Below are 56,685 nucleotides of genomic sequence, written 5' to 3' on the forward strand. Positions count from 1 at the left end.
GTCACCGGATCGTTTTCACCGATCTGGCCACGACGGATTTCCAGGGTCGCGATGTACGCGGTCATCAGCTTGGTCAGGCTGGCAGGCGGCAGACGCTGGTCACCGTTGTTCTCGACCAGCACGTTGCCGCTGCTGGCGTCCATGAGTACATAGGCTTTGGCAGCCAGTTGCGGTGGCGACGGCATCATCTCGACCGCGAAAGCGGCAGGCGAGAGGAGCAGCGGGACTAGCAGGCACAGGCGTTTGGCAAAGGTGGTGATGTTCATCCGTCTCTCGAAATCGCTAATGGAAACTGCCCGAGGGCAAAACTAATCTAGATGGCCTTCTAACGGGCCATCGCGTGTTCAGTTGCTCACTCAGAACCCTTGCCGGGCTTTTGTTCTTCAAGAGCCAACAACCAGGTCCACCCCCCAAACCGCAAGCGAACCGTCAATCAGGTACTACGTATTATTCGGCGGTGACCACGCTCGGCGAACCGAGATTGGCCAGGCGCACGCTGTTCTGCACTTGCTGGATTTCACCCGGCGAACCGATCGGCCCCAGGCGCACCCGGTGCAGCGTCTGTTGATTGCGCACGATCGAGCTGATGAACACCGGAGCGCTCACCATCCCGCTGAGCTTCGATCTCAGGAGTTCTGCAGCGTCCGGGTTGGCGAACGCGCCCACCTGCAGATACTGGCCAGAGGCTGGTACAGAAGCGTTTTTTTTTGCATCAATTTGCACGGGCACTACGGCCGCGGCGTGTTGCTGCGGCGGTGGCGTCCATTGCTCGACGGTGCCGGCCGAAGCGGTAATCGTCGGCGCGGCATTTTGCGCTACTTGCGGCTCGTTGAGCATCAAAGGCGCCGGACGGCCCTTTTGTGCCCACCACTGTTGCGGATCGATGCCCTCGACCTTGACCCGCGCAGTGCCGGTTTCGGCGTAACCGAGTTTTTTCGCGGCGGCGTAGGACAAGTCGATGATGCGGTCCGAATAGAACGGCCCGCGATCGTTGACCCGCAGGATCACGCTCTTGTTGTTGTCCAGGTTGGTCACCCGAACGTAACTTGGCAGTGGCAAAGTCTTGTGGGCGGCACTCATGCCGTACAGGTCATACACCTCGCCATTGGCGGTGTTCTGACCGTGGAATTTGGTGCCGTACCAGGACGCCGTGCCCGAGGCGACGTAGGTCTTGGATTCTTGCAGCGGGAAGTAAGTCTTGCCCAGCACGGTGTACGGGTTGGCTTTATAAGGACCGGAGTGCAGGGTCGGCGTGGCATCCGGGATGCGCGATACGTCGACGTCCCACCATGGCGCGCCGTCTTTGTGCGCACGGTTGATGTCCAGGCCAGGCGTTGCGCGAACGGCCGTTGAAGACTTTTGCGTCGGCGCACGGCTGGTCGAGCAACTGGCGACCAGCACCGCTAACGCGGCGAATACCATCAGCTTCAGGGGTTTATTCATAGGCAATGCCCGCATTACTTGACGCCCCGTGCTTGGACCAGCTGTTCAGACAGTTGATGTACCGCCATGGCGTACATCACGCTGCGGTTATAACGCGTGATTGCGTAAAAATTCTTCAGGCCCATCCAGTATTCGGGGCCATTGTCACCTTCCAGGCGGAAAGCCGTGACCGGCATATCATCGCGCAGCGCATCATGACTCGACCAGCCCAAGGCTCGCAACTCCCCGACCGTTTTAGTCGGCTCGATGCCCGTCGTCAAACCTTCATCCACTTGCTCGCCATGCACATCGGCGCGGCTGACCACCGGCTCGCCGGCGACCCAGCCGTGACGCTTGAAATAACTGGCGACGCTGCCGATGGCATCGTCCGGATTGGTCCAGATATTAATGTGGCCGTCACCGTCGAAGTCCACCGCATACGCGCGAAAGCTGCTCGGCATGAACTGCGGCAAACCCATGGCGCCGGCGTAAGAGCCTTTGAGGGTCAGCGGATCGACCTGCTCCTCACGGGCCAGCAACAGGAACTCACGCAACTCCTTGCGGAAGAATTCGGCACGGGGAGGATAGTCGAAACCCAGGGTCGACAAGGCGTCGATCACCCGGAAATTGCCGGTATTGCGGCCAAAAAAGGTTTCAACGCCGATGATCGAGACGATGACCTGAGCCGGCACACCGTATTCCTGCTCGGCACGGGCCAGTACCGCTTCGTGCTGACGCCAGAAATCCACACCACGGGCGATGCGCGCGTCGGTGATGAACATCGGGCGATATTCGTTCCACTGCTTGACCCGTTCGGCAGGCTTCGAGATCGCGTCCAGAATCGACTGCTTGCGCTCGGCTTCGCGGAACACGCCCATCAGCTGTTCACCGGCAAAACCGTAGTCGCGGGTCATTTCACCGACGAATTCGGCCACCTGGGGTGAGCCTTCGTAATCGCCGGCCAACGCGTTCTGCGCTGTGCCAAGGATGCTTACCAGGCCGACCCATGGCGCGTATCGAGTCGCCCAGCCACGCATTACTTGCATTGACATCTTCACCTTATTCAAACCTGTGCGATCCACTTACGATGGGTATGGATCGACATCAAAACCCCAAACGCTGACAGCAGCGTTACCAGCGAAGTTCCTCCGTAGCTAATGAACGGCAACGGCACCCCCACAACCGGCAACAGGCCACTGACCATACCGATGTTGACGAAAACGTAAACAAAAAACGTCATGGTCAGGCTGCCCGCGAGCAATTTGCCGAACAATGTCTGGGCCTGGGCGGTAATCACCAGCCCGCGACCGATCAACAACAGGTAAATCAGCAGCAGCGCGCAGATGCCCACCAGGCCGAATTCCTCGCCCATCACCGCAATAATGAAGTCGGTGTGGCTTTCCGGCAGGAAGTCCAGGTGCGACTGGGTGCCGAGCAACCAGCCCTTGCCGAACACACCGCCGGAACCGATGGCGGCTTTCGACTGAATGATGTTCCAGCCCGTGCCCAGCGGATCGCTCTCGGGGTCGAGGAAGGTCAGGACTCGCTGCTTCTGGTATTCGTGCATGACGAAGTACCACATGGCGACTGCCACCGGCACCGCCGCGGCAATCACGCTGAGGATCCAGCGCCAGCGCAGGCCGCCCATGAACAGAACGAATGCGCCACCGGCGAGGATCAACAGCGAAGTGCCGAGGTCGGGCTGACGCACAATCAGGATAAACGGCAAGCCGATCAGAAACAGACTGACGCCCACATGCTTGAGCTGAGGCGGCAAGGTGCGTTTGGACAAGTACCAGGCGATGGTCGCCGGCATCAGGATCTTCATGAACTCCGAAGGCTGGAAGCGAATCACCCCCGGGATGTTGATCCAGCGCGTGGCACCCATGGCGTTGTGGCCCATGACGTCCACCACCACCAGCAACAGCACGCCGATCACATAACCGACCGGCACCCAGCGAGCCATGAAACGCGGCTCGAACTGGGCGATGACGATCATCGACACCAGGCCGATGCCGAACGAAGTGGCTTGCTTGGCCAGCAGGTCCCAGCTCTTGCCACTGGCCGAATACAGCACGAAGAGGCTGCCGGCGGCGAGGGTCAGCAGCAGGATCAGCAACGGGCCGTCGATGTGCATGCGTTGCAACAGCGTCGCGCGGCGACGCATCACATCCTCACTGGAGAGGATGCGATCGAAATTACTCTTCACGGGCCGTAGCCTCCGCACTGATAGGGCTGGCGTATTCGGCCTTCAACCGACCGTCCTGGTCCAGAAGCCAGGCGTCCATGATTTGACGCACCACCGGCGCGGCGACACCAGAACCGGACTCGCCGTTCTCGACCATCACCGACACCACGATTTGCGGGTTGTCGGCCGGCGCGAAGCCGACGAACAAGGCGTGGTCGCGGTGGCGCTCTTGAACCTTGGAGCGGTCGTATTTCTCGCCCTGCTTGATCGCGACCACCTGTGCCGTACCACTTTTCCCGGCGATGCGGTATTGCGAACCGATCGCCGCTTTGCGCGCCGTACCCCGGGCACCGTGCATCACCTGCTGCATGCCGTGGTTGACCCTGGTCCAGTCGGACGGGTCGCGCAGGACGATGTCCGGCATCGGGTTATCATCCTTGGGCCGCTCGCCTTCGACGGTCTTGGCCAGGTGCGGGCGGTTCCAGATGCCTTTGTTGGCCACCAGCGCGGTGGCCTGGGCCAGTTGCAGCGGCGTCGACTGCATGTAGCCCTGACCGATTCCCAGAATCAGTGTTTCGCCCGGATACCAGGCCTGACGCCGGGTTGCACGCTTCCATTCCCGTGTCGGCATCAGCCCCGGCGACTCTTCGAACATGTCCAGCGAGACCTTCTGGCCGATGCCGAATTTGCCCATGTACGCCGACAACCGATCGATCCCCAGCTTGTGGGCCAAGTCGTAGAAGTAGGTGTCATTGGAACGCATGATTGCCGTGTCCAGGTCGACATAGCCGTCGCCGGTACGGTTCCAGTTCCGGTATTTGTGGTCGTAATTGGGCAATTGGTAGTAGCCGGGGTCATACACTCGACTCGACGCAGTGACGACGCCGGCATCCAGACCGGCAATCGCTACCGCCGGCTTGATGGTCGAACCCGGTGGGTACAAACCGCGCAGCACGCGGTTGAACAGCGGCCGGTCGATGGAATCGCGCAACTCGGAATAGGCCTTGAAGCTGATGCCGGTGACGAACAGGTTAGGGTCGAAACTCGGCGCACTGACCATCGCCAGGACTTCGCCGGTTTTCGGATCCAGCGCCACCACGGCGCCACGGCGACCACCGAGCGCCGCTTCGGCCGCTTCCTGCAATTTGATGTCCAGACTCAGGACGATGTCCTTGCCGGGAATCGGATCGGTACGCTTGAGCACGCGCAAGACGCGGCCTCGAGCATTGGTCTCGACTTCTTCGTAACCCACCTGACCGTGCAGCTCCGGCTCGTAGAAACGCTCGATGCCGGTTTTGCCGATGTGGTGGGTACCGCTGTAATTGACCGGATCGAGAGACTTCAGCTCTTTCTCGTTGATCCGCCCCATGTAGCCCACCGAGTGCGCGAAGTGCGGGCCCTGCGGGTAGTGACGCACCAGCTGCGCGACCACTTCCACACCCGGCAGACGGAACTGATTCACCGCGATCCGGGCAATCTGCTCTTCAGTCAGCTCAAACAGGATCGGCACCGGCTCGAACGGTCGACGCCCCTGACGCATGCGCTTCTCGAAGATCACCCGGTCCTCGGGTGTCAATTCCAGCACTTCGACGATCACGTCGAGCACTTGCTGCCAGTCGCCGGACCGTTCGCGGGTCATGCTCAGGCTGAAGCTGGGCCGATTATCGGCCACCACCACGCCATTGCGGTCGAAGATCAGCCCGCGCGTCGGCGGAATCGGCTGCACATGGACGCGGTTGTTTTCCGACAGGGTCGAGTGGTACTCGTACTGAACCACCTGCAGGAAATACAGCCGCGCGATCAGCACGCAGATCAGCAACACCACCGCAATTGCCCCGAACACGACGCGGCCACGCACCAGACGGGCGTCTCTTTCGTGGTCCTTGATGCGGATCGGCTGGGGCATGAGGGCAGAACTACTTGTGGTAAGGGTGGCCGGACAAGACTGTCCAGGCACGGTACAGCTGTTCGCCGATCAGAATCCGCACCAGCGGGTGCGGCAACGTCAACGGCGACAACGACCAGCGCTGATCGGCCCGCGCACAGACTTCCGGCGCCAGCCCTTCGGGGCCACCGACCATGAAATTCACCGTGCGCGAGTCCAGCCGCCAGCGATCGAGTTCGACCGCCAACTGCTCGGTGCTCCAGGGCTTGCCGTGGACTTCGAGAGTGACAACACGCTCATTCGGCCCGACCTTGGCCAGCATGGCTTCGCCTTCCTGGCGGATGAAGCGTGCCACGTCGGCGTTCTTGCCACGGGTGTTGAGCGGTATTTCCACCAGTTCCAGCGCCAGCTCGGACGGAAGACGCTTGGCATATTCATGCCAGCCTTCTTCCACCCATTTGGGCATGCGGGAGCCGACGGCGATCAGTCGCAGTCGCACAGCGGTCCCTTATTGCTGGTCTTTGTTGAGCTTGACGAAGTGCTCATGGGTGTTTTCCGGGCTGTGGTGAGCCGCGTTCAGAGCACGGCTCTGTTCCGCACCGGACCACAGACGCTCGAGGTCGTAAAACTGACGAGCCGAAGCGGTCATCATGTGCACGATGACATCGTCCATATCCAGCAGCACCCAGTCGCTGTCGCCCTTGCCTTCTTCACCCAGCGGCTTGACGCCCAGGGCTTTGACGGCTTCACGGACTTTATCCAGCATCGCGCCGATCTGGCGGTTGGAGGTACCGGTTGCGATGATCATGTAGTCCGTGATGCTCTGCTTTTCACGAACGTCGATGACCTGGATGTCCTGGCCCTTGACGTCTTCCAGGGCGGCTACGGCAACCTTGACCAGCTCATCACCCTTCAGTGGCTCGGTGGTGAGAACCGGCTCAGGCAGCGGGGCGCTCTTGAACGTGCCTTTGCGCTTTACTTTAGTTACGTCTTTGTTCGTCATATAAAACTCGTTTTGCTCGTATGTTCGGGCGCTTCAATACACGTCATTACGTGCCTGGAAGCGTGCCCTCTTTTCAGTTCGACGCACGGTACAGACCGTGCGCATCGATGTAGGCCAGGACCGCGTCGGGCACCAGGAAACGTACCGACTTACCGCTGGCCAGCAGTTGACGGATCTGGGTGGCGGATACCGCGAGCGGCGTCTGCCAGACGAATGCAATCTGTCCGCTCGGCCCTTTGAGGGCCAGCGGGTCGCTCACCGAGCGCGCTGCCAGCAGGTTGCGCAAGGCATCCGGCGGTTCGCTGTCGGCATCCGGGCGTTGCAGCACCAGGATGTGGCAATGCTGGAGCAACTCTTCCCAGCGGTGCCAAGTGGGCAGGCCGCAAAATGCGTCCCAGCCCAAAAGTAGAAAAACCTGGTCTGGGGCGGCCAATTCGGCGCGCATCAGTTCCAGGGTGTCGATGGTGTAGGACGGTTTGTCCCGCTGCAATTCGCGGGCGTCCACCACCAACGGCGCCACACCGGCCACCGCGCACTCGACCATCGCCAGACGGTCTTTCGCCGACACCTGCGGCGTACCGCGATGTGGCGGCCTGGCACTGGGTGTCAGGCGTAACTCATCGAGCGCCAGCGATTCGGCGACTTCCAGCGCACCGCGCAAATGGCCGATGTGCACCGGGTCGAACGTCCCGCCCAGCACGCCAATGCGTCTTGGCGCAGGCTCGCTGGCGGTTTGCGGGGCTGACGGTTTGAGGTCGCCCAAGTCAGACCGACGCCTGGCCGCGCAACTGGCCATCACCGACCACGATGTACTTCTCGCAGGTCAGGCCTTCGAGGCCCACCGGGCCGCGGGCGTGCAGCTTATCAGTAGAAATGCCAATCTCGGCACCCAATCCGTATTCGAAGCCATCGGCGAAGCAGGTCGGGGTGTTGATCATTACCGACGACGAATCGACTTCCGCCACAAAACGCCGGGTGTCAGCGAGGTTTTCGCTGACGATCGAATCGGTGTGATGGGAGCCGTACTTATTAATATGTTCGATGGCCTGGTCCAGCCCTTCGACCACGCGGATCGAAAGAATCGGCGCCAGGTATTCCGTGTTCCAGTCTTCTTCTGTTGCCGCGACAGCCTCGATGATCGCCCGGGTGCGTTCGCAACCGCGCAGTTCGACGCCTTTTTCGCGGAACTGTGCAGCCATCGATGGCAGGAAATCCTTGGCAACGGTTTGATCCACCAACAGCGTTTCCATCGCGCCGCAGATGCCGTAGCGGTAAGTCTTGGCATTGAAGGCGATGCGCTGGGCTTTCGGCAGATCGGCGTGGGCGCTGACGTAGACGTGACAGATGCCGTCCAGGTGCTTGATAACCGGCACGCGGGCGTCACGGCTAACGCGTTCGATCAGGCCACGGCCGCCACGGGGCACGATAACGTCGACGTATTCTGGCATGGTGATCAGCGCGCCAACGGCGGCGCGATCAGTGGTTTCCACCACTTGCACCACGGCAGCGGGCAAATCGGCTTCGGCCAGGCCGCGCTGGATGCAGGCGGCAATGGCGCGATTGGAATTGATTGCCTCGGAACCGCCACGCAGGATGGTCGCGTTGCCGGACTTCAGGCACAGACTCGCGGCGTCGATGGTCACGTTCGGCCGGGATTCGTAGATGATCCCGATCACGCCCAACGGCACGCGCATCTTGCCGACCTGAATGCCTGACGGCCGAAAACTCATGTCGCGGATCGCGCCGACCGGGTCCGGCAGCGCCGCCACCTGACGCAAACCGACGATCATGCCGTCGATGCGTTCCGGGGTCAGCGCCAGACGCTCAAGCAATGCCGGTTCAAGACCATTGGCGCGGCCGGCAGCCAAATCCAGTTCATTGGCCGCCGTCAGCTCGGTGCGTGCAGCGTCCAGCGCATTGGCAGCCGCCTGCAACGCGCGATTCTTCTGCGCAGTGCTGGCACGGCCAATGACGCGAGAAGCCTCGCGGGCAGCGCGACCCAAGCGGGTCATGTAGTCAAGAACGGACTCAGTCATTGTCTGTGGTGGTCTTTGCTAAGGTCTTGGTAAAGAGTAAAGCGGCAGATTATAGCTGTCGCGTACCGGGACTAACAGCGGTGACGGGCGGATGGTCGAAATGGAGGGCAATTTGCCGACGTTCAGCCGGGATTAAGCTGCAAATTGTTATCATCACGACTCAATCAGCCTTGATAAACACCGTTCATCATGTCCAACCTGACTGTTCGAGCGTCCGCTGCACGCCTGCCCACAGGGCTCCCGGACGCATTTTTCGACCGCGACGCGCAAACCCTGGCCCGAGATTTACTCGGCAAGGTCATCCGTCATCGGGTCGGCGATCTGTGGCTGAGCGCCCGGATTATCGAAACCGAGGCCTACTACTTCGAAGAAAAAGGCAGCCACGCGTCCCTCGGCTACACAGAAAAGCGTAAGGCTTTGTTTCTGGATGGCGGGCACATCTATATGTATTACGCCCGTGGCGGTGATTCCCTGAACTTCAGCGCCCAGGGGCCGGGCAACGCGGTGCTGATCAAATCCGCCTATCCATGGATCGACGAGTTGAGCGGGCCGGCGAGCCTGGCGCAGATGCTGCTGAACAATCCCGACGCTCAGGGCCGCCCTCGCCCGTCGCAAAAGCTCTGCGCCGGGCAGACGTTGCTATGCAAGTCGCTGGGGTTGAAGGTGCCAGTCTGGGATGCCAAGCGTTTTGACCATCAAGTGTTGCTGGTCGAAGACGTCGGCCCGGCGCCTGTTCACATCATTCAAACCACGCGCCTGGGCATTCCCCATGGACGCGATGAGCATTTGATGTATCGCTTCGTCGATGCGGCTTACGCGCCGTATTGCACGCGGAACCCGCTGCGACGGGGGCAGGTCGAAGGTCGCGATTATTTTTTGCTGACCTGATACAGATAAACCCTGTGGGAGCGACTGTGGCGAGGGGGCTTGCCCCCGTTGGGCTGCGAAGCGGCCCCAAAATTGGTGATACCGCAAAGATTTTGTGAGTGCTACGCACTCAAACGGGGCGGTGCGGCGGTCCGACAAGCCCCCTCGCCACAGGTCGCTCCCGCGGGGATGTGTAGTGCTTTGAAGATTGCGCTCGTCCCAAGGGACCAATGAACATCAGAGGGAGTTGTTTTTATGGGCCCATGGCTCGATAGCGTGACCGGTTGGCTGGCGGCTAACCCGCAATGGCTGGCCGCAGCGGTGTTCATAGTGGCCTTCGTGGAATGCCTGGCGATCGCCGGGCTGATCGTGCCCGGCACGGTGTTGCTGTTCGCCGTGGCGGTACTGGCCGGCAGCGGCGCGCTGTCATTGAGCGAAACGCTATTGCTGGGGTTTGTCGCCGGTGTGCTGGGCGACATTGTTTCGTACTTCATCGGTCGACATTTCCACCAGAACATCCGGCGCCTGCCAGGGTTGCGCCATCATCCGGAATGGATCGCTGGCGCCGAGGCGTATTTCCAGCGCTACGGCATCGCCAGCCTGCTGGTCGGACGCTTTATCGGCCCGCTGCGCCCGATGCTGCCGATGGTCGCCGGAATGTTCGACATGCCGTTCCCGCGTTTCGCCGCTGTCAGCTTGCTGGCCGCAGCGGGCTGGAGCGTCGCGTACCTGCTGCCCGGCTGGGCCACGGGTGCAGCGATTCGCTTGCCATTGCCCGACGGGTTCTGGCCTGAGGCAGGGATCGTCGCCGGCAGCATTGCGGTAATGATCGGTTTGAGCGTGACCAGCAGCCTGCGCCGCCATCGCCACGCCACCGCGTATATAGCCAGCCTCGGCCTGTTGATTCTGGCGGGGCTGTTTATCGGCTACCCGCACCTGACCGCGCTCGATCACGGCGTGATGGCGCTGGTGCAGGAACACCGTAGCCCGATGCTCGATGAAGTGGCCGTCACCTTCACGCTGATCGGCGAGTTCCGCAACATGCTGCTGTTCAGCGCCCTGCTGACCGGTTTGTTGCTGCTCACCCGGCAGTGGCGCCAGGCGATTTTCGCCGGCGGCACCCTGCTCTTCACTGCCCTGGGCAACACGTTCACCAAACAATTTTTCGCTCGCGTGCGCCCGGAGATCCTGAGCGATCCGTTGACCAGCTACAGCATGCCCAGTGGCCACGCCTCGGGTTCCTTCGCGTTGTTCCTGACCCTCGCCGTGCTGGCCGGGCGCGGTCAGCCGCCGCGGATGCGCCTGACCTGGTTGCTGCTGGGTTGTCTGCCTGCCCTGGCGATTGCCTTGTCGCGGGTGTACCTGGGCGCGCACTGGCCGACGGATGTACTGGCCGGTGCGATGCTGGCGGCCTGCGTGTGTGCCGCCAGCTTGTGGCTGAGCCAGCGTCAGACATCGCTCAATGCCATGCCGCCCAAGATCTGGTGGCTGATATTGCCGGCGTTGGTGGCGTTGTTCGGGTTCTTTGCATTGCGACATCTGCCGCATGCGATGTTGCGGTATGCCTATTAGGCTAATACCTAATGAGGTACACGCCATCAGAGTGCAGGACTGATGGCGTTTTTTTACTTGCGCACCTCGCCCGGCTTATCAACAATCTTGATCACGAAGTTGACAGGGTCATTATTGAACGCATCATGCTTGGTGGCGTTTGGATCAACATCTTTAAAATGCACTTTCCCCTTGTCGTCAGCGAGATAGAGCGGCCGACTATTAAGCTCACTCACGAGCTGCACATACACAGGACCGGCAACAAGATCATCAAAACCAGTTCGTTCCACCCCATGCTTGCGTATGGAAAAACTGGAACCTTCCAAACCGCCATTCATGTAAAGATGATGGGTTCCGGCATCAACCGTTAAACGACCACCTTCATAGGCACCTCGAATAATGGCCAGAACTTCATATTTGCCAGCCTTGGGCACAAACTTCAACAACAAGGGTTTGTCATCCTCATGATCGGCCAGCGTCAGAATACTTGCACTGTCGTGACTCGCCAACGCCACCTCCACGTCCAGGCGCTCGCGCCGGGTGATTCGCGGGTCGCGCAGCCGAAGCTTCAGGCGCTGCTGGTTGAGTACCACCGGCATGCCGTTGACGTAAAGATTAGCGGTAAATGCGTTGCTTTGATTTTCCAGAGACATGGATCACCTCAAGGTGTTTTTCACACAATTCTTGTTATTCAGCAATACGTGCGGAATTCAGTCCGTTGCCGAATACTTTATAAGTCGTGTACTAAATGGCCGCCGGAGCGTCTGAAATATCGGCAGCAGTGCCGGAGACTGAAAGCTTTACGCGCTTGCGCTTACGTCGCGCGACAACCATTGAATCTGCATAGTAAGCAGCGGCGTCAATAATATTAGCCGTATTAGACTCGGTACCCGCGTGCTTTAAAATATAACGCCCGACAATATCATCCCAAAACGCCCATTCATCTTCATAAATTGTCATAACCACATCCATATAGTTAACAGTTAATTCGCCTCATGCGAATAGCTGCAAACTACTGATTGAGCTTTACGAAGACAATAGTGGCGAACCAGACAACTTAATACAAAGTACAACTAGGCAAACAACTCGCCCTGCAACTCATCCAGCAACGCCTGAATCGCATCCAGTCGCTGCTGGGGATCATCGAGCTGCAGCAGGTCGATCTTGTCCAGTTCGGCAAATGGCAGCAGATAGGCCAGCTGGTTCGCCAGCGACTGTTGCCCGGTCGCTTCGGTGCCCATGTTCAACGCTTCGACCATCGGGTGTTCGGCCAAGGCTTTGAGCAGGGCGACCAGGTCCGCATCCTCATCCTGCAGCGGCTGTTCAGGTTCGTCTTCCAGCCACTCGACGTCAGCGACGGTCAATTGATCGCGCTGCACCTCGGTGCGCAACACATGAAAACGCCGTCCGCCCTGTACCCGAATCCCCAGCAGACCGTTGTCCTGCTGCTTGAAATCAGTGATCAACGCTTCGCAGCCCACCAGCGCATAGCCCGCCGGGGCGATGCCCACTTCTTCGCCGTCGAGAATGCACACCACGCCGAAGCCGCCGCCCTGTTTCATGCAGCGGCTGATCATGTCCAGGTAGCGCGCCTCGAAGATCTGCAAGTCGAGGATGCAGCCAGGAAACAGCACTGTGTTCAGCGGAAAAAGCGGCAAGCTCATAGACATTTCCTTACACCACCATCGACACCGCCAACGGCAGGAACACTGCCGTGGCCACGCCCATCAGACTCATCGCCAGCGCCGCGAAGGCGCCGCATTCTTCACTTTCCTGCAAGGCCACCGAAGTGCCGACCGCATGGGCGGTCATGCCCAGTGCCATGCCCCGGGCTTCAGGACTGTGCACACCGAGCCGGGTCAACAGGCTCGGTCCGAAGATCGCACCGATCACGCCAGTGATCAACACGAACACCGCGGCCAACGCCGCGACACCCCCGATCTGCTCGGCCACCAACATGGCAATCGGCGACGTCACCGACTTCGGCGCCATGGTCATCAGGATCATGTGTTCGGCGCCAAACCACCAGCCCAGCAACACGCCCATGCCCGTGGCAACCACGCCGCCTATCACCAGCGTAGTAAATATCGGCCAGAACAACTGCCGAATGCGTCGCAGATTCAGGTACAGCGGCACCGCCAGTGCAACGGTCGCAGGCCCGAGCAAGATGCTGAGGATCTCGGTGCTCTTGCGGTACTCGGCAAAAGTGATCCCGCACGCCACCAGCACGCCGATCACCAACAGCATGGAGACCAGCACCGGTTGCAGAAAGATCCAACGGGTTTTCTCGAAGGCCGCCAGCACCAGCTGATAAGCGCCCAACGTAATGCCGATGCCGAACAACGGATGATGAATCACCGAATCCAGCGCGCCGTGCCAATCGAGGATCATGGGCGATCTCCGCGATGGGCATGACGCTTGACCATGCGCTGCATCAGCACCCCGGCAAACGCCATGGACAGCACCAGCGACAACACCAGCGCGCCAACGATGGCCCAGAAGTCCGCGGCGATGTCCTTGGCGTAAACCATCACACCCACGGCCGGCGGCACCAGCAGCAACGGCAAATAGCGCAGCAGGCTGCTGGCCGCCAGGTTCAGCGGCTCACCAACTTGCCCGCGTGAAATCAGGTACACCAGCAACAGCAGCAGGCCGACAATCGGCCCGGGCAGTACCGGCAAAAACAAATGGTTGATGGCTGTGCCCAGCAATTGGAACAGCACCAGCCAGGTCAGGCCACGTAACAACATCCAGCATCTCCCGCACGCTTTCCCCACCAAAAATGGGCCGAGCATTATAAGCACGTCAACGCTATGGATCGGCATTCGCCAAAAGCATGGTCAGTTGACCGGAGCAATTTGCCATGTTGATCTAAAGTGGTTCACAGGGAGGCCAAATCCCCCCACTCGAAAAACTATAAATCCGATGAAACACAAGGAGAGTCTCAATGCCCTATGTTCCCGTTGCAGAGCTCAAAGATTATGTCGGCAAGGAACTCGGACGTTCCGAATGGCTCACCATCGATCAGGAGCGCATCAACCTGTTCGCAGAAGCCACAGGCGATTATCAATTCATTCACGTCGACCCGGTCAAAGCCGCGCAAACGCCATTTGGCAGCACCATTGCACACGGATTCCTGTCGCTGTCGCTGATCCCGAAACTGATGGAAGACATCCTGATCCTCCCTCAAGGGGCGAAGATGGTGGTCAACTATGGCCTGGACAGCGTGCGGTTCATCCAGCCAGTGAAAGTCAACTCCAGGGTCCGGCTCAAGGTCGACATGAACGAAGTCACCGAGAAGAAACCCGGCCAATGGCTGCTCAAAGCCACCGCTACGCTTGAAATCGAAGGATCGGACAAACCGGCGTATATCGCCGAGCCGCTGTCCCTCTGTTTCGTCTGACACAGGCCTGATAGCGAAACAGCTCACGCTGTTTCGCGCCGTGTCTCTATATACACGACACATAGCTGCGGCATACTCGGTCGCCTAATTGCCCGGATCCCGCTATGCGCTCACTTGCCCTCCTCGCCTTGACCCTGTTGCTCACCGCTTGCGGCGATGGCGAATCGCTGCTGCCCCCGGATGCCCGCTTGCCGGACGGCGGGCGCTATCGCGGTGATCTGGTCAACGGTTTGCTGCAAGGCCAGGGCCGCATCGACTACCCGAATGGCAGCTGGTACGCCGGCGAGTTCGACAAGGGCCAATGGCATGGCCAGGGCGAATGGCATGGCAGCAACGGCGAGGTCTATCGTGGACAATTCAATCAAGGCCTGTTCGACGGCAAGGGCACACTGACCACCAGCGGCAGCAGCTACACCGGCGGATTCAAACTCGGCCGCCGTGACGGTGAAGGCACGCTCAAAGAAAACGCGATGACCTATCGCGGTGAGTTCAAGGCCGATCAATATTCAGGGCTCGGTCGTCTCGAACTCGACGACGGCAGCGCCTACCAGGGCCAGTTCGCCCACGGCAAACCCAACGGTGAAGGCCAGCGCGGCGACGCCAGCGGCAATCAGTTCACCGGGCACTTCAAGGACGGTCAGCTGGAAGGCAACGGGACATTCAACAGCGCCGACGGCGACATCTACGTCGGTGGCTTCAAGAACAATCAACTGCACGGCAAGGGCCGCTACGAGAACGCCGACGGCGATGTCTGGCTGGGCCAGTTCAAGGAAGGCTCGCTGAATGGCAAAGGCGAGTTGATCGGCGCTGACGGCAGCCATTACATCGGCCAGTTCAGCGACTGGCGCTTTACCGGCCAGGGTCGATTGAACCTGCCCGACGGCAGCTTCTACATCGGCCAGTTCGACAGTGACAGCTACTCGGGGCGCGGCACCCTGGTGCTCACCGACGGCACGGTGCAAAGCGGAACGTGGATCAATGGCCAACGTGTTCGCGATGCCGATGGCAAGTTGCTGCCCGACACCCTGGAACTCGGCTTGCTGGCCCAGGGCCGGCTGCTTGATGACGCTCTGTCGAACGTACCGGCCTCGACCCCGGTGGTCGAGCTGTACACCTTGACGTTGGGCGGTGACGGCAAGCAGAGCGTGTTCCTGCGTGAATCCGATTACGTCAGCAACATGCTCCGCAGCCGCTTCAGCGCCTTCGGCCAGATCCGCCTGGTGAACCATCGCGATCACCTCGTCGACCGGCCGATGGCCACCCGGGAAAACCTGCGCCGCGCCGCGATGACGCTCGCCGAACGCAGTGGCCCGGAAGACTTGATCTTCATCTACCTGACCAGCCACGGCAGCAGCGAACATGAGCTGGTGCTCGACCAGCCGCGCATGGAACTGGCCGACCTGCCGGCCGACGAACTCGCCGCCGTGCTCGCGCCGCTGAAAAATCGCGACAAGATCGTGGTGATTTCGTCCTGCTATTCCGGCGGCTTCATCCCCGCACTCAAGGATGAACGCACGCTGATCATGACCGCTTCGCGCGCTGACCGGGTGTCCTTCGGTTGCTCGGAAGAAGCCAACTTCACCTACTTCGGTGACGCGCTATTCGCCCAGGCACTGAACCAGACCGACGACCTGGAGCAAGCCTTCAAGCTGGCCAAGGCCACGGTGGCAGAGCGTGAACTGGCTGACGGCTTCGAAGCCTCTGAACCGCAGATCTGGGCGCCGAAAACCGTTCTCTCGCACTGGCAACTCTTACGCAAACAGCAGGCACGAAAAGCACTACAAAGTGTCTCTATCAGCAGCAAGGATGCAAAGAGCAACTAAGCTGAACAGTATCAAGGGGGAAACACTATGTACTTGACGCCTCAGCATGTATTGCTTGCCGGAGCTACCGGGTTGACCGGTGAACACTTGCTTGATCGCTTGCTCAATGAGCCAACGATTTCAAGGGTACTGGCCCCCTCACGCCGGCCGCTGGCCGAGCATCCCCATCTGGAAAATCCGGTCGGCGACCCAGCGGAGTTTCTGCCGCAACTGAACGGTCGCGTCGACATCGCCTATTGCTGCCTCGGCACCACGATCAAACAGGCCGGCTCCGAAAAGGCCTTTCGCGCGGTCGACCTGGACATGGTGGTAGCGTTTGCCAAACGTGCGCGGGAAATGGGTGCACGGCACCTGATCGTGATCAGTGCCTTGGGGGCTGATCGCAGATCCTCGGTTTTCTACAACCGGGTCAAAGGCGAAATGGAGTATGCATTGCGCGCGCAAGACTGGCCGCAGCTGACCATTTGCCGACCTTCACTGCTGCTGGGCGAGCGACTCGAACCGCGCACGGCCGAGCAACTTGTCGGGCCGTTATCGCGCTTGATCCCCGGCAAATACCGCGGCATCGAAGCCTGCCAACTGGCCCGCGCCATGTGGAGACTGGCGCTGGAAGAGCAGGATGGGGTGCGGATTGTCGAGTCGGATGAGTTGCGCAAGTTAGGCAAATAATCCGCGGACCTGTGGCGAGGGGGCTTGTCGGACCGCCGCACCGCCCCGTTCGGCTGCGAAGCAGTCGTAAATCCAGGCGGCTCGGTGTTATTGAATAAGCAAATGGGGCCGCTTCGCGACCCAACGGGGGCAAGCCCCCTCGCCACAGGGTCTCCTACAACCCACCAGTCGCCTGAAAACTCACCCCGATCACCGTCAGCAATGACAACGGCAATAACAGCGTGTCGAGCAACGCGCTGGCCGGCAGGTCGACACCGGGGTAGCTCGGCGCTTCGGCGCCGAACCGGTCCATGGCGCAGCATCCACCGTTCATGGCGTACAGATCCAGACGCGTCCCCGCGTACACCACGGGTGCGCCCGGCTTGGCCGCGTCCAGCGTGCGCGCTGTGGCGCAGCCCGTCAGTTGCAGCGCCAGCAGAATAATCAGCAGCTTATTCATCGCTGCTCAAATGGTGTTCGCCCCAGCGCGGCAGCATGTCTTGCGGGATGTTCAGCAGGTTGAGAATCCGCGCCACGACAAAGTCGATCAAGTCGTCGATGGTTTGTGGCTGGTGATAGAAGCCAGGGGATGCCGGCAAAATCGTCACGCCCATGTTCGACAGCTTGAGCATGTGCTCCAGATGAATACTCGAATACGGCGCCTCGCGCGGCACCAGAATCAACTGGCGACGCTCTTTCAACGTCACATCGGCAGCCCGTTCGATCAGATTGTTGCAGGCACCGGTCGCAATCGCCGACAAGGTCCCGGTGGAGCAAGGCACCACCACCATCGCCGCCGGTGCACCGGAGCCCGAGGCCACTGGCGACATCCAGTCTTCCTTGCCGTACACCTTGATCTGCCCGGCGGCCGCGCCGGTGTATTCAGTGAGGAAGGCCTGCATCGTCTGCGGCTTGGCCGGCAGCGTGACGTCAGTCTCGGTGGCCATCACTAGTTGCGCAGCCTTGGAGATCAGGAAGTGCACCTCGCGGTCTTCGCGGATCAGGCAGTCGAGCAGACGTAAGCCGTACTGGGCGCCCGAAGCGCCGGTCATCGCGAGGGTGATGCGTTCCGGGCCGTTGTTCATTGCAGCGCCTCGGCGAGTTTGCCGTGCAGGCCGCCGAAGCCGCCGTTGCTCATGATTACCACGTGGGTGCCGGGCTGCGCCTGGCTCTTCACGCGCTCGATGATGCCTTCCAAAGAATCGCTGACAATCGACGGCACGGTGCACAACGCGGCGGTCGCGCCCAAGTCCCAACCGAGGTTGGCGGGGGCGTACCAGATCACTTGATCGGCATCGACCACGCTTTCCGGCAAGCCGTCGCGGTGAGCGCCGAGCTTCATGGAGTTGGAGCGCGGCTCGATGATCGCAATCAACGGCGCATCACCGATGCGTTTGCGCAAGCCGTCGAGGGTCGTCGCAATCGCCGTCGGGTGGTGAGCGAAATCGTCGTAGATGGTGATGCCGCGAACCTCGGCGACTTTCTCCATCCGGCGTTTCACGCTTTTGAAGGCGCTCAATGCAGCGATGCCCATCGACGGTACAACGCCGACGTGGCGAGCCGCCGCCAATGTGGCCAGGGCGTTAGCGACGTTGTGCTGGCCGGTCATGTCCCAATCGACGATGCCTTGGGCGACGCCTTCGAACATCACTTCGAACTTCGAGCCGTCTTCGCTCAGCAGTTTGACCTGCCACTGACCGCCGGCACCGGTGGTTTGCACCGGGGTCCAGCAGCCCATCTCGATGACGCGCTGCAAAGCCGGCTCGGTGGTCGGGTGAATCACCAGGCCTTCGCTCGGGATGGTCCGCACCAAGTGGTGGAACTGCCGCTCGATGGCGGGCAAATCCGGGAAGATGTCGGCGTGATCGTATTCCAGGTTATTCAGGATGGCCGTGCGCGGGCGGTAGTGAACGAACTTGGAGCGCTTGTCGAAGAACGCGCTGTCGTACTCGTCGGCTTCGATGACGAAGAACGGCGTGCCGCCCAGGCGCGCCGACACCGAGAAGTTTTGCGGCACGCCGCCAATCAGGAAACCCGGGCTCATGCCCGCGTGCTCCAGGACCCAGGCGAGCATGCTGCTGGTGGTGGTTTTGCCATGGGTGCCGGCGACGGCCAGGACCCAACGGCCTTGCAGCACGTGGTCAGCCAGCCATTGTGGGCCGGAGACGTAAGGCAGGCCTTGGTTCAGCACGTATTCGACGGCCGGGTTGCCCCGGGACATGGCGTTGCCGACCACCACCAGATCCGGCGCCGGATCGAGTTGAGCGGGGTCGTAGCCTTGGGTCAACTCAATGCCCTGCGCTTCAAGCTGAGTGCTCATCGGCGGATAGACGTTGGCATCGGAGCCCGTCACGTGATGGCCCAGCTCTTTGGCCAGAACCGCCATCGAACCCATGAAAGTGCCGCAGATACCAAGAATATGAATGTGCATAGTCGACCTCGTAAAACATGGCCGCAGGTTAGCGTAGGGAGGGGAAAATCGCACCTTGTGTTTCGGTCTCACTGAAGCCAATCGCGGGCAAGCCCGCTCCCACAAGGTCCAGCGGCGCTCGGACAATGGTGTTCACACCGCAACTCATGTGGGAGCGGGCTTGCCCGCGATTGGCCGCGACGCGGTTTACCGGGCGATGCCGTGTTTGCGTAGTTTTCGATAGAGGGTGTTACGGCTGACACCAAGCTGTTCAGCGGTATGGGTCATGTGCCAGCGCGTCTGCTCCAGCGCATTGAGCAACGCCAGCCGTTCGGCATCGTCCAGTGGATGTTCAGAAGGCGCTTCAACGGCCACAACCTGCAATGGCCTGGCCTGACGAATCATCACCGGCAAATCCTCCAGCCCGATCCGCCCGCCATCACACAACGCCGCCAAGGTGCGCAGCACATTGCGCAACTGCCGCACGTTTCCCGGCCAGGCAAAGGCCAGCAACGCCTGGCGTGCCGGTCCGTCGATCAGTACGGTTTCCTCACCCGCCTCTTCGGCCAGCAAAAAGTCGAGCAGCTGGGATTTATCACTGCGATCACGCAACGCCGGCAACGCAATTTCCAGCCCATTGAGGCGGTAATACAAATCCTCCCGGAAGCTGCCGTCCTGCACCCGCTCCAATAAATTACGGTGCGTGGCGCTGATGATCCGCACATTGACCGGCTCCGGCTCGCCGCCAATCGGCACCACCTGACGGTCTTCCAGCACCCTTAATAGCCGGGTTTGCAACGCCAAAGGCATATCGCCGATTTCATCGAGGAACAGCGTGCCGCCGTCCGCCTGTTGCAACTTGCCGCGCATGCCTTCCTTGCGCGCGCCGGTGAAGCTGCCGCCGCGATAACCGAACAGTTCGCTCTCGATCAGGCTTTCAGGGATCGCCGCGCAGTTCAGGGCAACGAAGGCTTTCTCGGCCCGCTGGCTGGCCTGATGCACGGCTTTGGCAAAGGCCTCTTTGCCGGAACCGGTTTCGCCATTGATCAACAGCGGTACGTCTCGTTCGAAGACTCTCAGGGATTTGCGGAAATCTTCCTGCAACGCGACATCGCCCAGGCAGATGCCCGACAGGCGCGGACGCTCGGCAATCGCCGGGCCTGGCACCACCGGCACCGGAATGCTGCGCGGCTGCCCGCGCAACAGGGCAAACAGACTCCGCCCGTCACGGGTGCGCAACGGCCAACTGGCGCTGGCGTTGACACTTGCACGGCCGAGCAAGTCATCCAGCGAGCAATCGAAAAATGCCTCGACCGGCTTACCCAACAATCCGCCGCGAATGTGCCCCAGCAGGTTCAATGCACTCTGGTTGACCGCGCTGATCCGCCCTTCCCCGTCGAACGCCAGCAATCCTTCGCTGAACAGCCCGACGGATTCGGCCTGCAAGTGAAAACGCAACAGCCATTGATTGTCAAAGTAGCGCAGGAAATAGCAGCTCTCGATCATCTTCGCCGAGAGATTGACCAGGGCCATGGTGTGAAATTGGCTCTGACGCGAGACGTCGTGACGCGCCGAGGACACGTCGAGCACCGCCAGCAGCTCGCCGTGAGGGTCGAACACCGGGCTTGCCGAGCAGGTCAGGCCGGTGTGGCGGCCGCGAAAGTGTTCGTCCTGGTGGATGGTCAGCGACTGACGTTCCACCAGGCAGGTGCCGATGCCGTTGGTGCCTTCGCAGGCTTCGCTCCAGTCGGCGCCGAGCCACAGGCCGGCGCGTTCGAAGATTTTCCGCTCGGCAGGTGCGGTGACACAGTTGAGGATCACCCCTCGGGCGTCGGTAAGCAGAACGGCGTGACCGGCCCCGGAAAGTTGCTGATGGAGGCTGGTCATTTCGTTGCCGGCGATGTGCAGTACTTGCTGCAAGCGTTCACGGCTTTCCAGCACTCGGCCATGTTCCAGCACCGTCGGTGCCATCGTCAGGGCCGGGTCGAGGTGATAATCCTCAAGACAACGCAGCCATGAGCGGGCAATGGACGGGTCGCTGCCAGGACCGTGCAGGTGGGATTTGCCCTGGGTTACGGTCAAGACTTGCTGGGCATGGCGACTCAAATGGTTGTCGTGCATTTCTTATTATTTTCTCCGCAGAGTCCGATCCGCTTCCGTGTAGCAGCTGCCGAAGGCTGCGTCCGGCTGCGAAGCAGTCGTAAATCGGTGTCCCGTATGCATTACCTGAACCGAGGCGAGTGCTTCGCCCTCGAACGCAGCCTTCGGCAGCTGCTACAAGAGCAATGCATTCACACGAGGCCGAGCATCCTCCAGCCTAGCCCGCATTGCAATGCTGGCAAGACCAGCCAGTCACAGCCTGTGCCAAAAGCGGTACAAACTGTCACCAAGGCTGTACCGATACCGTCACAGACGCCACCCGCCTGTCCGACAAAAACCACGCAAGGCCTTGATTTGCCTGACCTGCAAGGCAGTGGCCCGACCTTTGCTCTACGCTTATAGCAGGCGCACATGCGCTCTCCCTTATAAGCACAAAAGCCAAGGAGAAATCACCATGCGTTACGCTCACCCCGGTACTGAAGGCGCTATCGTTTCGTTCAAGAGCAAATACGGTAACTACATCGGCGGCGAGTTCGTCGCGCCTGTTAAAGGTCAGTACTTCACCAATACCTCGCCAGTGAATGGCCAACCGATTGCCGAATTCCCACGCTCCAGTGCCGAAGACATCGAAAAGGCCCTGGACGCCGCCCACGCAGCTGCCGATGCCTGGGGCGCAACGTCCGCCCAGGCGCGCTCGCTGGTGCTGCTGAAAATCGCCGACCGCATCGAACAGAACCTGGAAGTCCTCGCAATCACCGAATCCTGGGACAACGGCAAAGCCGTGCGTGAAACCCTCAACGCCGACATCCCGCTGGCTGCGGACCATTTCCGTTACTTCGCCGGTTGCATCCGCGCCCAGGAAGGCAGCGCCGCCGAGATCGATGGCAACACCGTGGCCTATCACATCCACGAACCGCTGGGCGTGGTCGGGCAGATCATTCCGTGGAACTTCCCGATTCTGATGGCCGCGTGGAAACTCGCCCCGGCCCTGGCGGCCGGTAACTGCGTGGTGCTCAAGCCTGCCGAACAAACCCCGCTGGGCATCACCGTGCTGATGGAACTGATCGGCGACCTGCTGCCGCCAGGCGTGCTGAACGTGGTGCAAGGCTATGGCAAAGAGGCCGGTGAGGCCCTGGCCACCAGCAAACGCATCGCCAAGATCGCCTTCACCGGCTCGACCCCGGTCGGCTCGCACATCATGAAATGCGCCGCCGAAAACATCATCCCGTCCACCGTGGAGCTGGGTGGCAAGTCGCCGAACATCTTCTTCGCCGACATCATGCAAGCCGAAGAAACCTTCATCGAAAAGGCCGCCGAGGGCCTGGTGCTGGCGTTCTTCAACCAGGGCGAAGTCTGCACCTGCCCTTCCCGTGCCTTGGTGCAAGAGTCGATCTACGACGACTTCATGAAAGTCGTAATGAAAAAAGTGCTGTCGATCAAACGTGGCGACCCGCTGGACACCGACACCATGGTCGGCGCCCAGGCGTCCGAGCAGCAATTCGACAAAATCCTTTCGTACCTGGAAATCGCCAAGGGCGAAGGCGCCGAGTTGCTGACCGGCGGCAAGATTGAAAAACTCGAGGGCAATCTGGCGACCGGGTATTACATCCAGCCGACCCTGCTCAAGGGCACCAACAAAATGCGTGTGTTCCAGGAAGAAATCTTTGGCCCGGTGGTGAGCATCACCACGTTCAAGGACGAAGCCGAAGCCCTGGCCATCGCCAACGACACCGAGTTCGGCCTGGGTGCCGGCCTCTGGACCCGCGACATCAACCGCGCCTACCGCATGGGCCGCGCCATCAAGGCCGGTCGTGTGTGGACCAACTGCTACCACCTGTACCCGGCGCATGCCGCGTTCGGTGGTTACAAAAAGTCCGGCGTTGGGCGTGAAACCCACAAGATGATGCTCGATCACTATCAGCAGACCAAAAACCTGCTGGTGAGCTACGACATCAATCCGTTGGGCTTCTTCTAAACCGTCCGTCGCAGGCAAGCAGCTCTCCTTGTGGGAGTGAGCTTGCCTGCACATTGGGCCTTCGCGCCCACCCGGCAACCACGCCGGTCAAAAACAATAAGAACAGGTGAACCCCTATGCCTAGCGATCAAGCCAGCGTGCAGCCGGCTACCTCCTCGGTCGACTTTGAAAAAGTCGGCTCCGACTATTTCCAGCAACGGGAACTGAAAAAAGGTGCAGCAGGCTGGGTCCTGCTGGTGGGTCTGGGCGTGGCCTACGTCATCTCCGGCGATTACGCGGGTTGGAACTTCGGCCTGGCCCAGGGTGGCTGGGGCGGTATGTTTCTCGCCACGTTGCTGATGGCGACCATGTACCTGTGCATGTGTTTTTCCCTGGCGGAACTGTCTTCCATGATTCCCACCGCGGGTGGCGGCTACGGTTTTGCCCGTAGCGCGTTCGGCCCGTGGGGAGGGTTTCTGACCGGGACTGCAATCCTGATCGAATATGCCATCGCACCAGCAGCGATCGCGGTATTTATCGGCGCCTATTGCGAGTCACTGTTCGGCATCGGTGGCTGGATGATTTACCTGGCGTTCTACATCATTTTTATCGCCATCCACATTTTCGGGGTCGGCGAAGCCCTGAAACTGATGTTCGTCATCACCGCCGTCGCCGCCCTGGCGCTGGGAGTGTTTCTGGTGGCGATGGTGCCGCACTTCAGCGTCGCCAACCTGCTCGACATCCCGGTGACCGAGGCCAAGGGCGCCAGCAGCTTCCTGCCCTTCGGCTACGTCGGCGTGTGGGCGGCAATTCCCTACGCGATCTGGTTCTTCCTCGCTGTCGAAGGTGTGCCGTTGGCAGCAGAAGAAACCAAAAACCCGAAACGCGACCTACCCCGCGGATTGATCGGCGCCATGCTGGTGCTGGTGAGCTTTGCCCTGCTGATTCTGGTCATCGGCCCGGGCGGTGCGGGCGCCAATGCACTGCTGACCTCGGGTAATCCGTTGGTTGAAGCATTGAGCAAGGCCTATGGCGGCTCGACCTGGATGGGCCACTTCGTCAATTTGGTGGGCCTGGCCGGGCTGATTGCCAGTTTCTTCTCGATCATCTACGCCTACTCGCGGCAGATCTTCGCGTTGTCCCGCGCCGGCTACCTGCCGCGCAAACTGTCAGAAACAAACAAGAGCAAGGCCCCCGTACTGGCGCTGATTATTCCCGGCATCATCGGTTTCGGGTTGTCGCTGACCGGTCAAGGTGACTTGCTGATTCTGGTGGCGGTGTTCGGTGCGACCATTTCCTACGTCTTAATGATGGCGGCGCACATCACACTGCGCATTCGACGCCCCAAAATGGATCGGCCATACCGCACGCCGGGCGGTATCTTCACCTCGGGTGTAGCGTTGGTGCTGGCTTGCATCGCCGTGGTGGCGGGTTTTCTGGTAGACCCACGCGTGGTGATTGGCGCTGCGATCATCTATGGAGTGTTAATTGCTTACTTTGCTTTCTACAGTCGGCATCACTTGGTAGCAGGCACGCCCGAAGAAGAGTTCGCGGCCATTCAGAACGCTGAAAAAGCCCTGCACTAACGGCCAGAAATCGCGGCGCAGGCTCTGTCTGCGCCGTCACGGAGAATCTGTATGGCAAGTTTTGCTCACACGGTCGGCACCCAGACCTACCGCTTCGCGAGCCTCAAGGACGTCATGGCCAAGGCCAGCCCGGCGCGTTCCGGGGATTTTCTGGCCGGCGTCGCCGCCCTCAACGATGGCGAGCGTGTGGCCGCGCAAATGGCTCTGGCTGACATCCCCCTGACCCACTTCCTGCAGGAAGTACTGATTCCCTATGAGGCAGATGAAGTCACCCGACTGATCATCGACACGCACGACAAACACGCCTTCGCCGCCGTCAGCCACCTCACTGTCGGCGGCTTCCGCGACTGGCTGCTCAGCGATGCGGCCGACGAACAGAGCCTGCGCGCCCTGGCGCCCGGGCTGACCCCGGAGATGGTCGCCGCCGTGTCGAAGATCATGCGCGTGCAGGATCTGGTGCTGGTGGCGCAGAAAATCCGCGTGGTCACGAAATTCCGCGGCACGATGGGTTTGCGCGGGCGGTTATCCACGCGCCTGCAACCCAACCACCCTACCGACGAACCGGCCGGGATCGCCGCGAGCATTCTCGACGGCCTGCTCTACGGCAACGGCGACGCGATGATCGGCATCAACCCGGCCACCGACAGCATCGCGTCGATCTGCGCCATGCTGGAAATGCTCGACGCGATCATCCAGCGCTACGAAATCCCGACCCAGGCCTGCGTGCTGACCCACGTCACCACCTCGATCGAAGCGATCAATCGCGGTGTCCCGCTGGACCTTGTGTTCCAGTCGATCGCCGGCACCGAAGCGGCCAACGCCAGTTTCGGCATCAACCTGAATGTATTGCAGGAAGGTTATGACGCCGGGCTGAGCCTGAATCGCGGCACCCTGGGCCAGAACCTGATGTATTTCGAGACCGGCCAGGGCAGTGCCCTGTCAGCCAACGCCCACCACGGCATCGATCAACAAACCTGCGAGACCCGTGCCTACGCCGTGGCGCGCCATTTCAAACCGTTTTTGGTGAACACCGTCGTAGGATTCATCGGCCCGGAATACCTCTACAACGGCAAACAGATCATCCGCGCCGGCCTCGAAGACCACTTCTGCGGCAAGCTCCTGGGCGTGCCGATGGGCTGCGATATCTGTTACACCAACCACGCCGAAGCCGATCAGGACGACATGGACACCCTGCTGACCCTGTTGGGCGTGGCCGGGATCAACTTCATCATGGGCATCCCGGGCTCCGATGACATCATGCTCAACTACCAGACCACCTCGTTCCACGACGCCCTTTACGCCCGCCAGACCCTGGGCCTGAAACCGGCGCCGGAGTACGAACAATGGCTGGCGAGAATGGGCATCCTGACCCAGGCGGACGGCAAGATTCACTTCGGCGACAGCCTGCCGCCCGCCTTCCGTCAAGCGATGGCGCAACTGGGATGAGTGTTGAAATGGATAAACCCCCTGTTGATCCAGAGAATCCGTTGCTGGAGTTGCGTCGCCTGACCCCGGCGCGGATTGCCCTGGGCCGCACCGGCACGAGCATGCCGACCAGCGCGCAGCTGGATTTCCAGTACGCCCACGCACAAGCCCGGGACGCGGTGCACTTGCCGTTCGACCATGCAGGGCTCAGCGCTCAATTGGCCGAGCGCGGGCGTGCGAGTTTACTACTGCACAGCGCCGCCACGGACCGGAACAGTTATCTGCAGCGCCCCGATTTGGGGCGAAAGTTGAGTAATGAGTCAGCGCAGGCACTGCGCGATTACGCGCTGGCCAATCCCGGCGGGATCGACCTGGCAATTGTTGTTGCCGATGGGTTGTCGGCGCTGGCCGTTCACCGCCATACCCTGCCGTTTCTGGCGCGGATGGAAGATCAGATTGTCGGTGACGGCTGGTCCGTCTCACCGGTCATTCTGGTGGAACAGGGCCGCGTCGCTGTAGCGGACGAGATTGGCGAATTGCTCGGCGCAAAAATGGTGGTGATCCTGATCGGTGAACGCCCTGGCCTCAGTTCGCCGGACAGCCTGGGGTTATATTTCACCTACAATCCAAAGGTCGGGCTGACAGACGCCTACCGCAATTGCATCTCCAATGTCCGGCTCGAGGGCCTGAGCTACGGAATGGCCGCTCACCGCTTGCTGTACCTGATGCGCGAGGCTTGCCGCCGGCAGTTGTCGGGAGTCAACCTGAAGGACGAAGCCCAGGTTCAGACGCTTGAGTCGGACGCAGGTGCGGACATGAAAGGTAATTTCCTACTGAGCCCGCCGACTGCCTGAACCGTTTCCGCATTGCGTTTCTATTCCGGTTTCAGGCAGGATCGATGCACGGCTGCCCGAGTGAAGAACCGTTCGCCGTCAGAGCACGTGAAGACAGCCACTTGAAGACGAGACCTATCGATGCGGATTATTCAAGCGACCCTCGAACACCTGGACCTGCTGACCCCGTTGTTCGTCAAATATCGCGAGTTTTATGGTTCCCTGGCCTATCCAGACTCCTCCCGGGCGTTCCTTGAAAAACGTCTGCGCCGCAAGGAATCGGTGATTTACCTGGCGCTGGCCGATGGCGACGATAAGCTGATGGGTTTCTGTCAGTTGTACCCGAGCTTTTCATCCCTTTCGCTCAAACGCGTGTGGATCCTCAACGACATCTACGTCGCCGAAGACGCCCGTCGGCAGCTGGTGGCCGACAACCTGATCCGCACCGCGAAGAAAATGGCCAAGGAAACCAATGCCGTGCGCATGCGCGTTTCCACCAGCAGCAACAACGAAGTGGCGCAGAAAACCTACGAATCCATCGGGTTCAAGGAAGACACCGAGTTCAAGAACTACGTGCTGCCGATCAGCGACGGGCTCTGATGCTTGCCGGCTTCTGTGATGAGGGATCGTTCGCCCTCATCACAGAAGGGTTATTTATTGTCACCAGACTTCCGGCCGCGCCATAGACATCCCCCGCTACAATCTCGACGCGCGTTTCACCACTCAGCCCGTATAATGCCGGCCTTTTCGGCTTGTAAGAAAAACTACACTCATCTGTAGGCTTTCGTGAAGTCATCCGCACAGGCCCGCAGAGTCCGGCCGTCACCACAGGTGCCCTTCCATGGATTTCAACCCGATCGACCTTATCCTGCATCTCGATGTTTACCTCGACTTGCTGGTGAACAACTACGGGCCATGGATCTACGCCATCCTGTTTCTGGTGATCTTCTGCGAAACCGGCCTGGTGGTGATGCCCTTCCTGCCGGGCGACTCCCTGCTGTTCATCGCGGGCGCCGTTGCGGCCGGCGGCGGCATGGACCCGGTGTTGCTGGGCGGCCTGCTGATGCTGGCGGCGATCCTCGGTGACAGCACCAACTACGTCATCGGCCGAACCGCGGGCGAACGTTTGTTCAGCAACCCGAACTCGAAAATCTTCCGGCGCGACTACCTGCAACAGACCCACGACTTCTATGACAAGCACGGGGGCAAAACCGTGACCCTGGCGCGCTTCCTGCCGATCATCCGTACCTTTGCACCGTTCGTCGCCGGCGTCGCCAAAATGCCTTACCCGCGTTTCTTTGGCTTCAGCGTCCTCGGCACCATTCTGTGGGTCGGCGGCTTGGTGACCTTGGGTTACTTCTTCGGCAACGTACCGTTCATCAAGAAAAACCTCTCGCTGCTGGTGGTGGGCATCATCCTGCTGTCGCTGGTGCCGATGATCATCGGCGTGGTCCGCAGCCGCTTCGGCAACTCCGCGTCCAAAGCCCAATCGCGCTGACTCGCGATGTGGTCCCTGAGCGCCTGGCGTCGCCGGCGCATCCTGGCCAGACACCCGATTGCCGACGACCTGTGGCAACGGGTGCGCCATCATTTGAGCTTTCTTGACGGCATCAGCGCCGCCGAAGACCAATGGCTGCGCGAAGCCTGCGTGCTGTTCCTGGAAGATAAACACCTGACCGCCCTGCCCGGCGTCGAACTCCACCAGGAACAACGCTTGCTGCTCGCGGCTCAAGCGCAATTGCCGCTGCTGCACCTGGGAGACCTGAACTGGTATCAGGGTTTCCACGAAATCGTCCTCTACCCCGACGACTTCCTCAGCCCCCAACGGCATCGGGATGCCAGCGGTGTCGAACACGAGTGGGACGGTGAGCACAGTGGCGAAGCGTGGCAGCAAGGCCCGATCATCCTCGCCTGGCCCGGCGTGATGGCCAGCGGGGGCTGGGAAGGCTACAACCTGGTGATCCACGAGCTCGCGCACAAACTCGACATGCTCAACGGCGATGCCAACGGCTTGCCGCCGCTGCATCCGGACATGCGAGTCAGCGAATGGGCCAAGGTCATGCAGCACGCCTACGACGACCTGAATAAGCACCTTGACCGCAATCCGGACGCCGAAACGGCCATCGACCCCTACGCAGCGGAAAACCCCGCCGAATTCTTCGCGGTCACCAGCGAATACTTCTTCAGCGCCCCGGATTTGCTGCACGAGGCGTATCCTCAGGTCTATGAGCAGCTGAAGTTGTTTTACCGCCAGGACCCGCTGGCCCGGCTGCGGCAACTTCTGGCCGAGAACCCTGTCTATCAGGCACACGACTAGTGCCCAGCCTCACCGATACGTTGCTCTTTTGACGAGTGGTCGTTGTGGTCAGGCAAGGCGCCGCGACGAGTCATAGCTGGCTATGGCGAGGAGCGGCAACGCAGCATGACCGCAACGGACGCCGTCAAAAAGCAACAGTATCGGTGAGGCTGGGCACTCGGGTCTACACGACCTCTGGCACATAGCAACGGTGGCGGAATATGCCTATAATCGCCGCCACTTTTTGGTCAATCCGGCCAAGTGTTTTTGGTCAACTAACGGGGGCACCGCCCAATGAGCTACAGCAAGATTCCGGCTGGCAAAGACCTGCCGAACGACATCTACGTCGCGATCGAGATTCCGGCCAACCACGCGCCGATCAAATACGAAATCGACAAAGACAGCGATTGCCTGTTCGTTGACCGTTTCATGGCCACCCCGATGTTCTACCCGGCCAACTACGGTTTCATCCCGAACACCCTGGCTGACGACGGTGACCCCCTCGACGTGCTGGTCGTGACCCCTTACCCGGTTGCTCCAGGCTCGGTCATCCGCGCTCGTCCAGTCGGCATCCTGCACATGACCGACGACGGCGGCGGCGATGCCAAAGTCATCGCAGTCCCACACGACAAGCTGTCCCAGCTGTACGTCGACGTGAAGGAATACACCGATCTGCCTCCACTGCTGCTGGAACAGATCAAGCACTTCTTCGAGAACTACAAAGACCTCGAAAAAGGCAAATGGGTGAAAATCGAAGGTTGGGGCGACGCAGAAGCCGCTCGCACCGAGATCATGAAGTCGGTTGCTGCCTATAAAGGCTGAGACGCCATGGGCTTCGTGCCCGTGACGACTTGAAAAAACCCCGGTTGATCCGGGGTTTTTTGTGGGCGTCTATTAAGGGCCTTTTAAACGGCGCGTTTATTTTTCGAGCGCTACGTTTTTTCTTGTTTAATTTGTTCCAAATACGTCTTACATCCGGTCGTAAATTTCCCTCGAAATTTGAACGGTTCGTTTATTCAAAGCCCGCCCCAGCGCCCGTAGACTCGTGTTTATGAAAAAGAACACTAGCGGCCCACGGTTTAAAGCGCTCCTCGAAAAAGCGAAAATAACGACGACAGGATTTGCCGCTTTCTTCGACACGGAGCCGCAAAATATCCATAACTGGTACACCCGCGGTGTGCCCGCCTACCGCATGGAAGAGGTCTCCAGACTACTCTCGGTAAACAGCGACTGGCTCAAGACCGGCGAAGGTCCACAAGACTCCAAACACCTGCGCCTGCTCGACGAGGCCGGCAACACCTTCGACGCCCAGGCCATTCGCGGCGTCTACACGGTAGTCGAACCCACCGATGTCGAACTTCCTCTCTACAAGGAAATTCCCATCGCCCCGGGCTCCTGCAAAACCCACGTCGTCGAAGACCCCGGCCAATTCATCCGCCTGCCCAAAACCCACCTCGACTCCCTGGAAATCAAATACACGGATGTCTTCTGCGTCCACATGAGCGGCAACGGCATGGGCGAGCGGATTGAGGACGGCTCCACACTCGCCATCGACCGCGGACTGACCAAAGTGATTGATGGGGAAATCTATGCGATCGAGCATGACGGGATGCTGCGAATCAAATACCTGCACCGGATGCCGGGCAACGCCCTGCGATTGCGCAGTTACAACAAAGCCGAGCACCCGGATGAGATCTTCAGCGCCGAGCAAGTTGATAAGCAGAACATCCGGGTGTTGGGATGGGTGTTTTGGTGGTCGACGCTGAACAAACGGCGGCCGGCGGTGCCGTTTCTGTAGCACCTGAGTGAATTTTCAAGTGTAAGCCCACTCCCACAGGCATCACACAATCCCTGTGGGAGCGGGCTTGCCCGCGAAACCGATGGAGCATTCACCCAAAAACTCCAGATGGATTACCTGATCCCAAGCCCCGATAGCTCTAAGACGCACACCACACTGGGAATCCCCCAAAAAAATCAGTATGCTGCGCCCCACATTTGCGCATCACCCCGCCCCGCGGCGCTGATCGCACCGACAAGGCAGGTGATTTTCTCGCCGAGTCCCACAGCCGGACGCAAGATCCGGGTGTACGTTTTGAAGGCTGGCGCGGTTTACCAAAAATGAACCAAGCCAGTCCCCGAGAAGCCGGCCACAAGCCGGCTTTTTAATGTCTGGAAGAATCAGAATTGGGGCCCACATCGCATTGGTCAGCAGCCTGCCGACTAACTTTGCCTGCCTAGTTCAAGCAATTGTGCAACAGGTTGCTGCCCAATTAATAACCTCGCCCCTAATAAGCCTGTCTCGCTCAAATATCAGCAAAGACCGTCCAACAACCAGTACTCTCCGTCACCTCGACTCCCACCCTCTCTGGCCCTGCATGAAGAACCTGATCGTCACCACAGCCCTGATTTTCTGCCTGACTGGATGTGTCGGCGTACTCGTAGCGGTGCCGGAAAAGACGACACTTAAAACCGACGCCTACCGGGATCTGACTTATCAATCCAGTACGCCGGTGATTACCAGTACGGTCAAATCCTCGCCAACCCGCGAGTGGTGCGGTATTACGCTGTGGGCTGTGATAATTCCGGTGCCATTGAAGCTGCCAGTTTGCGAGTCGTACTACGAACAATCCTTCGGCAACGATGTATTTGGAAATACCGTAGTGCTGCTGAATTCCGAGCAAAAGGTACCCGAACCCTTTTATGCCTGCGGCCCATTCATGGTACTTGGGCCGATCAGTCATGGGTATGAAGGCAACGCTCTGTGCGGGACGTTTCCCTAAGATCAGGGATAACTAAACCCCTTAACCAACGTCAACTCCCCCACCGCCCGCATCGGCACCAGAAAAGTCTCCATCTTCTCATTCGGCGTCCCTTCCTCCGTAATCACCGTCACCTGCGCAGTCGTCAGCGCCTGAACCGCGTTCTCCTGCCCTTCCTCATCACTCCGATACCCGCCCCCGAAGTAGTTCACGTAAACGAGGTATTGCCCCTTGATCGGCGCCGGCATGGCAAATATCTCCGGGCCATACCCCGTCGTCACGTCAACATCCAGCGCCGCACCATTAGGCACAACCCGATCGCCATACCAGATGTGCGCGCCGTCGGGCGTGATGAGGTGCAGGTCCAGATCCGTGCCGTCGCTGTCCCAGGCCAATAACACCCGCAACTTCGCTGGAGTCGCCCCGCCACTAGTGTTGAGAAACTGCGTGCGATGCCGTTGCTGCCCATCAGGGCTACGAACCTCAACGCTATTGCTGCCATTGGGAAACGAAAACGGTCGATCAAAACGCCCAGCCGGATCAATCTTCAGCGGCATGCTGACGCCGTTGACGATCAACCGCCCAGGTTCACCGGACTTGGGCGTGGCTTTGATCTGACCCGTGATACGCGCCGTGTTGGCCTGCCCCACTGGCGTATTAACCGAAGAGGCCGGGTAATTAACCGTCTGGCGAAAGTTTTCACCTTCCCCCTCAGCCGCGCCGGTGCGCCAACCGCCAACGGGCGTATCAAGTTTCACGGCGCTATCAGCCGCAAACACCGTCGGCAATACACAAAAAGAACAAAGGAACAGGAAGACCTGTGGATAACGGAGTTTCATGGCCTATTCCAGCAAGAGGTGGCGGGCGAGCCCTTCGATGTAGGTTTCATCCTGGCCGTTGGGGTGTGCTTCGAAGGCCAGGTGCAGGTATTCGTGGGTCAGGTCGAGGCGGTCTTGCAGCGACAACACACCGCGCACGTAGATGCGCTGGCGTTCGCGGTCGACGTAGGGGCGGCCGAAGGCCAGACGGCAGACGGCGAAGGTGCTGACGTCGTTGTAACCAACCTCGCTTTCCAACTGCGGACGCCAGCCGCGGCGTTGCTTTTGTAGCCAGTCTTGCGCGGCGGGCAGTGCTTCGCAGGAGGCGACGGGGTTGTCCCAGCGGCTGAGGCTGGCGCGTGGGTAAGCGTGCAGCAGGATGGCGTCGTAGCGTTGGCCGGCGTTGGCTTGTTCGACGGCTTGCTGCCAGGAGAGTTTGTCCGGGCCGGGTTGGTCGGAGTGGTAGGTGACGGTGCTGCCGGCCAGGACCAGGTCGCTGGTCCAGGCGGCGATGTGGCGTGATTCGGCGGTGGCCGGGCGTGGGGCGACGCGTTGGCGGCTGCTGCTGTCGTCGATGCTCAGGCAATCGCCGTGGCGGGTGGCGTTTTGCAGAAGATAGGTGCGGATAGCGATGGCCAGGGCTTTGGCGGCCTCGGCGGGTTCGGGTTTGGCTTCCCGTTGCAGGACACGGGCGACGTATTCTTCGCGGTCAAGTCGAGCGACGAGTTTGTCCTTCAGCAAAAACAGTTCGCCGTCGCTGTGGATATCGAGTTGATTGCCGTTGGCGAATTCGACGCGGTAATCGCCCCGCATAGGTCCAGAAGCAACGACACGATCCCCCGCCAGAACGCGCCCGATGGGATAGCGTGAAAACAGCCCCACCTCGACACAGCGTCCCGCCTCCAAAGGCCACTCCACCGGCAACACCGTAGCCAACGCAGCGCCATAATGACGAAGCACCATCTGACTGGTCCCACGCCCACTCGCCCAGATCGGCGTGCCGTCCGCCGTCCATCCAGCAAATCCGCCCTGACGCGACGAAGGGTCCTGATCCCCCAACCAGCTCCAGGTTTTCACCCGCAACCGGCCACCGAGTTCACCGACGACATTGCCGTCAGCGGCGTTCAACACCACATCGAGCAACACCCGCCGCGCCTGATCCTGCGCCGGCATCACGGCAAGCACTTTCAGCAATTCCGCCACCGACACTCGCGTAGAGGGCTGCAACGAAGGCAAATTCAGCAGCCACTCCGGCGCCTGCCGACCCTGCCAATATTCCCGCCAGCCAACATCGGAAATACCCAATCGCGCAGGCTCAAAGTACAAACCGCACGACTTCACCAACGCCTGATCGCGCTCAATTCTGCCACCCGCAGTGCAGCAATAAACTTCCTCTTTCGACTGCCCGCGACACTCATACGCCGGCTCGCGAGCGCCGGTATCCACCAGCCAGCCGTACACAAACAACTTCCACAAGCTGCCCAACGGCGCCTGCACATCAGCAGGCAACGGCTCGCGAGAAATCACCTGAGTCCGGCTCAGCGAAATCAATTCACCCTTGAAGCCCAGTCGCAACGGTTCCTCCTGCGCTGTCGCCAACGCAGGGATCAAACACAGCAGCCACCAGACCAGCGCTCGGGTCATGTCAGTTGACCGTGACCTGACCGAGAGCCGGTTTCTGTTCCTGGGCTTGATGCTGTGGCGCGTAGACCTGAGTGAAACGCACCGGGGGCAGGTTGAACTGGCCTTTCTGCGAGAAGCGCACCAGATGACGCAGGCGCAGTTCGCCGCTCAAGGCGTCGACTGGAATCGCATAAGCCATTTGCCCTGGCTCGAAACGCGCTTTCTCCAGCGCAGTCGGCTCGGTGCCGGCCTTGCCCATGAGCTTGATGCCCCACGTGGTGCGCTCGACATCGGCACCCGGTGGCAGCGGCACTTCGATCATCCCGTAGCGCAACGGCTTGGCGGCTTTGCTGGTGATGATCACTTCGTCCAGATACAGGGCGTCACTGGACAACGGTTTGTTGCCCACCGCTTCAAGTTTGAATTGGAAGGCCTCGTCACCGGGTATCAATCGAGACAGGCGACGGGTGATGGTCACCGCCATCGGATCGACCGGCGGTTGCTTGGTCTGGAAGCTCAACGCGGCGCGCAACGGACGTTCCTGTGTCCCGGTCAGCGACAACACCGCAGGCACAGGCGAGGCACCCTGCCACGTCCAATACATCTCGCCGGTAGCACCGTGCTCTTTCTTCCAGCCTTCACCCGGTGCCAGTGCGATGGTTGGCGAAGCCTGCTCGATGCTGCGCTGCAACCAGGTCAGCGCCAACGCACGCTCCAGGGTCGATTGCTGTGGCAGCAAACGTTGCAACAACGCTTGCGCGTGAGCCTGATCGAAGGCTTGCAACGACAGGTTCAAGGCTTCGGCAAACGGTTGAGAACTGACGGCCAGACGCTGCTGGGCATCCGGCAGTTGACGATTGAAGGCGTCCGGCAGAGTCACCTTCGATTGCTTCGCCAAAGAGGCAGTCAACGTGCGAGCCGCCGCCAAGCCCAGCGCCGAATCCGGATCGCTCATGACAAGGCTGTCCTCGCCAGCTTCCATCAGGTTCGCCGCACTCCCCTCGCCTGCCATGGCCAAGTCATCCATCAAACCGCTGAGCAACGTATTGACCGGCAATTGCATCTGCTTGGCGAACGACAGAATCAGCGCCCGTTGCAACAACGGCGTGTTTTTCGCTTGCTTCGAATACACCTCCAGCACCCGCTGCCAATGCTCCGGCGGCAGGCTCAGTTCCAGCGCTTTGCTGGCATGCCAGTCGGCGTAATAGGCGTATGCAGTGAGGAACGCATCCGGCTCGCCGTCCATGCCCCACCAAGTGAAACTCGCCGACGGCCCGGCCATTTGTACCAGGCGCAGACGGCTGTTTTGCATGATCAGGCGCAAGCGATCGCGGATCTGCGGGTTCGAAGACAAGGCTGGATACGCAATGCTCAATGGCAGCAAACGACTTGCTGTCTGCTCGACACCGCCATACGGATAGCTCAGCAAATCATCGAGCGCCGAGCGGAACAGCGCTTGTGGACTGTCATCCAGACGCAGGCGAATATCCGTCGCGTCTGCCGGCAAGGTCAGCGGCGTGTCACCACTGGCCACGTCCAGGCTTTGGCTTTGCGTGACCTGCCAGCCTTCGCCGGTCGCGGTCAGGCGCACGGCCAAAGCATCAGCCGTTTTGCCGTCCTGCACCAGCTCAGCTGTCCACTCGCCACTGGCCAACGCGAACGTCGGCAGCGCGATGTAGTTGATGCCGTTATTCAGCGTTACGGGGACGCGTTGTTCGGCGCCATCGTAATGAATCACCAGCTCAGCCTTGACCGGTTTCTCGGCCTGACTGAACGCGAACACACCGAGGTCCGGTTTGTCGCCGTTGCGGAATTTGGTCGGGCCACTCCATTTCAGGTACAGCGGTTTTTCCGAGCGCAAGAATTGCTTCTTCTGCCCGACCTGGCCGTCATCAGCGATGGCCCGGGCGGTGATGCGCCAGCGGGTCAGCGAGTCCGGCATCTTGAAGGTGAAACGGGTTTTGCCGTTGGCGTCGGTGATCAATTCCGGTTCCCACGCGGCGGTGTCGACGTCTTCACGACGCGGTCGCTCCAGCACTTTCACGCCTCGCTCGCTGCGATTGGCTTTGCCCGGTGCGCCCGGGCTGCCCGGCAACGCAACGTCGTAGCTGATGAACGACAGACTGGCGCTGGTGCGCACGTTGTTGCGGCGCGGGTGGTAGAAAAACTGGTCGATGGTCGGCGCGACTTCCGGTTGCAGCGCGTAGACCATTTCGTCAACCACGCTGACCGTCAGGTGCGCCGCAATTGGCTTGCCGGCGAACTGGCTGGTCAGGTCAACCGACACGGTATCGCCCGGCTGATACGCCTCTTTATCGGTGGCGATGGCCACGTCGATCTGCGGCGCAATCACCTTGATGCCGGCGTTCTGGAAGCTGTACTGACCGCCCTTGGTGTACAGCACCGAGAACGTCAGGTTCGGCGCGAAGTTGTCCTTCACCGGAATGCGCGCGCGGTATTGGGTGTCGCTGAGTTTTTCCATCTTCAGCCAGTCGGCGCCCTTGGACAGCAACGCCGTGGACTCGACTTTGTCCCGTTCCAGGGACAGCAGCGCATCGCTGATCGGCTCGGGGAAAGTGATCAACGCCAGGGCTTCATCGCCCGCCTTGTACTCGGGTTTGTCGAGGACGATTTCCACGGTGCCGGGCACGGCTTTGACGCCGTCGCCGGTCACCGAATGGCCGGTGGCGCCGACAACGCGGCCATGGTCATCCTTCAACGTCAGGTTGTAGGTGCCAGGACGGTCGAAGGCCAATGTGAAGCCTTTATCGGTTGCGGCGAGTTTGCCGTCGCCGGTGGTCTGGTCTTCCAGACGCACCCAGCTGTAGCTGCCCGGCGTGACCGACTTGCTCTTCTCGCTGCCGCCTTCGTTGGCGTAGCTGAACGCAACCTTGTCGCCCACTGCACTGAAGCGCTGCGGTGCACTCAAGCGGAAACTCGCGGCGCCACGGTCGATGAGGATTTCCTTGGTGGTCTTGACCCGATACGCCGCGCCATCGCTGGCAAACACGGTGAGCATGTAGCGGCTCGGTTTCTCGGCGGCCGGCAGGTCGAGGGTCGCGTTGCCCTTCGAATCCGTGGTCAGTTCGGTGCTGGTCAGTTCCACCGGGAATTGCCCGAGGTATTGCAGCTCGTTGTCGACCATCGACAATTGCTGGGCGCGTAGGCTCAGGGTCAATTTGGCGTCGGCCACCGGTTTGCCGTCCGGGTACAGCAGCACGAGGCTGCCCTTGACCGGTTCGCCGGTGCGGTAATCCTGCTTGGCCAGGTTCAGCGAGATTTCGAAGTGCGGCTTGATGTATTCGGCAACGCGGAAGGCGCTGCTGTAGGCCTGGTCCTTGTAGCTGAAACGCAGTTCATAACCGCCGGCCACGGCGTTGTCCGGCAACTGGAAGCGCCCTTGGGTGCCGGCCTTGGAGTCGAGTTTCAGCGCCAGCGATTGCAGCGCGGTGCCGGTGGCATCGAGCACGGTGACGTTGACGTCGGCAGCAGTCGGCAGCACCGAGTCGCGGGCATTCTTGAACTCGCGACCAACGATTTTCAGCGACACCCAATCCCCCGGCCGGTACAGCGGCCGGTCGGTGAAGGCATAAAGTTTGGTGTCGTAGATTTCGCTGTCGTAATAGAAGTTCTCGGAGACGAACACCCCGCCCTCTTCGTCCTCGCCAATCACAAACGAACGCTCGGGGCTGACGTGTTTCAGGCGCAGCAAACCATCGGCATCGGTGGCGCCGCTGCTCATCACGCCCAGGCCATCGGTCCACAACACATTGACCTTAGGCACCGAACTGCCTTCGTGTTTGCGCGCGGCCCACACCAGCAGTTCATCACCGGCAATCTTGCTCACGGCGACGGTGTTGGAGACGAAGACCATGGTGGTCGCGCGGTACTTGCCGATCAGCGCTTCCACCAGATACAGACCCGGTTTCAGGTTGCCCAGCGGGATGTACACGTTACCCGGTGCGACGCTGACGAATTCGCTGGAAGACCCGGCCAGATTCACACCGGTAGGCGGCTGGATCGGCTTGGCTTGCCACAGCGGATAACGGAACTGGCTGACCACCGGCAAACCCGGAATCAATGCGAATTGCGGTTGTGCGTCGTAAGGCGTAGGCGCGGCAATCGCGCTGCCCATTTTCAGTTCCGGTACTTCCTCGGTGACTTGTTTACGCGATTCGTAGGAAAACGCCCGCTGCATCACGCGACGGGATTTTCGATACCAGTTGTCCCACAGGTACGCGAGCGTATTCGACAGGCCTTCGCCCTTGAACTGGCCGTCGCTGACCACGCGGTGCAGGTTCTTCTGGCGCTTGAGGAAATCCAGCGGTTTGTCGATGCGATACACGCGAATGTCGGCGCCGCCGTAAGGCTCCATGCGGAACCGGCGATAATCACGACCCGGCGCTTCGAGGCGAACCATCGCCTGTTCGTCGCTGGCAAAACTGCTGTCGGCCAGCAGGAAAAAGCTTTCACCGGCAACCGGCGTGTAGCCACTCGGCTCGATGGTGTCTTCGGCGTTGACCGCCGAAAACGGCAGCACCAAAACCAACAGCAAAGGCAGAAAACGCAACATGCGGGCACCGATCATTGGGAGAGAAAGTTCAGTCGATAGACGCCGATGAAGTTGGGGTTGGCTGCGTCGGGTATCCATCGGGTGTCCTTCCATGTCATGAGTTGCTGCAGGCTTGCGGAGCGCATGCCGTTGTCAGTCGGGGTGGTGGTGCCGGTGTGATAGGCGATGTAGCGGCCCATCCAGATCATCAGGTGCTGGTCGTCGCCCTGATCGAAAAACATCAAGTCGCCGGGCCGGGCTTGCGCCAGGTCACGGCCGACCAAATGACTGTTGAACTGAATCAGTTTGATCGCGTTGACGTACGGCCCGACCTTGCCGCCGCCCTGCTGCCATTGCTGGGCAAGGCCGCGTTGGGCCTCGCTCAGTTGCAGTTCCGGCGGCAGGTAGCGATTGGACAGGCCATTGCTGCGCAGCCATTTGTCGTCGTGGACTTTCAGCGCTTCGTTGGCGGCGAAACGCACCAGACCCGCGCAGTCCTGCTGATACCAGCGCGGGCTCGGGCCTTGGGTCAGTTGCTCCTGGGCGATGCGTACGAACCAGGCGCGGAACACCTGGGATTGCTGCGGATCCAGCGCTGCGGCTTCATTGGCAAATACGCGACTGCCCAGCAACATCGCCAGCAGGCCGAGGCCTCGGATGAGTGCGGTCACAGGGCTTTCCATTCCAGCGGCAGCCATTGCCAGTGGCCGTCCGGCTCGCTGCCCTCAGGCAAGGTCAGCGCATATTTGCCGTAGCCACCGAGCTTGCGCAGTTTGGGGATCAGGTAGGTTTGCGCGGCGTTGTAGAACACCGGCTCCATGTCTTGCGGCAGGCTGTCGAGGGTTTCCTGTTGCATCAGTTGCGCCATCGAATCCGGGCCGAAGTAGACCGGCATCAACAGGTCTTTCGGCACCACGTCGGCCATCGGCGGGAAGCGTTTGTCGAGGGTGCCGAGGGCTTTGTCCACGAGCTTGTCGTCGAGGGAAAACAGCAGCGTCGAACCGTGGCGCGCCAGGCTGACTTTCATGAACGCCTTGCCGGTGATTGCGTCCGGGTTTTCGGCGTCCTTGGCCTTGTAAGGACCGAAGTTGGAGCTGACCTGGCGCTGCCACTGATGGCTTTGGCCTTCCTGCTTCTCGACCACCGGGAACGCATGTTCTTCAACTTTACCTTCGTAGGCGCCGACCATCGAACCGAACAGAGTGCCCAGGTCACCGTCGAGTTTGGCGCTGTCATCATCATTCAGGCTGGCCACCAGCAACGGTGTGTACAGTCGCGAATCGGCGTACCAGCACAGCCCGGCAGCACCGGCCATGTGTTCGGTCAGGGCCTGAGCCACCGACTCTTCGGCACCGAGTTTCACCAGCAGCGGTTTCTGTTGTTCGGCGGCGAGCGGCAAGGCCACGCAGGCGCTGGCGCCCATCGGCATGGCTTGCCAGATCGGCTTGAAATCGAAATCCGGCTGGTCGTCCAGTTCGTCCATGGCGAGGAAGCTGTGCCAGCCCTTGTCGTCCATGTCGAAGCGCAGGCCGGCAAAGTTCGGGATGAAACGCTGATAACCCATCGCCAGAACGCTGGAATTGACCGACAGACGTTGTTTCACTTCAGGTGCGCGCGGTGGCAGGCCGAAGGCTTCGGGGAACAGTTTCTGGCCGCCGAGCAGTGCTTCCAGCGATTGAGTCGAAACCATGCCGAGCTCATCGATCGGGCCATTACTGTTGTCGTACAGTTTCGAAGGATTGGACAGCACCACCAACTTGTCGCCATGAGAGGCAAACAGCAGCGCTTTGCTGTTGTTGTAAGTGAGCTGATACAGCGGCACCGTATCGCCGGCGACCTTGATGTCACCGAGTTGCGTCAGCTGCGAATCATCCAGCGCCACTTTCGCCAGCGGCTCCAGCACCTTGGCCAGCCCACCGCGATCCATCACCAACAAAAAGTCTTTCAGACGACCATCCGCCCCGCGCCACAGCGCCACATCCGCCGGTTGATCGAAGAGCTGCTCAATCAGGCTGTCCTGCAACTTCAGGTCATGTTCGTAAATGATCCGCCGCAGACTGCCGATCAAGCCGAGGCGGTCGGCATGCGCTTCGTAATAGAAGACGAAATCTTCTGTCAGGGTTTCCTTGAGGAACGGCACGGCCAGCAAATCCTTGGGCAATTGGCTCAAGGAATGGGTTTCGAGCAGGCCGTCCGGGCGACTCATGCCCAGTTTGTCGCTGGCCAACTCTGCGGGCGGCGCCTTGGGTTTGTGCATGAACCAGCCAAGTCCGGCCGCCACGCCAGCCACCAGGATCAGCCCGCCCAGCAGCATTGGCCAACGCCGGGAAAGTTTGGTTGCGGGTGCGGCCGCGGCCGGAGTCACAGTGTTATCGCTCATTTCACAAAGCCCAATTCATCCGTGGTGCGGGATGCTTAATAGTTGAAAGTCTTGACCAGCAGCAGGTCACCGATCGCACGCAGGGGCACGATGAAGGTCTCGCGTTTTTCGTCGACGGTGTTTTCGTTGAGCACCAGATTGATTTGCGAGGTGATCACCTCGTTCTGGTTGCTGGTCTCATCGAAGTTATAGCCGCCGCTGCCGAAGTTGCCCCAATAGTTCACGTAAACCAGATAGGTGCCATGCATCGGCGCGGTCATGGTGAACATTTCCGGGCCGGGCCCATCGACGCCGTCCGGGTCCAGACCGCCGCCGTTGCTCATCGCCGGGCGAGCCCAGAACGCATGCTGGCCGTCGGGAGTAACAATGTGCAGATCGAGTTCGGCTTTCGGATCGTCCCAACCCAGCACCACGCGAATCCGCGCCGGGGTGCGCAGGTTGTTGGCTTCATAGAATTGAACGCGCTTGAGTGATTTGCCTTCGGCACTGCGTACTTCGACGCTGTTGGACCCGGCACCGAACGCATACGGCCGAGCGAAACGCCCCTGATCGTCGGTATACAGATTCAGAGGATTGCCGTTCACCGCCAGCGTGTGCGGCCCTCGCCGAGTGCCAATGGCCTTGAGCTGGCCCTGGATCATCGTGCGATTACGCTGCACGCCCCGGTCGATGGGCGGCGTCGGATAGGCGACTTGCGGGTTTTCACTGCGGTCGAGCAGGCCGTTATAGCGCCAGCCGCCGATCGGTTCCGACAGCTCGGCCGTCGGATCGGCCCAGGCAGCGGTCGCGCAGACCAGCCCCATCACCAGCAAAAGAAATGAACGCATGTGACGCCTCCTGCCATGCATAACGAAACCTTGCACCCGATCCTCGGTGCGTTACAGATCCAAAAACTGCGTTTCGTCAGAAAGACCCGTGACTATTGGGTCGTAGAAGGCGCGAAGGTTAGCCATTTGGCGGTTTTTTAACAATCGGATACATCTATATTTGCGGTAGGAATCACGGTGATTGTTGGGCGTGAGCCGAATAAAGCGGTTATTCGGCTCACGAAATGAGCCGAATACGACTATTATTCGGCTCATTGACCTTGGAGCACCCGAATTCATGGCACCTCACTGGATCTGGCAACAGCCCGATTGGCCGAACTTCAACTGGCAAGCCGAGCGCCTGACGCAGCTATTGCGCGAGTGCGTACAGGCCCAAGGTCAATTGATGGGCATGGCCAGTTCCGTGGGTAGCTCGCTCAGCGCGCAGAGCGAACTGGATGCGTTGTTGCAGAACATCGTGACGTCTTCGGCTATCGAGGGCGAGCAGCTGAATGTGGGATCGGTCCGATCTTCGCTGGCGCGGCGTCTGGGTTTGGAGCTGGTCGATGGCGATCACGTCAGTCAGCGCAGCGAAGGTCTGGCGCAGTTGATGCTCGATGCCACACAGCACTTTGCGAAACCGCTCACCTTGGAGCGATTGCTGGAATGGCACGAATGGCTGTTTCCGGATCAGGACACTGACCTTGCTGCCCGATTGATCCATGTCGGCGCATTGCGCGGCGATGAACCGATGCAGGTAGTTTCAGGTCGCCTCGACAGACCGACCGTTCACTTCGAAGCGCCGCCCCGCCGGGGCCTTGAGCAGCAACTCGATACGTTCCTTGCCTGGTTTGAAGCCAGCCGAAGTCAGGACGGGCTCGATCCATTGTTGCGGGCCGGTATCGCGCACTTCTGGTTCGTCACTTTGCATCCCTTCGACGATGGCAATGGCCGCCTGACACGCACCATTACCGATCTGGCGCTGGCTCAGGGCGAGGCACAGGCCATCCGTTTTTATGCCATGTCGGCGAGCATTCTCGAGGATCGCGCTGGCTATTATCGGGTGCTGGAAAACAGTCAGAAGGCGACGAAGGATATCACGCTGTGGCTGGAGTGGTTCCTGCAAACCTTGCTGCGCAGCCTGCAACAGGCCATGGCGCGGATCGACTCAGTGCTGGACAAGGCGCGCTTCTGGCAGGCACATCAAGCGTCGGCGTTGACGGTGGAACAAACCAAAGTGCTGAATCGCTTGTTGGATGGCGGGGAACGCGGTTTCGAACATGGCATTAGTGCGGCGCAGTATCAGGCTGTGGCGAAAACTTCCAAGGCTACTGCCACTCGTCATCTTGCTGAACTGTTGGAAAAGGGCTGTCTCAAGCGCCTTCCCGGTGGCGGACGCAGTACTCGATACCAGATCCGTTATCCCGATGACTCAACACAATGACCTGTTGCAGCACGCACCTTTGGGAGCGGGCTTGCCCGCGATGACGGTTTAACATTCAACATTGATAGTGACTGATCTACCGCTATCGCGGGCAAGCCCGCTCCCACAGGGATTGTGCAAATCCTGGACTGGTTGGAATCAGGACAGCTTCCCCGTCACAGAACAGGTCTCAAAACACCCGCTCATTTGCCCATCACCCCCATGTCTGCTAGTGTCGCGCCGGTTTAACGTCAACCGGAAATAGCCGCCATGGCCCGCAAAAAAGCTGCACTGGATTTCGAACAATCTCTCGCTGACCTGCAAACGCTGGTGGAGCGTCTGGAGAACGGCGAATTGTCGCTGGAAGACTCGCTGACGGCTTTCGAGCAAGGCATCGGTCTGACCCGCGACTGCCAGGCGGCGCTGGCCCAGGCCGAGCAAAAGGTTCAGGTGCTGCTTGAGCGTGATGGCGAGTTGGCCGAGGAACCCTTCGACGCGGATCAGCCAGAATGATTGCAGCGTATTCGGCGACCAGCCAGGCCCGCGTCAATGCTGCACTGGAAACCCTGTTCAACGCGCCGAGCCCTGAGCTCGCGCGTCTGTACGAGGCCATGCGCTACAGCGTGATGAATGGCGGCAAACGGGTCCGTCCGCTACTGGCCTATGCCGCGTGCGAAGCGCTGGGCGGCAAGGCTGAGCAAGCCAACGGCGCGGCCTGCGCGGTGGAGTTGATCCACGCTTATTCCCTGGTGCATGACGATTTGCCGGCCATGGACGACGACGACCTGCGTCGCGGCCAGCCGACCACTCACAAAAAATTCGATGAGGCCTGCGCGATTCTGGCCGGTGATGGCTTGCAGAGCCTGGCCTTCAGCGCCCTGCTTGATCCGCGCCTGAGCAACTCTGACGCAGAGATCCGCCTGCAAATGGTCAGCGCTTTGGCATTGGCGGCAGGCCCGGCGGGTATGGTCGGCGGCCAAGCCATTGACCTCGGTTCGGTCGGTCTAAAACTCGATCAAAAAGCCCTCGAATACATGCACCGGCACAAGACCGGCGCGCTGATCGAAGTCAGCGTCAAGCTCGGCGCCCTGGCCAGTGGTCGCGCCGAAAAAGACGAACTCAAGTCCTTGCAGACCTATGCGCAGGCCATCGGCCTGGCGTTTCAGGTGCAGGACGACATTCTCGACGTCGAAAGCGATACCGAAACCCTCGGCAAACGCCAGGGCGCCGACATCGCACGCGACAAGCCAACCTACCCGGCCCTGCTCGGCCTCGACGCCGCCAAGGCCTACGCCTTGGAACTGCGCGATCAGGCCCTGCATGCGCTGCGACCGTTTGACGCGGCAGCCGAGCCACTACGCGATCTAGCCCGCTACATCGTCGACCGGCGCAGCTGATGGCGTATCCGCCAAGTTAAAACCAACGCGTGGGCAGGGGGCGATGCATCAGGTAAACTGCCGCATCTTTTATACCTATAACGATTCGCCTGATGCCCACGACGTTTCATGAGATTCCCCGCAAGCGCCCGACCACGCCCCTGCTCGACCGTGCCAACACGCCGGACGGCTTGCGCCGGTTAGGCGAAGCCGAGCTGGAAACCCTGGCCGATGAGTTGCGCCTGGAATTGCTCTATACGGTCGGACAGACCGGCGGGCATTTCGGTGCCGGCCTGGGCGTCATCGAGCTGACCATCGCGTTGCATTACGTCTTTGACACCCCGGACGACCGGCTGGTGTGGGACGTGGGTCATCAGGCCTATCCGCACAAAATCCTCACCGGCCGTCGCGAGCGCATGGGCACCCTGCGCCAGAAGGACGGCGTCGCGGCCTTCCCGCGTCGTTCCGAGAGCGAGTACGACACCTTTGGCGTCGGCCACTCCAGCACCTCGATCAGCGCAGCGCTGGGCATGGCGATTGCCGCCCGCCTGCAAAACAGTGATCGCAAGGCGATTGCGGTGATCGGCGACGGCGCTCTGACAGCGGGCATGGCCTTCGAGGCGCTGAACCATGCGCCGGAAGTGAACGCCAACATGCTGGTGATCCTCAACGACAACGACATGTCGATCTCGCGCAACGTCGGCGGGCTGTCGAACTATCTGGCGAAGATTCTTTCCAGCCGTACTTACGCGAGCATGCGTGAAGGCAGCAAAAAGGTCCTGTCGCGCCTGCCCGGAGCCTGGGAAATCGCCCGTCGCACCGAAGAATACGCCAAAGGCATGCTGGTCCCCGGCACGCTGTTCGAAGAGCTGGGCTGGAACTACATCGGCCCGATCGATGGCCACGACCTGCCGACCCTGATCGCCACCCTGCGCAACATGCGCGATCTCAAAGGCCCGCAGTTCCTGCACGTCGTCACCAAGAAAGGCAAAGGCTTCGCCCCGGCGGAAGTCGACCCGATCGGCTACCACGCCATCACCAAGCTTGAACCCGTTGATGCGCCGGCCGCTGCACCGAAGAAATCCGGTGGGCCTAAGTATTCCGGTGTGTTCGGCGAATGGCTGTGCGACATGGCCGCGTCTGATCCCCGCCTGGTGGGCATCACCCCGGCGATGAAAGAAGGTTCCGACCTGGTGGCGTTCAGCGAGCGTTTCCCGCTGCGTTACTTCGACGTAGCGATTGCTGAACAACACGCGGTGACCCTCGCCGCCGGCATGGCCTGCGAAGGCGCGAAACCTGTTGTGGCGATTTATTCGACCTTCCTGCAACGCGGTTACGACCAACTGATCCATGACGTCGCCGTGCAAAACCTCGACGTGCTGTTCGCCATCGACCGCGCAGGTCTGGTGGGTGAAGACGGCCCGACGCACGCGGGCAGTTTCGACCTGTCGTTCCTGCGTTGCATCCCCGGCATGCTGGTGATGACCCCGAGCGACGAAAACGAACTGCGCAAAATGCTCACCACCGGTCACCTGTTCAACGGCCCGGCGGCGGTGCGTTATCCGCGCGGCAGCGGCCCGAATGCAACGATCGAGAAAGACCTGCAACCGATCGAAATCGGTAAAGGCGTGGTTCGTCGCCAGGGCAGCAAAGTCGCCTTGCTGGTATTCGGCGTGCAACTGGCCGAGGCGCTGAAAGTCGCCGAGAAGCTGGATGCGACCGTGGTCGACATGCGTTTCGTCAAACCGCTGGATGAAGAACTGGTTCGCGAAATCGCTGGCAGCCATGAGTTGTTGGTGACCATTGAAGAGAACGCGATCATGGGCGGCGCCGGTGGCGCGGTCAGCGAGTTCCTTGCCCGTGAAAACATCCTCAAGTCGATGCTGCATCTGGGCTTGCCGGACAGTTACGTCGAGCACGCGAAGCCTGCGCAGATGCTGGCCGAGTGCGGGCTGGATGAGGCTGGAATCGAGACTTCGATCCGTGAGCGCCTGCAGTTGCTGGCCAAGTAACCCCCGACCTGTAGGAGCGAGGCTTGCCCGCGAAGAGGCCATAACATTCAACATTTATGTTGCCTGTTAAATAGCCTTCGCGGGCAAGCCTCGCTCCTACAAGGACCGCGTTTTTCTTCGATCTTACGAATACATCATGAATTTCTCCCCTCTCGCCCTGACGCTGACCCTGCTGCCGGCCGGCCAACTCCTGGCTGACACCTTCGAACGCGATCAAGCCCTGAAACTCCCCGAAGTGCTGATCAGCGCCAACCGTCAGGTCGAAGCGCGCAACGACAGCAGCGCCGCCAACACCGTCTTCACCCGCGACGACATCGACCGCCTGCAACCGAGCAGTGTCACGGACTTGCTGAGTCGTGTGCCGGGTGTGCAAGTCGGGCAAACCGGCGGGCGCGGCAGTCTGCCGGGGATTTACATTCGCGGCACCAAGTCGGCCCAGAGCCTGGTGCTGGTGGACGGCCAACGCATCGGCAACTCGACCTCCGGCGACAGCAACCTGCAACACATCAACATCGAGCAGGTCGAGCGCGTGGAAGTGCTGCGCGGCTCCCGTTCGGTGATTTACGGGAGCGATGCGATTGGCGGGGTTATCCAGATTTTCACCCGACGCGGCGGCGAACAAGGCCTGCAGCCGCGCATGCACGTGGGGTTTGGCAGCAACCAGACGTGGGAACGTAGCCTCGGATTATCCGGCGGCGATGAGAAAACCCGCTTCAACCTCGGCGCCAGCCTCGATGAAACCGCCGGCATCAACCGCACCCACGAGTCCTATCCCAGCGACGGCGATCATGACGAATACCGCAACAAATCGGTAAGCCTGAGCCTGAGCCATGCCCTCACCGAGGACATCGAAATCGGCGCCAACGCGCTGGATAACCGTGGCAAAAGCGAGTTCGACAATCCGTTCGGACGCTTCGACACGACGACCTTCGAATCGCTCCAGCAGCAGCCTTACAGCGACTTTGCCGTGAGCAGCGTCAGCAGTTATGTCGATGCCCGGGTCAACGACCTCTGGAAAACCCGCGTCGAATTCGGCCACAGCGAAAACCGCGAGAAGACCCTCGACAAACTCAGCGATGAGCGCAGCGTGTTCAACACGTACCGTGATTCGGTGAACTGGCAGAACGACCTGACGCTCAATGAGCGCAACAGCCTGATTCTCGGCGGCGACTGGTACGAAGACCGGATCAACAGCAGCACCCCGTTCGACGAGGACAGCCGCTGGAACCGCGCGGCGTTTATCCAGCATCGCTACCAGGCGGACAGCTTCTCCACGGAACTGGGTTTGCGCCGGGACCAGAACCAGCAGTTCGGCGGCCAGAACAGCTGGAGCGGCACCTTCACCCTGCCGCTGAACCCGGAAAACGACGTGTTGCTGACCTACAGCGAAGGTTTCCGCGCACCGACCTTCAATGACTTGTATTACCCGGACTTCAGCAACCCGGACCTGAAGCCCGAAACCTCGAAAAGCTACGAGCTGCAATGGCGCAGTCAGTTGACCGAGACCAGCCGCCTCGAAACTTCGCTGTACCGCACGGACCTTGAAGACGCGATTATTTTTGGCAGCAACTCACGACCACAGAACGTGGCTTCGGCGCGGATCAATGGGTTCGAAGCGGCTCTGAAACAGGAACTGTTCGGCTGGCAGAGCAACCTCGGCGTGGCGATCATCGACCCACGGGATCGCGACAGCGGCCACACCCTGGCTCGGCGTGCGCGGCGGACCTTGAGCCTGGACCTGGATCGACAGTTCGACCGACTCGGCCTCGGTGCCAGTTGGCAAGCGGTGAGCAGCAGCTATGACGATGAGAACAATCAGCAGCCATTGGGCGGGTATGCGTTGCTGGGGTTGCGCAGCAGCTGGGAACTGAATCGTGAGATCAAGCTTGAGCTGAAGGTCGATAACCTGTTGGACAAGGGTTATAGCCGGGCGCTGTACAGCCATGACGGCAGTCAGTATGGGTATCGCGAGGAAGGTCGGGCGTGGATGTTTGGGGTGACCTGGACGCCGGAAATCTGATCTGAAATGTGTGGTGTTCGGGCGGGCCTCTTCGCGGGCAAGCCTCGCTCCTACAAGGATCACACCGGACCTGTAGGAGCGAGGCTTGCCCGCGAAGGCCACACCTCGGTCTCACCGGTCAGGCGCAATCACTTGGCAAAGTTTGGCCGTCGCCTCGATCATCTGCCCACTCGGCCGCTCCAGCCCTTTATCCGTCACCAACCGCAATCGCCCCTGCGCCACCGCCGCCACCTGCGGCCAGGCTTTCCAGGCATCCAGCTGCGCCTGATCACTGGCCAGAATCACCTCGGGATCTCGCTGCAACACCGCCTCTACGCTGACCTGCGGCGCCGGCAATGTCAGGTCGGCAAACACATTCCGCGCACCGCACACCTCCAGCGCATCACTGATGATCTGCCCGCCGCCAACGGTGTACAACGGCCGATCCCAGACCTGATAAAACACCCGTAACGGTTGATCCCGGCGGTAACGCTGGCGCAGCACATCGAGGCGCTGGCGTAAATGCGCGGCCAATGAAACGCCACGCTCAGGACGACCGAGCTGGGTGGCAATCGCTTCAATCTGCGCGGTCAGTTGTTCGAGGTTGTGGGGTTCAGCGACATACGTGGGGATGTTCAGTCGCTTGAGCTGTTCACGCTGGCCCGGGCCAACGCTGCCAGGCCAGAGCAGCAGCAAATCGGGTTTGAGGCTGAGCAACTGTTCCATGTCCAACTGACCGTAGCGGCCAACCGATGGAAGACCGTTGAGTTCGACAGGACGCTCTCCGGCATCCAGCACGCCGACCAGAAGGTCCGCGGAGCCCAGTTCGACAACGATTTCAGACAGAGACGGCGCGAGACTGACAACGCGCTCAACAGCAGAGGCCATGCCGCTACCGGCCAGCAGCATCACCGCCAACCAGAAGCGAAACATCAGCTGAGTTGACGCGGGATACGGTAGAGGTAGAACAGCACCGTGGTCGACAACGCCAGCAGCACCAACGGCACCGCTTCGAGGCCGACGAACACCGCCAATGCGCCGATCCAGGCCGGCAGGCTCGCGACCAGGAACGCCTTGCGGCGCTTGGCGGCCAGGGTAATCCAGGCGGCGGGTTCTTCAGGGGTGTCGAGGGCTTTCTGGGTGGCGATCAGTGCGTGCTTGTAGCCGCCGAAAAACTTCAGGCTGACAAACATCGAGGCGACACCGGCGATGAACAACGGCATCGCCAGCACGGGCAGGAGCGCCTCGCCCTGGCCGAACACGCCATTGATCACGAACAGCGGCAGCAGGGCCAAGGCCAGGTATTGCCACCAGTTGAAGGACAATCGCCGCCGTACTTGACCGCGCGTCACGCCCGGTCTGCCTCGCCCTGATGCTCGTTGCCCATCATGTGGTCGAGCTTGCTGGCCTTGGTGGCCAGGTAGAGTTTGTTGTGCGGGTTGTGACCGGTGTGCAACGGCACTCGCTCGGCGACCACGATGCCCATGTCGGTCAAGGCTTTGACCTTGCGCGGATTGTTGGTCATCAGGCGCAGGGATTTCACGCCCAGGTGTTCCAGCATCGGCAGGCACATGGCGTAGTCACGCTGGTCGGCGGCGAAGCCCAGACGTTCGTTGGCTTCAACGGTGTCGGCACCACCATCCTGCAACTCATAGGCGCGGATCTTGTTCAGCAGGCCAATGCCACGGCCTTCCTGACGCAGGTACAGCAACACGCCACGGCCTTCACGGGCGATGGCCTGCAAGGCGGCCTCAAGTTGCGAACCGCAGTCGCAACGCTGGCTGAACAATGCATCGCCGGTCAGGCATTCAGAGTGCAAGCGGCCAAGTACCGGGGCACCGTCGGCGAACTCACCCAGGCTCAGCACCACGTGCTCGCGCCCGTTTTCTTCATCGAGAAAGCCGTGCATGGTGAATTGCGCAAAAGGCGTTGGCAGCTTGGAAGCGGCGACAAAAACGACAGGCACCGGTGTGCTCCTGATCAATAAGTACTGGAGATTCGCAGAGGCGGCATTGTAACAGCACGTTCCTACAGACGCTTAGGCTGAATTATGGGGCATAACGATCAAATAGTTAGATCTCAAGCCCACCATCAACCCCTGTGGGAGCGGGCTTGCCCGCGAAGGCGGAGTGTCACTCTGCATATTTGTATCTGACAGACCGCCATCGCGAGTAAGCTCGCTCCCACAAGGGTTCATCATTAACCAATAGATTCGTGTTCATTTCGAATCGAACGGATACGGCTGTTTCCAGCGCTCGAAGATCGGTTTCAACCGGCCGCTTTTCACCAGCAGCTCCATGCGCTGGTCGAACAGCGCCATCAACGTGCGGGCCTTGGGCGTATCGGCGAAGCACAGGTACAGCGGCAATTCCGCGATGTGAGTGCGCCGAAACTGCGAAGGATCCTTGGCCCACTTGAGGACGTAGTCGACTTCGGTCAGCGCGTCGATGTAGTAGTCGGCGCGGTTGTGGGTCAGCATCGACAAAATGCCGGTGCGCCGCATGACTTCGTTATAGCGCCGCACGTTGGGCAAGTAATCCTGATAGTCGTAGCCGCGGACCCAGGCCAGTCGATAGTTGCCCAGCGTCTCGGGGGTCGGTGCCGGATTGCTCGCCAGGCCCAGGGCATAGATGTGATCGGTATCGAAATTCCAGCGCGGATAAAGCAGATCGCTGTTCTCGTCACGGTAGGAGCCAACACAGGCGTCCACTTCCCCGCGCTGGGCCAGGCCCACGGAGCGGGTGTAAGGCTCGGTACGGATGTCCAGTTTGACCCCGGCCGGCTCGAACACTTCCCGCAGCACGTCCCAACCCAGGCCATGACCGTCAGCGGCGGTGTAGTCTTCCCAGTCTTCGCTGGCCAGATGAATCACGGACGGCGTCGTCGCTACATCGCCCGCGCGGGCGATCGAGCAAAACATGGCGAACACCGTCACAGCCAACCAGCGCCGAGCCATCCCTAGTCCCCTGTCTCGCCCGTCAGGCGAAAATCCATACCAGCCCTTGCATCGCCAACCACGCAAACACACCTGCCAATACGTCATCGAGCATGATCCCGACGCCACCGTGCACATGCCGGTCGATCCAGTGGATCGGCCAAGGCTTGAGAATGTCGAAGAAGCGGAACACCAGGAACCCCGCCAGCAACCAGTACCAACCTTCCGGCACCAGCCACAGGGTGATCCACATCCCGACCATTTCGTCCCAGACGATGCCTTCGTGGTCGTGTACCCGCAAATCGTCGGCGACCTTGCCGCACAGCCAGAAGCCGAACAGCATGGTGACGCCGAGCATCAGCCAGTAACCCCAGTCGGGCAGCATCTGCCACAACGGGATAAAGGGCAGCGCAACCAACGAACCCCAGGTGCCCGGTGCTTTTGGCAAGGTGCCCGAGCCGAAGCCGAACGCCAGGAAATGCCAGGGATTGCGCCAGACCGACGGCGGTACGAATTCCGCCGGGACCTGTTTGGGATGATCTGTCACGGTGTCTCCCGAAAATGTTGATAGCCCCGGTTTTGCGGGGTGATGTCTTGTCCAGCGGCATCCAGCAGCACAACGCCCTGCCCTGCCACCACACGTCCGACCACATGGATCGGCCAGCCGGCGGCCAGCAACGCGGGCAACTCGACGGACGGTAGGGTGAAGGCCAGCACGTAATCGTCCCCGCCGCTCAACGCGGCCTCTTCGGCGGAAGATTGACCGAGGAAGGCCACTAGAGCGTTCGACAATGGCAGCGCGTCCCGTTCAACCTGAATACCCACCTTCGACGCCAGGGCGATATGCCCGCAGTCAGCGAGCAAGCCGTCGGAGATGTCCAGCGCCGAAGTGGCTTTGCCGCGCAGCGCCATTCCCAGCCCAAGCTGCGGCTGCGGTGACCAGTAATGGGCCAGCAATGGATCGGCGATGGCGGCTTCAGCCATACGCTGCCCCAGCACCAGCGGCAAGGCTCCCGCCGCATTGCCCAACTCACCGCCCACGCAAAGCAAATCGCCGGGCTGCGCACCGCTGCGGGTCAACGCCATGCCGGCCGGCACACGACCAAACACCGTCATGGTCAGGCTCAGCGGCCCCCGCGTGGTATCGCCGCCCACCAGCGCCACCCCACAGCTCTGCGCCATGAGGTTCAGACCACGGGCGTAGGCGTCCAGCCAATCGGCGGTCACCGTCGGCAGGGTCAGGGCAAGGGTAAAGGCAACGGGGGTGGCGCCCATGGCGGCCAGATCGCTGACGGCTACAGCCAGCGAACGCTGACCGAGCAGGAACGGGTCGCAAGGATCTGCGAAATGCACACCGGCAACCAGCGTGTCGGTGGAAATCGCCAACTGCTCCCCGGGGGGAACAGCGAGCAAGGCGCAGTCATCGCCGATCCCGAGGGCAACGCCTTCGCCGCCTTGCGCACAAGGCGCGGCGGCGAAAAAGTTGCGGATCAGCTCAAACTCGCCCATCGCAAATTCAAGCGCTGGTTAGCGCTTGAACGCCTTCACTTCAGCTTCACGCAGACGCGGGGCTAGCTTGTCGAGTACACCGTTGACGAATTTGTGGCCGTCGGTGGAACCGAAGACTTTCGCCAGCTCGATACCTTCGTTGATCACAACTCGGTACGGCACGTCGACGCGCTTGAGCAGTTCCCAGGTCGACAGGCGCAGAACGGCCAGTTCAACCGGGTCCAGCTCTTCGATCGTGATGTCCAGGCACGGCGTCAGTGCAGCGTCGATCTCAGGCTTGTGAGCCGGAACGCCGTGCAGGATGTCGTGAAAGTAAGCGGCATCGACATCGCTGAAATCGTTATCGACCCGAAACTGCGCTTCGATCTCGTTCAGCGACTGCTTGGCCATGTGCCATTGGTACAGCGCCTGAGTCGCGAGCTGACGGGCTTCGCGACGCTTGACGCTTTTCGATGGCTTGCCGGCATCCGCAGGCTTTGGATCGCGCGGGTTGAAACGATCACTTTCGTCGCTAATCACTTGGCCTCCAACTGCGCCAGCAGGCTGACCATTTCCAGAGCGGACAGGGCAGCTTCGGCACCTTTGTTACCGGCCTTGGTGCCGGAACGTTCGATGGCTTGCTCGATGGAATCAACGGTCAGGACGCCGAAAGCGACCGGAACGCCGAACTCCATGGACACCTGGGCCAGGCCCTTGGTGCATTCGCCCGCCACGTATTCGAAGTGCGGAGTACCGCCACGAATGACCGCGCCCAGAGCGATGATTGCCGCGTACTCGCCCTTCTGAGCGACTTTCTGCGCAACCAGCGGGATTTCGAAGGCGCCAGGTGCGCGGATGATGGTGATGTCGCTTTCGCTCACGCCGTGGCGAACCAGGGCATCAACTGCACCGCTGACCAGACTTTCAACGACGAAGCTGTTGAAACGGCCCACTACCAAAGCGTAGCGGCCTTTAGGGGCGATGAAGGTACCTTCGATGGTCTTCAGGGTCATTCGTTAGATCTCTTAAAGAGCCGGGACGCGTTTTCTACGCGTCCCTCAGTGATGTGTTAACCGCGAATCAAGGACTGGAAACAACCGGTCATTATTCGGAGGGCACGTATTCTACAACTTCCAGATCGAAACCGGATATCGCATTAAATTTCATTGGCGCACTCATCAGGCGCATTTTGCGCACGCCCAGGTCCCGAAGGATCTGCGAACCGGCACCGACGATGCTGTAGGTCGTCGGTTTTTTCGCCGGTGCGTGCTCCGCGGTTTCGCGGATATGCGCCAGCAACACGTCGCCATCGAGCGGGTGACCGAGCAACAGCACCACGCCGCTGCCCGCCTCGGCCACCGCGGCCATGGCGGCGCGCAGGCTCCAGCGGCCAGGCTGCTTGACCATCAACAGGTCGCGCAGCGGGTCCATGTTGTGCACGCGAACCAGGGTCGGTTCTTCGGCGCACACGGTGCCCAGGGTCAGGGCCATGTGCACGTCGCCTTCCACGGAATCACGATAGGTCACCAGGTTGAATTGGCCCAGTTCGCTGTCCAGCGGCTGCTCGGCAATCCGCTGAACGGTACGTTCGTGGATCATCCGGTAGTGAATAAGGTCGGCGATGGTGCCGATCTTGATGTTGTGTTCGGCAGCAAACGCTTCCAGTTCCGCGCGGCGGGACATGGTGCCGTCGTCGTTCATCACTTCGCAGATCACGCCGCTCGGCTCGAAACCGGCCATGCGCGCCAGGTCGCACGCCGCTTCGGTGTGGCCGGCGCGGGCCAGGGTGCCACCAGCCTGAGCCATCAGCGGGAAGATGTGGCCGGGGCTGACGATGTCTTCAGCCTTGGCGTCTTTTGCGGCAGCGGCCTGCACGGTACGCGCACGGTCGGCAGCGGAAATACCGGTGGTCACGCCGGTGGCTGCTTCGATGGACACGGTGAACTTGGTACCGAAGCCGGAACCATTGCGCGGCGCCATCAAGGGCAGCTTCAGCAGCTCGCAACGCTCGCGGCTCATCGGCATGCAGATCAGGCCACGGGCGTGCTTGGCCATGAAGTTGATGTGTTCAGGCTGGCAGCACTCGGCGGCCATGATCAGGTCGCCTTCGTTCTCGCGGTCTTCGTCATCCATGAGGATAACCATCTTGCCTTGGCGGATGTCTTCAACCAGTTCTTCGATGCTATTGAGCGCCACAAGGCACCCCCTTCAGTCAGGATTTGAGGTAGCCGTTGGCGGCCAGAAAGCTTTCAGTGATGTTCCCGGAAGCCGGTTCTGCGGCCTTATCGCCCAGCAACAGGCGCTCCAGATAACGTGCCAGCAAGTCGACTTCGAGGTTCACCCGGCGACCAGGCTGGTATGACGCCATGATGGTTTCGCTCAGGGTGTGGGGAATGATCGTCAGCAAGAATTCGGCGCCATCGACCGCGTTCACGGTCAGGCTGGTGCCGTCGACAGTGATCGAGCCTTTATGGGCGATGTACTTGGCCAGGTCCTTCGGCGCACGGATGCGGAATTCCACGGCGCGAGCATTCTCGGTACGGGAAACCACTTCGCCCACGCCATCGACGTGACCGCTGACCAGATGCCCGCCGAGGCGAGTGGTCGGGGTCAGGGCTTTTTCCAGGTTCACCGGGCTGCCGCTTTTCAGGTCATTCATGGCAGTGCAGTCGAGGGTTTCGCGACTGACGTCCGCCGCAAAGCCGTTGCCCGGCAATTCAACGGCGGTCAGGCACACGCCGTTGACCGCGATGCTGTCGCCCAGTTTGACGTCGCTCAGATCGAGCTTGCCGGTTTCTACGTGTACCCGCACATCTCCGCCTTTTGGGGTCAATGCACGAATACTGCCGATGGATTCGATGATGCCGGTAAACATGGAGTCCTCCTCGAGAACAGGGCCGTCGCGTGGCGCAGGCCCGGAATTATACGCTCGCCGCTGGCGAAGGAATGGCGATGACTCGCCAGTCATCGCCAACCGCACGAATTTCGGTGATTTTGAGCTCGGGCGCATCCTTCATTTGCGCGAGCGGCCAGTCCAGCAATGGACGAGCCGAAGAACCGAGGAACTTGCCGGCGATGAAGATC

55 protein-coding genes (2 of these 55 cut by a window edge) are annotated in these 56,685 nt (G+C 60.5%); 20 read left to right on the forward strand and 35 right to left on the reverse strand.

The features are described 5' to 3' along the window. The 9 genes from ACIQV9_RS14915 to ACIQV9_RS14955 all read right to left on the reverse strand — a co-directional run. Nucleotides 1–266, reverse strand: partial view of a D-alanyl-D-alanine carboxypeptidase family protein gene (locus ACIQV9_RS14915; protein ID WP_403102620.1) — the start only. Its footprint begins 892 nt before the window's first position; 266 of the gene's 1,158 nt are visible here — the first part of the coding sequence; the start codon lies at nt 264–266; its stop codon lies beyond the left edge, outside the window. Between the two features lie 181 nt (nt 267–447). After that, nucleotides 448–1,458 carry a septal ring lytic transglycosylase RlpA family protein gene (locus tag ACIQV9_RS14920; protein ID WP_403102623.1) on the reverse strand — a complete coding sequence of 337 codons (1,011 nt, stop codon included), beginning with the start codon at nt 1,456–1,458 and terminating at the stop codon, nt 448–450. Continuing rightward, the gene (gene mltB, locus ACIQV9_RS14925; RefSeq protein WP_403102626.1) at nt 1,458–2,468 is read right to left on the reverse strand and encodes a lytic murein transglycosylase B; all 1,011 of its coding nucleotides are present in this window, start codon (nt 2,466–2,468) and stop codon (nt 1,458–1,460) included. The genes ACIQV9_RS14920 and mltB overlap by 1 nt, the downstream gene beginning before the upstream one ends. Before the next feature lie 17 nt (nt 2,469–2,485). Beyond that, a complete protein-coding gene (gene rodA, locus ACIQV9_RS14930) occupies nt 2,486–3,589 on the reverse strand; it encodes a rod shape-determining protein RodA (RefSeq protein WP_403102767.1) in 1,104 nt (367 codons plus the stop codon). A gap of 31 nt (nt 3,590–3,620) precedes the next feature. After that, nucleotides 3,621–5,516, reverse strand: coding sequence for a penicillin-binding protein 2 (gene mrdA, locus ACIQV9_RS14935; protein ID WP_403102629.1), 1,896 nt, complete (start codon nt 5,514–5,516; stop codon nt 3,621–3,623). A gap of 10 nt (nt 5,517–5,526) precedes the next feature. After that, complete coding sequence (gene rlmH, locus ACIQV9_RS14940) at nt 5,527–5,994, reverse strand: 23S rRNA (pseudouridine(1915)-N(3))-methyltransferase RlmH (RefSeq protein ID WP_007937439.1); 468 nt, start codon at nt 5,992–5,994, stop codon at nt 5,527–5,529. 9 nt (nt 5,995–6,003) lie between these two features. After that, nucleotides 6,004–6,498, reverse strand: a complete 495-nt coding sequence (gene rsfS / locus ACIQV9_RS14945) for a ribosome silencing factor (RefSeq protein WP_010467363.1) — start codon at nt 6,496–6,498, stop codon at nt 6,004–6,006. Nucleotides 6,499–6,571: 73 nt separating this feature from the next. After that, on the reverse strand, nt 6,572–7,261 hold the full coding sequence (gene nadD, locus ACIQV9_RS14950) for a nicotinate-nucleotide adenylyltransferase (RefSeq protein WP_403102632.1): 690 nt from the start codon (nt 7,259–7,261) through the stop codon (nt 6,572–6,574). Nucleotide 7,262: 1 nt separating this feature from the next. Next, on the reverse strand, nt 7,263–8,534 hold the full coding sequence (locus tag ACIQV9_RS14955; RefSeq protein ID WP_403102634.1) for a glutamate-5-semialdehyde dehydrogenase: 1,272 nt from the start codon (nt 8,532–8,534) through the stop codon (nt 7,263–7,265). 189 nt (nt 8,535–8,723) lie between these two features. On the opposite strand from ACIQV9_RS14955, the gene ACIQV9_RS14960 reads away from it, so the two are divergent. Continuing rightward, a complete protein-coding gene (locus tag ACIQV9_RS14960) occupies nt 8,724–9,422 on the forward strand; it encodes a DNA-3-methyladenine glycosylase (RefSeq protein WP_403102637.1) in 699 nt (232 codons plus the stop codon). Nucleotides 9,423–9,656: 234 nt separating this feature from the next. Continuing rightward, complete coding sequence (locus ACIQV9_RS14965) at nt 9,657–10,973, forward strand: bifunctional DedA family/phosphatase PAP2 family protein (RefSeq protein ID WP_403102639.1); 1,317 nt, start codon at nt 9,657–9,659, stop codon at nt 10,971–10,973. 53 nt (nt 10,974–11,026) lie between these two features. On the opposite strand, the gene ACIQV9_RS14970 is transcribed toward ACIQV9_RS14965, so the two are convergent. From ACIQV9_RS14970 to ACIQV9_RS14990, 5 genes are all read right to left on the reverse strand, one after another. Continuing rightward, nucleotides 11,027–11,605 carry a hypothetical protein gene (locus ACIQV9_RS14970; RefSeq protein ID WP_403102642.1) on the reverse strand — a complete coding sequence of 193 codons (579 nt, stop codon included), beginning with the start codon at nt 11,603–11,605 and terminating at the stop codon, nt 11,027–11,029. 91 nt (nt 11,606–11,696) lie between these two features. Continuing rightward, a complete protein-coding gene (locus ACIQV9_RS14975; protein WP_403102645.1) occupies nt 11,697–11,912 on the reverse strand; it encodes a hypothetical protein in 216 nt (71 codons plus the stop codon). Nucleotides 11,913–12,025: 113 nt separating this feature from the next. Continuing rightward, nucleotides 12,026–12,616, reverse strand: a complete 591-nt coding sequence (locus tag ACIQV9_RS14980; RefSeq protein WP_131063032.1) for an LON peptidase substrate-binding domain-containing protein — start codon at nt 12,614–12,616, stop codon at nt 12,026–12,028. A 10-nt stretch (nt 12,617–12,626) separates the two neighbouring features. Then, nucleotides 12,627–13,343, reverse strand: a complete 717-nt coding sequence (locus tag ACIQV9_RS14985; RefSeq protein WP_403102648.1) for an LrgB family protein — start codon at nt 13,341–13,343, stop codon at nt 12,627–12,629. Next, a complete protein-coding gene (locus tag ACIQV9_RS14990) occupies nt 13,340–13,702 on the reverse strand; it encodes a CidA/LrgA family protein (RefSeq protein ID WP_109635147.1) in 363 nt (120 codons plus the stop codon). Before ACIQV9_RS14990 ends, ACIQV9_RS14985 begins: the two co-directional genes overlap by 4 nt. Before the next feature lie 197 nt (nt 13,703–13,899). Here ACIQV9_RS14990 and ACIQV9_RS14995 point away from each other — a divergent pair, with 197 nt between their 5' ends. From ACIQV9_RS14995 to ACIQV9_RS15005, 3 genes are all read left to right on the forward strand, one after another. Next, a complete protein-coding gene (locus ACIQV9_RS14995; protein WP_149660901.1) occupies nt 13,900–14,355 on the forward strand; it encodes a MaoC family dehydratase in 456 nt (151 codons plus the stop codon). Between the two features lie 104 nt (nt 14,356–14,459). Further along, nucleotides 14,460–16,178 (forward strand): C13 family peptidase, encoded by a 1,719-nt coding sequence (locus tag ACIQV9_RS15000; protein ID WP_403102651.1) that lies wholly within the window; start codon nt 14,460–14,462, stop codon nt 16,176–16,178. A gap of 27 nt (nt 16,179–16,205) precedes the next feature. Then, nucleotides 16,206–16,847 (forward strand): oxidoreductase, encoded by a 642-nt coding sequence (locus tag ACIQV9_RS15005; protein WP_403102654.1) that lies wholly within the window; start codon nt 16,206–16,208, stop codon nt 16,845–16,847. Between the two features lie 154 nt (nt 16,848–17,001). On the opposite strand, the gene ACIQV9_RS15010 is transcribed toward ACIQV9_RS15005, so the two are convergent. The 4 genes from ACIQV9_RS15010 to ACIQV9_RS15025 all read right to left on the reverse strand — a co-directional run bounded on the left by ACIQV9_RS15010 (nt 17,002) and on the right by ACIQV9_RS15025 (nt 21,357). After that, entirely contained in the window at nt 17,002–17,286 is a 285-nt protein-coding gene (locus tag ACIQV9_RS15010; protein ID WP_403102656.1) for a YceK/YidQ family lipoprotein, read from the reverse strand. After that, nucleotides 17,279–17,911, reverse strand: a complete 633-nt coding sequence (gene ubiX, locus ACIQV9_RS15015; RefSeq protein WP_010467349.1) for a flavin prenyltransferase UbiX — start codon at nt 17,909–17,911, stop codon at nt 17,279–17,281. The genes ACIQV9_RS15010 and ubiX overlap by 8 nt, the downstream gene beginning before the upstream one ends. After that, entirely contained in the window at nt 17,908–19,257 is a 1,350-nt protein-coding gene (mpl, locus tag ACIQV9_RS15020; protein ID WP_403102660.1) for a UDP-N-acetylmuramate:L-alanyl-gamma-D-glutamyl-meso-diaminopimelate ligase, read from the reverse strand. The genes ubiX and mpl overlap by 4 nt, the downstream gene beginning before the upstream one ends. Nucleotides 19,258–19,443: 186 nt before the next feature. Continuing rightward, the gene (locus tag ACIQV9_RS15025; protein ID WP_403102663.1) at nt 19,444–21,357 is read right to left on the reverse strand and encodes a sigma-54-dependent Fis family transcriptional regulator; all 1,914 of its coding nucleotides are present in this window, start codon (nt 21,355–21,357) and stop codon (nt 19,444–19,446) included. Nucleotides 21,358–21,790: 433 nt separating this feature from the next. Between ACIQV9_RS15025 and ACIQV9_RS15030 the strand changes: the two genes are divergently transcribed. From ACIQV9_RS15030 to ACIQV9_RS15075, 10 genes are all read left to right on the forward strand, one after another. Further along, the gene (locus ACIQV9_RS15030) at nt 21,791–23,311 is read left to right on the forward strand and encodes an aldehyde dehydrogenase family protein (protein WP_403102665.1); all 1,521 of its coding nucleotides are present in this window, start codon (nt 21,791–21,793) and stop codon (nt 23,309–23,311) included. A 116-nt stretch (nt 23,312–23,427) separates the two neighbouring features. Then, on the forward strand, nt 23,428–24,876 hold the full coding sequence (gene eat / locus ACIQV9_RS15035) for an ethanolamine permease (RefSeq protein ID WP_403102668.1): 1,449 nt from the start codon (nt 23,428–23,430) through the stop codon (nt 24,874–24,876). A 51-nt stretch (nt 24,877–24,927) separates the two neighbouring features. Beyond that, nucleotides 24,928–26,322, forward strand: coding sequence for an ethanolamine ammonia-lyase subunit EutB (locus ACIQV9_RS15040; protein WP_403102671.1), 1,395 nt, complete (start codon nt 24,928–24,930; stop codon nt 26,320–26,322). A gap of 8 nt (nt 26,323–26,330) precedes the next feature. Continuing rightward, nucleotides 26,331–27,155: an ethanolamine ammonia-lyase subunit EutC gene (gene eutC, locus ACIQV9_RS15045; RefSeq protein ID WP_403102674.1), complete on the forward strand. Its 825-nt coding sequence runs from the start codon at nt 26,331–26,333 to the stop codon at nt 27,153–27,155. A 120-nt stretch (nt 27,156–27,275) separates the two neighbouring features. Next, complete coding sequence (locus ACIQV9_RS15050; RefSeq protein WP_403102677.1) at nt 27,276–27,734, forward strand: GNAT family N-acetyltransferase; 459 nt, start codon at nt 27,276–27,278, stop codon at nt 27,732–27,734. Nucleotides 27,735–27,975: 241 nt separating this feature from the next. Next, complete coding sequence (locus ACIQV9_RS15055) at nt 27,976–28,632, forward strand: DedA family protein (RefSeq protein WP_403102680.1); 657 nt, start codon at nt 27,976–27,978, stop codon at nt 28,630–28,632. 6 nt (nt 28,633–28,638) lie between these two features. Continuing rightward, nucleotides 28,639–29,451, forward strand: coding sequence for a zinc-dependent peptidase (locus tag ACIQV9_RS15060; RefSeq protein WP_403102682.1), 813 nt, complete (start codon nt 28,639–28,641; stop codon nt 29,449–29,451). A gap of 273 nt (nt 29,452–29,724) precedes the next feature. Beyond that, entirely contained in the window at nt 29,725–30,252 is a 528-nt protein-coding gene (ppa, locus tag ACIQV9_RS15065) for an inorganic diphosphatase (protein WP_028620880.1), read from the forward strand. Between the two features lie 229 nt (nt 30,253–30,481). Beyond that, the gene (locus tag ACIQV9_RS15070) at nt 30,482–31,228 is read left to right on the forward strand and encodes a helix-turn-helix transcriptional regulator (protein WP_403102686.1); all 747 of its coding nucleotides are present in this window, start codon (nt 30,482–30,484) and stop codon (nt 31,226–31,228) included. 577 nt (nt 31,229–31,805) lie between these two features. Continuing rightward, a complete protein-coding gene (locus ACIQV9_RS15075) occupies nt 31,806–32,210 on the forward strand; it encodes a hypothetical protein (RefSeq protein WP_403102688.1) in 405 nt (134 codons plus the stop codon). 2 nt (nt 32,211–32,212) lie between these two features. Here the strand turns inward: ACIQV9_RS15075 and ACIQV9_RS15080 are convergent, their stop codons facing one another. The 6 genes from ACIQV9_RS15080 to ACIQV9_RS15105 are packed head-to-tail and all read right to left on the reverse strand — an operon-like array spanning nt 32,213 to nt 42,389. Further along, nucleotides 32,213–33,028 carry a YfaP family protein gene (locus tag ACIQV9_RS15080; protein WP_403102691.1) on the reverse strand — a complete coding sequence of 272 codons (816 nt, stop codon included), beginning with the start codon at nt 33,026–33,028 and terminating at the stop codon, nt 32,213–32,215. Nucleotides 33,029–33,031: 3 nt separating this feature from the next. After that, on the reverse strand, nt 33,032–34,651 hold the full coding sequence (locus ACIQV9_RS15085) for a DUF2300 domain-containing protein (protein ID WP_403102694.1): 1,620 nt from the start codon (nt 34,649–34,651) through the stop codon (nt 33,032–33,034). A 1-nt stretch (nt 34,652) separates the two neighbouring features. Next, entirely contained in the window at nt 34,653–39,218 is a 4,566-nt protein-coding gene (locus ACIQV9_RS15090; protein ID WP_403102770.1) for an alpha-2-macroglobulin family protein, read from the reverse strand. Next, nucleotides 39,215–39,865 (reverse strand): DUF1175 domain-containing protein, encoded by a 651-nt coding sequence (locus ACIQV9_RS15095; RefSeq protein ID WP_403102696.1) that lies wholly within the window; start codon nt 39,863–39,865, stop codon nt 39,215–39,217. The genes ACIQV9_RS15090 and ACIQV9_RS15095 overlap by 4 nt, the downstream gene beginning before the upstream one ends. Continuing rightward, a complete protein-coding gene (locus ACIQV9_RS15100) occupies nt 39,850–41,562 on the reverse strand; it encodes a DUF2138 domain-containing protein (RefSeq protein ID WP_403102699.1) in 1,713 nt (570 codons plus the stop codon). Before ACIQV9_RS15100 ends, ACIQV9_RS15095 begins: the two co-directional genes overlap by 16 nt. Before the next feature lie 35 nt (nt 41,563–41,597). Beyond that, nucleotides 41,598–42,389, reverse strand: a complete 792-nt coding sequence (locus ACIQV9_RS15105; RefSeq protein ID WP_403102701.1) for a YfaP family protein — start codon at nt 42,387–42,389, stop codon at nt 41,598–41,600. Nucleotides 42,390–42,666: 277 nt separating this feature from the next. Between ACIQV9_RS15105 and ACIQV9_RS15110 the strand changes: the two genes are divergently transcribed. From ACIQV9_RS15110 to ACIQV9_RS15130, 5 genes are all read left to right on the forward strand, one after another. After that, nucleotides 42,667–43,812, forward strand: coding sequence for a Fic family protein (locus ACIQV9_RS15110; protein WP_403102704.1), 1,146 nt, complete (start codon nt 42,667–42,669; stop codon nt 43,810–43,812). A gap of 249 nt (nt 43,813–44,061) precedes the next feature. Continuing rightward, nucleotides 44,062–44,304, forward strand: coding sequence for an exodeoxyribonuclease VII small subunit (locus tag ACIQV9_RS15115; RefSeq protein ID WP_007894317.1), 243 nt, complete (start codon nt 44,062–44,064; stop codon nt 44,302–44,304). After that, entirely contained in the window at nt 44,301–45,188 is an 888-nt protein-coding gene (gene ispA, locus ACIQV9_RS15120; RefSeq protein WP_095131404.1) for a (2E,6E)-farnesyl diphosphate synthase, read from the forward strand. Before ACIQV9_RS15115 ends, ispA begins: the two co-directional genes overlap by 4 nt. Before the next feature lie 92 nt (nt 45,189–45,280). After that, nucleotides 45,281–47,179 carry a 1-deoxy-D-xylulose-5-phosphate synthase gene (gene dxs, locus ACIQV9_RS15125; RefSeq protein WP_403102708.1) on the forward strand — a complete coding sequence of 633 codons (1,899 nt, stop codon included), beginning with the start codon at nt 45,281–45,283 and terminating at the stop codon, nt 47,177–47,179. A gap of 136 nt (nt 47,180–47,315) precedes the next feature. Then, nucleotides 47,316–49,199 (forward strand): TonB-dependent receptor domain-containing protein, encoded by a 1,884-nt coding sequence (locus ACIQV9_RS15130; protein ID WP_403102711.1) that lies wholly within the window; start codon nt 47,316–47,318, stop codon nt 49,197–49,199. A gap of 111 nt (nt 49,200–49,310) precedes the next feature. Here ACIQV9_RS15130 and ACIQV9_RS15135 read toward each other — a convergent pair whose 3' ends face one another. From ACIQV9_RS15135 to ribD, 11 genes are all read right to left on the reverse strand, one after another. Beyond that, complete coding sequence (locus ACIQV9_RS15135; protein WP_403102713.1) at nt 49,311–50,111, reverse strand: cobalamin-binding protein; 801 nt, start codon at nt 50,109–50,111, stop codon at nt 49,311–49,313. Next, nucleotides 50,111–50,530 (reverse strand): MFS transporter, encoded by a 420-nt coding sequence (locus ACIQV9_RS15140; RefSeq protein WP_403102716.1) that lies wholly within the window; start codon nt 50,528–50,530, stop codon nt 50,111–50,113. Before ACIQV9_RS15140 ends, ACIQV9_RS15135 begins: the two co-directional genes overlap by 1 nt. Continuing rightward, nucleotides 50,527–51,144, reverse strand: coding sequence for a GTP cyclohydrolase II (gene ribA / locus ACIQV9_RS15145; RefSeq protein WP_027924335.1), 618 nt, complete (start codon nt 51,142–51,144; stop codon nt 50,527–50,529). The genes ACIQV9_RS15140 and ribA overlap by 4 nt, the downstream gene beginning before the upstream one ends. Before the next feature lie 252 nt (nt 51,145–51,396). After that, nucleotides 51,397–52,134, reverse strand: a complete 738-nt coding sequence (locus ACIQV9_RS15150) for a substrate-binding periplasmic protein (RefSeq protein WP_403102720.1) — start codon at nt 52,132–52,134, stop codon at nt 51,397–51,399. Between the two features lie 22 nt (nt 52,135–52,156). Continuing rightward, nucleotides 52,157–52,660, reverse strand: a complete 504-nt coding sequence (locus ACIQV9_RS15155; RefSeq protein WP_403102722.1) for a phosphatidylglycerophosphatase A — start codon at nt 52,658–52,660, stop codon at nt 52,157–52,159. Next, complete coding sequence (thiL, locus tag ACIQV9_RS15160) at nt 52,657–53,622, reverse strand: thiamine-phosphate kinase (protein WP_403102725.1); 966 nt, start codon at nt 53,620–53,622, stop codon at nt 52,657–52,659. The genes ACIQV9_RS15155 and thiL overlap by 4 nt, the downstream gene beginning before the upstream one ends. A gap of 18 nt (nt 53,623–53,640) precedes the next feature. Next, nucleotides 53,641–54,141, reverse strand: a complete 501-nt coding sequence (nusB, locus tag ACIQV9_RS15165) for a transcription antitermination factor NusB (RefSeq protein ID WP_008153530.1) — start codon at nt 54,139–54,141, stop codon at nt 53,641–53,643. Next, nucleotides 54,138–54,614, reverse strand: a complete 477-nt coding sequence (ribE, locus tag ACIQV9_RS15170; RefSeq protein ID WP_003185938.1) for a 6,7-dimethyl-8-ribityllumazine synthase — start codon at nt 54,612–54,614, stop codon at nt 54,138–54,140. The genes nusB and ribE overlap by 4 nt, the downstream gene beginning before the upstream one ends. A gap of 91 nt (nt 54,615–54,705) precedes the next feature. Continuing rightward, the gene (gene ribBA / locus ACIQV9_RS15175; RefSeq protein ID WP_403102729.1) at nt 54,706–55,797 is read right to left on the reverse strand and encodes a bifunctional 3,4-dihydroxy-2-butanone-4-phosphate synthase/GTP cyclohydrolase II; all 1,092 of its coding nucleotides are present in this window, start codon (nt 55,795–55,797) and stop codon (nt 54,706–54,708) included. Between the two features lie 16 nt (nt 55,798–55,813). Continuing rightward, on the reverse strand, nt 55,814–56,476 hold the full coding sequence (locus tag ACIQV9_RS15180; RefSeq protein ID WP_403102732.1) for a riboflavin synthase: 663 nt from the start codon (nt 56,474–56,476) through the stop codon (nt 55,814–55,816). A gap of 46 nt (nt 56,477–56,522) precedes the next feature. After that, a protein-coding gene (gene ribD, locus ACIQV9_RS15185; RefSeq protein ID WP_403102735.1) for a bifunctional diaminohydroxyphosphoribosylaminopyrimidine deaminase/5-amino-6-(5-phosphoribosylamino)uracil reductase RibD crosses the window boundary here: on the reverse strand, nt 56,523–56,685 show its final stretch. Its footprint extends 971 nt past the window's final position; only the last 163 of its 1,134 coding nucleotides appear in the window; its start codon lies beyond the right edge, outside the window; the stop codon is at nt 56,523–56,525.

The sequence above is a fragment of the Pseudomonas sp. NPDC099000 genome (assembly GCF_044759925.1).
Lineage (GTDB): Bacteria > Pseudomonadota > Gammaproteobacteria > Pseudomonadales > Pseudomonadaceae > Aquipseudomonas.

What these genes read in the sequence shown, in the direction of transcription:
- ACIQV9_RS15115 (WP_007894317.1), top strand. Translation starts at nt 44,062, where the DNA reads ATGGCCCGCAAAAAAGCTGCACTGGATTTCGAACAATCTCTCGCTGAC.
- ACIQV9_RS14990 (WP_109635147.1), bottom strand. Translation starts at nt 13,702, where the DNA reads ATGTTGTTACGTGGCCTGACCTGGCTGGTGCTGTTCCAATTGCTGGGC.
- ACIQV9_RS14970 (WP_403102642.1), bottom strand. Translation starts at nt 11,605, where the DNA reads ATGTCTCTGGAAAATCAAAGCAACGCATTTACCGCTAATCTTTACGTC.
- ACIQV9_RS15040 (WP_403102671.1), top strand. Translation starts at nt 24,928, where the DNA reads ATGGCAAGTTTTGCTCACACGGTCGGCACCCAGACCTACCGCTTCGCG.
- ACIQV9_RS15000 (WP_403102651.1), top strand. Translation starts at nt 14,460, where the DNA reads ATGCGCTCACTTGCCCTCCTCGCCTTGACCCTGTTGCTCACCGCTTGC.
- mpl (WP_403102660.1), bottom strand. Translation starts at nt 19,257, where the DNA reads ATGCACATTCATATTCTTGGTATCTGCGGCACTTTCATGGGTTCGATG.
- ACIQV9_RS14975 (WP_403102645.1), bottom strand. Translation starts at nt 11,912, where the DNA reads ATGACAATTTATGAAGATGAATGGGCGTTTTGGGATGATATTGTCGGG.
- eutC (WP_403102674.1), top strand. Translation starts at nt 26,331, where the DNA reads ATGGATAAACCCCCTGTTGATCCAGAGAATCCGTTGCTGGAGTTGCGT.
- ACIQV9_RS15095 (WP_403102696.1), bottom strand. Translation starts at nt 39,865, where the DNA reads ATGGAAAGCCCTGTGACCGCACTCATCCGAGGCCTCGGCCTGCTGGCG.
- ACIQV9_RS15130 (WP_403102711.1), top strand. Translation starts at nt 47,316, where the DNA reads ATGAATTTCTCCCCTCTCGCCCTGACGCTGACCCTGCTGCCGGCCGGC.
- ACIQV9_RS15010 (WP_403102656.1), bottom strand. Translation starts at nt 17,286, where the DNA reads ATGAATAAGCTGCTGATTATTCTGCTGGCGCTGCAACTGACGGGCTGC.
- ribE (WP_003185938.1), bottom strand. Translation starts at nt 54,614, where the DNA reads ATGACCCTGAAGACCATCGAAGGTACCTTCATCGCCCCTAAAGGCCGC.
- mrdA (WP_403102629.1), bottom strand. Translation starts at nt 5,516, where the DNA reads ATGCCCCAGCCGATCCGCATCAAGGACCACGAAAGAGACGCCCGTCTG.
- eat (WP_403102668.1), top strand. Translation starts at nt 23,428, where the DNA reads ATGCCTAGCGATCAAGCCAGCGTGCAGCCGGCTACCTCCTCGGTCGAC.
- dxs (WP_403102708.1), top strand. Translation starts at nt 45,281, where the DNA reads ATGCCCACGACGTTTCATGAGATTCCCCGCAAGCGCCCGACCACGCCC.
- rsfS (WP_010467363.1), bottom strand. Translation starts at nt 6,498, where the DNA reads ATGACGAACAAAGACGTAACTAAAGTAAAGCGCAAAGGCACGTTCAAG.
- ACIQV9_RS15085 (WP_403102694.1), bottom strand. Translation starts at nt 34,651, where the DNA reads ATGACCCGAGCGCTGGTCTGGTGGCTGCTGTGTTTGATCCCTGCGTTG.
- ACIQV9_RS14965 (WP_403102639.1), top strand. Translation starts at nt 9,657, where the DNA reads ATGGGCCCATGGCTCGATAGCGTGACCGGTTGGCTGGCGGCTAACCCG.
- ACIQV9_RS15055 (WP_403102680.1), top strand. Translation starts at nt 27,976, where the DNA reads ATGGATTTCAACCCGATCGACCTTATCCTGCATCTCGATGTTTACCTC.
- ACIQV9_RS15090 (WP_403102770.1), bottom strand. Translation starts at nt 39,218, where the DNA reads ATGATCGGTGCCCGCATGTTGCGTTTTCTGCCTTTGCTGTTGGTTTTG.
- ACIQV9_RS15075 (WP_403102688.1), top strand. Translation starts at nt 31,806, where the DNA reads ATGAAGAACCTGATCGTCACCACAGCCCTGATTTTCTGCCTGACTGGA.
- rodA (WP_403102767.1), bottom strand. Translation starts at nt 3,589, where the DNA reads ATGCGTCGCCGCGCGACGCTGTTGCAACGCATGCACATCGACGGCCCG.
- ppa (WP_028620880.1), top strand. Translation starts at nt 29,725, where the DNA reads ATGAGCTACAGCAAGATTCCGGCTGGCAAAGACCTGCCGAACGACATC.
- ACIQV9_RS15080 (WP_403102691.1), bottom strand. Translation starts at nt 33,028, where the DNA reads ATGAAACTCCGTTATCCACAGGTCTTCCTGTTCCTTTGTTCTTTTTGT.
- ACIQV9_RS15180 (WP_403102732.1), bottom strand. Translation starts at nt 56,476, where the DNA reads ATGTTTACCGGCATCATCGAATCCATCGGCAGTATTCGTGCATTGACC.
- mltB (WP_403102626.1), bottom strand. Translation starts at nt 2,468, where the DNA reads ATGCAAGTAATGCGTGGCTGGGCGACTCGATACGCGCCATGGGTCGGC.
- ACIQV9_RS14995 (WP_149660901.1), top strand. Translation starts at nt 13,900, where the DNA reads ATGCCCTATGTTCCCGTTGCAGAGCTCAAAGATTATGTCGGCAAGGAA.
- ACIQV9_RS15005 (WP_403102654.1), top strand. Translation starts at nt 16,206, where the DNA reads ATGTACTTGACGCCTCAGCATGTATTGCTTGCCGGAGCTACCGGGTTG.
- ubiX (WP_010467349.1), bottom strand. Translation starts at nt 17,911, where the DNA reads ATGAACAACGGCCCGGAACGCATCACCCTCGCGATGACCGGCGCTTCG.
- ACIQV9_RS14960 (WP_403102637.1), top strand. Translation starts at nt 8,724, where the DNA reads ATGTCCAACCTGACTGTTCGAGCGTCCGCTGCACGCCTGCCCACAGGG.
- ACIQV9_RS15105 (WP_403102701.1), bottom strand. Translation starts at nt 42,389, where the DNA reads ATGCGTTCATTTCTTTTGCTGGTGATGGGGCTGGTCTGCGCGACCGCT.
- ACIQV9_RS14920 (WP_403102623.1), bottom strand. Translation starts at nt 1,458, where the DNA reads ATGCGGGCATTGCCTATGAATAAACCCCTGAAGCTGATGGTATTCGCC.
- ACIQV9_RS15110 (WP_403102704.1), top strand. Translation starts at nt 42,667, where the DNA reads ATGGCACCTCACTGGATCTGGCAACAGCCCGATTGGCCGAACTTCAAC.
- ACIQV9_RS14955 (WP_403102634.1), bottom strand. Translation starts at nt 8,534, where the DNA reads ATGACTGAGTCCGTTCTTGACTACATGACCCGCTTGGGTCGCGCTGCC.
- ACIQV9_RS15060 (WP_403102682.1), top strand. Translation starts at nt 28,639, where the DNA reads ATGTGGTCCCTGAGCGCCTGGCGTCGCCGGCGCATCCTGGCCAGACAC.
- ispA (WP_095131404.1), top strand. Translation starts at nt 44,301, where the DNA reads ATGATTGCAGCGTATTCGGCGACCAGCCAGGCCCGCGTCAATGCTGCA.
- thiL (WP_403102725.1), bottom strand. Translation starts at nt 53,622, where the DNA reads ATGGGCGAGTTTGAGCTGATCCGCAACTTTTTCGCCGCCGCGCCTTGT.
- ACIQV9_RS15050 (WP_403102677.1), top strand. Translation starts at nt 27,276, where the DNA reads ATGCGGATTATTCAAGCGACCCTCGAACACCTGGACCTGCTGACCCCG.
- ACIQV9_RS15025 (WP_403102663.1), bottom strand. Translation starts at nt 21,357, where the DNA reads ATGCACGACAACCATTTGAGTCGCCATGCCCAGCAAGTCTTGACCGTA.
- ACIQV9_RS15030 (WP_403102665.1), top strand. Translation starts at nt 21,791, where the DNA reads ATGCGTTACGCTCACCCCGGTACTGAAGGCGCTATCGTTTCGTTCAAG.
- ACIQV9_RS14980 (WP_131063032.1), bottom strand. Translation starts at nt 12,616, where the DNA reads ATGAGCTTGCCGCTTTTTCCGCTGAACACAGTGCTGTTTCCTGGCTGC.
- ACIQV9_RS15070 (WP_403102686.1), top strand. Translation starts at nt 30,482, where the DNA reads ATGAAAAAGAACACTAGCGGCCCACGGTTTAAAGCGCTCCTCGAAAAA.
- ACIQV9_RS15135 (WP_403102713.1), bottom strand. Translation starts at nt 50,111, where the DNA reads ATGTTTCGCTTCTGGTTGGCGGTGATGCTGCTGGCCGGTAGCGGCATG.
- ACIQV9_RS14985 (WP_403102648.1), bottom strand. Translation starts at nt 13,343, where the DNA reads ATGATCCTCGATTGGCACGGCGCGCTGGATTCGGTGATTCATCATCCG.
- ACIQV9_RS15100 (WP_403102699.1), bottom strand. Translation starts at nt 41,562, where the DNA reads ATGAGCGATAACACTGTGACTCCGGCCGCGGCCGCACCCGCAACCAAA.
- ACIQV9_RS15150 (WP_403102720.1), bottom strand. Translation starts at nt 52,134, where the DNA reads ATGGCTCGGCGCTGGTTGGCTGTGACGGTGTTCGCCATGTTTTGCTCG.